This is a genomic window from Streptomyces sp. NPDC002889, from assembly GCF_042888425.1.
GTDB lineage: Bacteria > Actinomycetota > Actinomycetes > Streptomycetales > Streptomycetaceae > Streptomyces.
The window spans coordinates 1-55435 of record NZ_JBIAPT010000012.1 but is presented as its reverse complement, the minus strand read 5'-3'; the positions used below and the strand labels follow the sequence as shown (position 1 = coordinate 55435).

At 70.3% G+C, this 55435-nt stretch carries 52 protein-coding genes and 3 pseudogenes (1 of these 55 cut by a window edge); 32 read left to right on the top strand and 23 right to left on the bottom strand.

What is annotated here, in order from left to right; all coding sequences use genetic code 11:
* From ACFYWI_RS19635 to ACFYWI_RS19620, 4 genes are all read left to right on the top strand, one after another.
* Nucleotides 1-31, top strand: the 3' end of a protein-coding gene (locus ACFYWI_RS19635; protein WP_389233638.1) for a S41 family peptidase. The gene continues 3182 nt to the left of window position 1, outside the view; only the last 31 of its 3213 coding nucleotides appear in the window; its start codon lies beyond the left edge, outside the window; the stop codon is at nt 29-31.
* A 188-nt stretch (nt 32-219) separates the two neighbouring features.
* Nucleotides 220-579 (top strand): histidine triad nucleotide-binding protein, encoded by a 360-nt coding sequence (locus tag ACFYWI_RS19630; protein ID WP_389233635.1) that lies wholly within the window; start codon nt 220-222, stop codon nt 577-579.
* Between the two features lie 6 nt (nt 580-585).
* Nucleotides 586-1515, top strand: a complete 930-nt coding sequence (locus tag ACFYWI_RS19625; protein WP_389233632.1) for a ribonuclease Z — start codon at nt 586-588, stop codon at nt 1513-1515.
* Nucleotides 1516-1540: 25 nt separating this feature from the next.
* The gene (locus tag ACFYWI_RS19620; protein WP_389233629.1) at nt 1541-2542 is read left to right on the top strand and encodes an adenosine deaminase; all 1002 of its coding nucleotides are present in this window, start codon (nt 1541-1543) and stop codon (nt 2540-2542) included.
* A 66-nt stretch (nt 2543-2608) separates the two neighbouring features.
* Here the strand turns inward: ACFYWI_RS19620 and ACFYWI_RS19615 are convergent, their stop codons facing one another.
* Nucleotides 2609-3871, bottom strand: a complete 1263-nt coding sequence (locus ACFYWI_RS19615) for a YncE family protein (protein ID WP_389233626.1) — start codon at nt 3869-3871, stop codon at nt 2609-2611.
* 153 nt (nt 3872-4024) lie between these two features.
* Here ACFYWI_RS19615 and ACFYWI_RS19610 point away from each other — a divergent pair, with 153 nt between their 5' ends.
* The 6 genes from ACFYWI_RS19610 (at nt 4025) to ACFYWI_RS19585 (ending at nt 9385) form a co-directional block, all read left to right on the top strand.
* Complete coding sequence (locus tag ACFYWI_RS19610) at nt 4025-4696, top strand: helix-turn-helix domain-containing protein (RefSeq protein WP_389233623.1); 672 nt, start codon at nt 4025-4027, stop codon at nt 4694-4696.
* 176 nt (nt 4697-4872) lie between these two features.
* Nucleotides 4873-5982, top strand: a complete 1110-nt coding sequence (locus ACFYWI_RS19605) for a carbohydrate kinase family protein (protein ID WP_389233620.1) — start codon at nt 4873-4875, stop codon at nt 5980-5982.
* A gap of 183 nt (nt 5983-6165) precedes the next feature.
* Nucleotides 6166-7221, top strand: coding sequence for a PhoH family protein (locus ACFYWI_RS19600; protein ID WP_389233617.1), 1056 nt, complete (start codon nt 6166-6168; stop codon nt 7219-7221).
* A 12-nt stretch (nt 7222-7233) separates the two neighbouring features.
* Entirely contained in the window at nt 7234-7731 is a 498-nt protein-coding gene (gene ybeY, locus ACFYWI_RS19595) for an rRNA maturation RNase YbeY (protein ID WP_389233614.1), read from the top strand.
* Nucleotides 7728-9026: a hemolysin family protein gene (locus tag ACFYWI_RS19590; protein WP_389233611.1), complete on the top strand. Its 1299-nt coding sequence runs from the start codon at nt 7728-7730 to the stop codon at nt 9024-9026. The genes ybeY and ACFYWI_RS19590 overlap by 4 nt, the downstream gene beginning before the upstream one ends.
* A gap of 5 nt (nt 9027-9031) precedes the next feature.
* Nucleotides 9032-9385, top strand: coding sequence for an MmcQ/YjbR family DNA-binding protein (locus ACFYWI_RS19585; RefSeq protein WP_389234116.1), 354 nt, complete (start codon nt 9032-9034; stop codon nt 9383-9385).
* 49 nt (nt 9386-9434) lie between these two features.
* Here ACFYWI_RS19585 and ACFYWI_RS19580 read toward each other — a convergent pair whose 3' ends face one another.
* Nucleotides 9435-10862: an MFS transporter gene (locus tag ACFYWI_RS19580; protein ID WP_389233608.1), complete on the bottom strand. Its 1428-nt coding sequence runs from the start codon at nt 10860-10862 to the stop codon at nt 9435-9437.
* 117 nt (nt 10863-10979) lie between these two features.
* Between ACFYWI_RS19580 and ACFYWI_RS19575 the strand changes: the two genes are divergently transcribed.
* From ACFYWI_RS19575 to ACFYWI_RS19545, 7 genes are all read left to right on the top strand, one after another.
* Nucleotides 10980-11846, top strand: coding sequence for a helix-turn-helix transcriptional regulator (locus ACFYWI_RS19575; RefSeq protein WP_389234113.1), 867 nt, complete (start codon nt 10980-10982; stop codon nt 11844-11846).
* A gap of 89 nt (nt 11847-11935) precedes the next feature.
* On the top strand, nt 11936-12670 hold the full coding sequence (locus tag ACFYWI_RS19570; RefSeq protein ID WP_389233605.1) for a hypothetical protein: 735 nt from the start codon (nt 11936-11938) through the stop codon (nt 12668-12670).
* A gap of 67 nt (nt 12671-12737) precedes the next feature.
* A complete protein-coding gene (locus ACFYWI_RS19565) occupies nt 12738-13091 on the top strand; it encodes a cytidine deaminase (protein ID WP_389233602.1) in 354 nt (117 codons plus the stop codon).
* Between the two features lie 345 nt (nt 13092-13436).
* On the top strand, nt 13437-14789 hold the full coding sequence (locus tag ACFYWI_RS19560; protein ID WP_389233599.1) for a beta-xylosidase: 1353 nt from the start codon (nt 13437-13439) through the stop codon (nt 14787-14789).
* An 85-nt stretch (nt 14790-14874) separates the two neighbouring features.
* The gene (locus ACFYWI_RS19555; RefSeq protein ID WP_389233596.1) at nt 14875-15858 is read left to right on the top strand and encodes a WxL protein peptidoglycan domain-containing protein; all 984 of its coding nucleotides are present in this window, start codon (nt 14875-14877) and stop codon (nt 15856-15858) included.
* The gene (era, locus tag ACFYWI_RS19550) at nt 15855-16796 is read left to right on the top strand and encodes a GTPase Era (protein ID WP_389233593.1); all 942 of its coding nucleotides are present in this window, start codon (nt 15855-15857) and stop codon (nt 16794-16796) included. Before ACFYWI_RS19555 ends, era begins: the two co-directional genes overlap by 4 nt.
* Before the next feature lie 213 nt (nt 16797-17009).
* Nucleotides 17010-17690, top strand: coding sequence for a TetR/AcrR family transcriptional regulator (locus tag ACFYWI_RS19545; protein ID WP_389233590.1), 681 nt, complete (start codon nt 17010-17012; stop codon nt 17688-17690).
* Here ACFYWI_RS19545 and ACFYWI_RS19540 read toward each other — a convergent pair.
* Both ACFYWI_RS19540 and ACFYWI_RS19535 read right to left on the bottom strand, forming a co-directional pair.
* Complete coding sequence (locus tag ACFYWI_RS19540; RefSeq protein ID WP_389233587.1) at nt 17674-17940, bottom strand: protealysin inhibitor emfourin; 267 nt, start codon at nt 17938-17940, stop codon at nt 17674-17676. The genes ACFYWI_RS19545 and ACFYWI_RS19540 overlap by 17 nt on opposite strands.
* A gap of 83 nt (nt 17941-18023) precedes the next feature.
* Entirely contained in the window at nt 18024-19079 is a 1056-nt protein-coding gene (locus ACFYWI_RS19535; RefSeq protein WP_389233584.1) for a M4 family metallopeptidase, read from the bottom strand.
* Between the two features lie 296 nt (nt 19080-19375).
* Here ACFYWI_RS19535 and leuA point away from each other — a divergent pair, with 296 nt between their 5' ends.
* The 3 genes and pseudogenes from leuA to ACFYWI_RS19520 form a co-directional block, all read left to right on the top strand.
* Nucleotides 19376-21148, top strand: a complete 1773-nt coding sequence (gene leuA / locus ACFYWI_RS19530) for a 2-isopropylmalate synthase (protein ID WP_389233581.1) — start codon at nt 19376-19378, stop codon at nt 21146-21148.
* Between the two features lie 253 nt (nt 21149-21401).
* Nucleotides 21402-22094: a TerB family tellurite resistance protein gene (locus tag ACFYWI_RS19525; protein ID WP_389233578.1), complete on the top strand. Its 693-nt coding sequence runs from the start codon at nt 21402-21404 to the stop codon at nt 22092-22094.
* A 90-nt stretch (nt 22095-22184) separates the two neighbouring features.
* Nucleotides 22185-22413 (top strand): annotated as a pseudogene (locus ACFYWI_RS19520) (response regulator transcription factor); the annotation flags it as partial.
* Between the two features lie 64 nt (nt 22414-22477).
* On the opposite strand, the gene ACFYWI_RS19515 reads toward ACFYWI_RS19520, so the two are convergent.
* Both ACFYWI_RS19515 and ACFYWI_RS19510 read right to left on the bottom strand, forming a co-directional pair.
* Nucleotides 22478-23839: an FAD-dependent oxidoreductase gene (locus tag ACFYWI_RS19515; protein WP_389233575.1), complete on the bottom strand. Its 1362-nt coding sequence runs from the start codon at nt 23837-23839 to the stop codon at nt 22478-22480.
* A 104-nt stretch (nt 23840-23943) separates the two neighbouring features.
* A pseudogene (locus tag ACFYWI_RS19510) lies at nt 23944-24075 on the bottom strand (DUF397 domain-containing protein); the annotation flags it as partial.
* A 17-nt stretch (nt 24076-24092) separates the two neighbouring features.
* Between ACFYWI_RS19510 and ACFYWI_RS19505 the strand changes: the two are divergent.
* The 4 genes and pseudogenes from ACFYWI_RS19505 to ACFYWI_RS19490 all read left to right on the top strand — a co-directional run.
* Nucleotides 24093-24206 (top strand): annotated as a pseudogene (locus ACFYWI_RS19505) (IS5/IS1182 family transposase); the annotation flags it as partial.
* A gap of 61 nt (nt 24207-24267) precedes the next feature.
* Nucleotides 24268-24528, top strand: coding sequence for a DUF1905 domain-containing protein (locus ACFYWI_RS19500; RefSeq protein WP_389234110.1), 261 nt, complete (start codon nt 24268-24270; stop codon nt 24526-24528).
* Between the two features lie 45 nt (nt 24529-24573).
* A complete protein-coding gene (recO, locus tag ACFYWI_RS19495; protein WP_389233573.1) occupies nt 24574-25320 on the top strand; it encodes a DNA repair protein RecO in 747 nt (248 codons plus the stop codon).
* A gap of 52 nt (nt 25321-25372) precedes the next feature.
* The gene (locus tag ACFYWI_RS19490; protein ID WP_389233571.1) at nt 25373-26218 is read left to right on the top strand and encodes an isoprenyl transferase; all 846 of its coding nucleotides are present in this window, start codon (nt 25373-25375) and stop codon (nt 26216-26218) included.
* A 110-nt stretch (nt 26219-26328) separates the two neighbouring features.
* Here the strand turns inward: ACFYWI_RS19490 and ACFYWI_RS19485 are convergent, their stop codons facing one another.
* The 4 genes from ACFYWI_RS19485 to ACFYWI_RS19470 form a co-directional block, all read right to left on the bottom strand.
* Complete coding sequence (locus ACFYWI_RS19485) at nt 26329-26766, bottom strand: Fur family transcriptional regulator (RefSeq protein WP_389233568.1); 438 nt, start codon at nt 26764-26766, stop codon at nt 26329-26331.
* A 75-nt stretch (nt 26767-26841) separates the two neighbouring features.
* Nucleotides 26842-27735, bottom strand: a complete 894-nt coding sequence (locus ACFYWI_RS19480; protein WP_389233565.1) for a metal ABC transporter permease — start codon at nt 27733-27735, stop codon at nt 26842-26844.
* Nucleotides 27736-27737: 2 nt separating this feature from the next.
* Nucleotides 27738-28496: a metal ABC transporter ATP-binding protein gene (locus ACFYWI_RS19475; protein ID WP_389234107.1), complete on the bottom strand. Its 759-nt coding sequence runs from the start codon at nt 28494-28496 to the stop codon at nt 27738-27740.
* A gap of 65 nt (nt 28497-28561) precedes the next feature.
* Nucleotides 28562-29539 carry a metal ABC transporter substrate-binding protein gene (locus ACFYWI_RS19470; RefSeq protein WP_389233562.1) on the bottom strand — a complete coding sequence of 326 codons (978 nt, stop codon included), beginning with the start codon at nt 29537-29539 and terminating at the stop codon, nt 28562-28564.
* Nucleotides 29540-29683: 144 nt separating this feature from the next.
* Between ACFYWI_RS19470 and ACFYWI_RS19465 the strand changes: the two genes are divergently transcribed.
* A complete protein-coding gene (locus ACFYWI_RS19465) occupies nt 29684-31066 on the top strand; it encodes a glycine--tRNA ligase (protein WP_389233559.1) in 1383 nt (460 codons plus the stop codon).
* A gap of 115 nt (nt 31067-31181) precedes the next feature.
* On the top strand, nt 31182-31388 hold the full coding sequence (locus ACFYWI_RS19460; RefSeq protein WP_389233556.1) for a hypothetical protein: 207 nt from the start codon (nt 31182-31184) through the stop codon (nt 31386-31388).
* 22 nt (nt 31389-31410) lie between these two features.
* On the opposite strand, the gene ACFYWI_RS19455 is transcribed toward ACFYWI_RS19460, so the two are convergent.
* Both ACFYWI_RS19455 and ACFYWI_RS19450 read right to left on the bottom strand, forming a co-directional pair.
* Nucleotides 31411-31995 (bottom strand): TetR family transcriptional regulator, encoded by a 585-nt coding sequence (locus ACFYWI_RS19455; protein ID WP_389233553.1) that lies wholly within the window; start codon nt 31993-31995, stop codon nt 31411-31413.
* Between the two features lie 59 nt (nt 31996-32054).
* Nucleotides 32055-33074 (bottom strand): aldo/keto reductase, encoded by a 1020-nt coding sequence (locus ACFYWI_RS19450; protein WP_389233550.1) that lies wholly within the window; start codon nt 33072-33074, stop codon nt 32055-32057.
* A gap of 270 nt (nt 33075-33344) precedes the next feature.
* On the opposite strand from ACFYWI_RS19450, the gene ACFYWI_RS19445 reads away from it, so the two are divergent.
* Nucleotides 33345-33545 (top strand): DUF6243 family protein, encoded by a 201-nt coding sequence (locus tag ACFYWI_RS19445; RefSeq protein WP_389233547.1) that lies wholly within the window; start codon nt 33345-33347, stop codon nt 33543-33545.
* 187 nt (nt 33546-33732) lie between these two features.
* Here the strand turns inward: ACFYWI_RS19445 and ACFYWI_RS19440 are convergent, their stop codons facing one another.
* The 4 genes from ACFYWI_RS19440 to ACFYWI_RS19425 form a co-directional block, all read right to left on the bottom strand.
* Complete coding sequence (locus ACFYWI_RS19440) at nt 33733-34890, bottom strand: hypothetical protein (protein WP_389233544.1); 1158 nt, start codon at nt 34888-34890, stop codon at nt 33733-33735.
* A 31-nt stretch (nt 34891-34921) separates the two neighbouring features.
* The gene (locus tag ACFYWI_RS19435; RefSeq protein WP_389233541.1) at nt 34922-35656 is read right to left on the bottom strand and encodes a dioxygenase; all 735 of its coding nucleotides are present in this window, start codon (nt 35654-35656) and stop codon (nt 34922-34924) included.
* Nucleotides 35657-35808: 152 nt separating this feature from the next.
* A complete protein-coding gene (locus ACFYWI_RS19430) occupies nt 35809-38139 on the bottom strand; it encodes an ATP-binding protein (RefSeq protein ID WP_389233539.1) in 2331 nt (776 codons plus the stop codon).
* Between the two features lie 364 nt (nt 38140-38503).
* Complete coding sequence (locus ACFYWI_RS19425) at nt 38504-39925, bottom strand: MFS transporter (protein WP_389233536.1); 1422 nt, start codon at nt 39923-39925, stop codon at nt 38504-38506.
* Nucleotides 39926-39977: 52 nt separating this feature from the next.
* Between ACFYWI_RS19425 and dusB the strand changes: the two genes are divergently transcribed.
* From dusB to ACFYWI_RS19410, 3 genes are all read left to right on the top strand, one after another.
* A complete protein-coding gene (gene dusB, locus ACFYWI_RS19420) occupies nt 39978-41174 on the top strand; it encodes a tRNA dihydrouridine synthase DusB (protein ID WP_389233533.1) in 1197 nt (398 codons plus the stop codon).
* Nucleotides 41175-41594: 420 nt separating this feature from the next.
* Nucleotides 41595-44303 carry a pyruvate, phosphate dikinase gene (gene ppdK / locus ACFYWI_RS19415; RefSeq protein ID WP_389233530.1) on the top strand — a complete coding sequence of 903 codons (2709 nt, stop codon included), beginning with the start codon at nt 41595-41597 and terminating at the stop codon, nt 44301-44303.
* A 599-nt stretch (nt 44304-44902) separates the two neighbouring features.
* Entirely contained in the window at nt 44903-45928 is a 1026-nt protein-coding gene (locus ACFYWI_RS19410; protein ID WP_389233527.1) for an ArsR/SmtB family transcription factor, read from the top strand.
* On the opposite strand, the gene ACFYWI_RS19405 is transcribed toward ACFYWI_RS19410, so the two are convergent.
* Nucleotides 45898-47058 (bottom strand): alkaline phosphatase PhoX, encoded by a 1161-nt coding sequence (locus tag ACFYWI_RS19405; RefSeq protein WP_389233524.1) that lies wholly within the window; start codon nt 47056-47058, stop codon nt 45898-45900. The genes ACFYWI_RS19410 and ACFYWI_RS19405 overlap by 31 nt on opposite strands.
* 378 nt (nt 47059-47436) lie before the next feature.
* Entirely contained in the window at nt 47437-48246 is an 810-nt protein-coding gene (locus ACFYWI_RS19400) for a CoA transferase subunit A (protein ID WP_389233521.1), read from the bottom strand.
* A 142-nt stretch (nt 48247-48388) separates the two neighbouring features.
* Between ACFYWI_RS19400 and ACFYWI_RS19395 the strand changes: the two genes are divergently transcribed.
* A complete protein-coding gene (locus ACFYWI_RS19395; protein WP_389233518.1) occupies nt 48389-48811 on the top strand; it encodes a VOC family protein in 423 nt (140 codons plus the stop codon).
* A 120-nt stretch (nt 48812-48931) separates the two neighbouring features.
* Here the strand turns inward: ACFYWI_RS19395 and nirD are convergent, their stop codons facing one another.
* From nirD to ACFYWI_RS19380, 3 genes are read right to left on the bottom strand one after another with little or no spacing between them, the layout of a single operon-like run.
* The gene (nirD, locus tag ACFYWI_RS19390) at nt 48932-49282 is read right to left on the bottom strand and encodes a nitrite reductase small subunit NirD (RefSeq protein WP_389233515.1); all 351 of its coding nucleotides are present in this window, start codon (nt 49280-49282) and stop codon (nt 48932-48934) included.
* Nucleotides 49279-51870, bottom strand: a complete 2592-nt coding sequence (gene nirB / locus ACFYWI_RS19385; protein ID WP_389233512.1) for a nitrite reductase large subunit NirB — start codon at nt 51868-51870, stop codon at nt 49279-49281. The genes nirD and nirB overlap by 4 nt, the downstream gene beginning before the upstream one ends.
* Nucleotide 51871: 1 nt before the next feature.
* Nucleotides 51872-53149: an NAD(P)/FAD-dependent oxidoreductase gene (locus tag ACFYWI_RS19380; protein ID WP_389233509.1), complete on the bottom strand. Its 1278-nt coding sequence runs from the start codon at nt 53147-53149 to the stop codon at nt 51872-51874.
* Nucleotides 53150-53352: 203 nt separating this feature from the next.
* Here ACFYWI_RS19380 and ACFYWI_RS19375 point away from each other — a divergent pair, with 203 nt between their 5' ends.
* Nucleotides 53353-54138 (top strand): sulfite exporter TauE/SafE family protein, encoded by a 786-nt coding sequence (locus ACFYWI_RS19375; RefSeq protein WP_389233506.1) that lies wholly within the window; start codon nt 53353-53355, stop codon nt 54136-54138.
* Between the two features lie 51 nt (nt 54139-54189).
* Here ACFYWI_RS19375 and ACFYWI_RS19370 read toward each other — a convergent pair whose 3' ends face one another.
* Nucleotides 54190-54651: a hypothetical protein gene (locus ACFYWI_RS19370; RefSeq protein WP_389233503.1), complete on the bottom strand. Its 462-nt coding sequence runs from the start codon at nt 54649-54651 to the stop codon at nt 54190-54192.
* A gap of 2 nt (nt 54652-54653) precedes the next feature.
* Nucleotides 54654-55148 (bottom strand): MarR family winged helix-turn-helix transcriptional regulator, encoded by a 495-nt coding sequence (locus tag ACFYWI_RS19365; protein WP_389233500.1) that lies wholly within the window; start codon nt 55146-55148, stop codon nt 54654-54656.
* Nucleotides 55149-55435: the final 287 nt, after the last annotated feature.

Genomic DNA, 55435 nt, shown 5'->3' with positions numbered 1-55435 from the left:
CCCGGCGCGGACCCCGCCGGACATGCCGTAGCCCGACGGAGTCCGGGTGCAAGGGGCTCGCGTCTGCGGGGCACGGCCGGTTCCGGGGCGCGCGTCTGCCGGCACGGCCCGGTCCGGGGGCGCGCGCCCCCGGGCATCACCCGGCCCGGGGCGGGCCGGGTGACCTGCCCCGGCCGATACGATGCCGTCGGAAGCGATCACACCAAGGAGGCTCGGGTCATGGCGGGAGAACCGCAGGCGGACTGCCTGTTCTGCAAGATCGTCGCCGGGGAGGTGCCGGCCACCGTGGTGCGCGAGACCGGGACCACGGTCGCCTTCCGCGACATCAATCCCCAGGCCCCGACCCATGTCCTGGTCATTCCCAAGGCCCACTACAAGGACGCTGCCGCGCTCGCCGCCGCCGAGCCCCAGCTGGTCGCCGATGTGCTGCGGGAGGCGGGCGAGGTCGCCGCCGAGGACAAGGTCGTCGACACCGGGTACCGCGTCGTGTTCAACACCGGTACCGGCGCGGGCCAGACCGTCTTCCACGCCCACGCCCATGTGCTGGGCGGCCGTGGTCTCCAGTGGCCTCCGGGGTAACCGACCTTGTCCGTACGTGAATTGTTCGTGCTCGGCACCGCCAGCCAGGTTCCCACCCGGCACCGCAACCACAACGGCTATCTGCTGCGCTGGGACGGCGAAGGCATCCTCTTCGACCCGGGCGAGGGCACCCAGCGCCAGATGCTGCGTGCCGGGGTGTCCGCGCACGACATCAACCGGATCTGCATCACGCACTTCCACGGCGACCACTCCCTCGGGCTCGCGGGAGTGATCCAGCGGATCAATCTCGACCGGGTCCCGCACCAGGTCAGCGCGCACTATCCGGCGAGCGGGGAGCACTTCTTCGACCGGCTGCGGTACGCGACGGCCTACCGCGAGACCGTGCGGCTCGACCAGGTCCCGGTCGCCGCCGACGGCGTGCTCGCGCGCACTCCCTCGTACACCCTCGAGACCCACAGGCTCTCGCACCCCGTCGAGTCGTACGGCTACCGGCTCGTCGAACCGGACGGCCGCCGGATGCTCCCCGAGAAGCTCGCCTTGCACGGCATCAAGGGCCCGGACGTGGGGCGGCTGCAGCGTGACGGTGCACTCGGCGGCATCACGCTCGACGACGTCAGTGAGGTCCGCAGGGGGCAGCGGTTCGCGTTCGTGATGGACACCCGCCTGTGCGATGGCGTCCACGCGCTGGCCCAGGGCTGCGACATGCTTGTCATCGAGTCCACGTTCCTCGACGAGGACGAGGAGCTGGCCACCGAGCACGGTCATCTGGCGGTAGGTCAGGCCGCCCGGGCGGCACGGGACGCGGGTGTGCGGCACCTGGTGCTGACCCACTTCTCGCAGCGCTACAGCGTGCCGGGAGCGGCCGGTGAGGCACCCGGGGCCGAGTTCGAACGGCAGGCTCGCGCGGCCGGGTTCGAGGGTGAGCTCACCGTTGCCCAGGATCTGTGGCGCATCCGCGTGCCCAAGAGGTCCTGAGGCCCCACCCTCCTAGAGTGGGCACATGCCCTTCCCCAAGGCCGAACTTCACCTTCATATCGAAGGAACCCTGGAACCCGAGCTCGCCTTCGCGCTCGCCGCGCGCAATGGCGTCGTGCTGCCGTTCGCGGACACCGACGAGCTGCGCCGCGCGTATCTCTTCAAGGATCTGCAGTCGTTCCTCGACCTGTACTACGCACTGATGGCGGTGTTGCGCACCGAGGACGACTTCGCCGCGCTCGCCGACGCCTACCTCGCGCGGGTGGCCACGCAGGGTGTACGGCACGCGGAGATCTTTTTCGACCCCCAGGCGCACACCTCCCGCGGTGTCGCCTTCGGCACGGTTGTCGAGGGTCTGGCCCGCGCACTGGAGCGCGCCGAGGAGCGGCACGGGATCTCCACCCGGCTGATCATGTGCTTCCTGCGCGACGAGTCGGCGGAATCCGCGATGCGGACACTCGAGGCCGCGAAGCCGTATCTGGACCGGATCACAGGGGTCGGACTCGACTCCGCGGAGGTCGGGCATCCGCCGTCGAAGTTCCGCGAGGTGTACGAGGCGGCGGCCGCGCTGGGGCTGCGCAGGGTCGCGCACGCGGGCGAGGAGGGTCCGCCGGCGTACATCGTCGAGGCCCTGGACCTCCTCGGCGTCGAGCGCATCGACCACGGTCTGCGCTGCATGGAGGACCCGGAGCTGGTGGAGCGGCTGGTGCGGGAGCGGATTCCACTCACCCTGTGCCCGCTGTCGAACGTACGGCTGCGGGTGATCGATGTGCTGGAGGAGCATCCGCTGGCGCGGATGATGCAGGCCGGCCTGATGTGCACCGTCAACTCCGACGACCCGGCCTACTTCGGCGGCTACATCGGGGACACGTTCCACGCCGTGCGCGAGGCGCTGGACCTCGGCAACGAGCAGCTGCGCGAGCTGGCCCGGAATTCGTTCCTGGCGTCGTTCCTCGAGGACGACGAGGAGCGGCGGGCGGCGCTCCTGGCCGAGGTCGAGGCGTACGACTTCGAGCGCGACAGGTAGGCCGCACGGAACGGGGCCCGGACCGGCCGCCTGATCGGCCGGTCCGGGGGCTCGGTGGTGGCGCGGTCAGCGTGCGGACGGGCCGGTCCAGTTCGCCGGCACATGAGCGATCCGCACCCGCTGCGGGTGGTCGCCGACCGCGACGGTCGCCACCTTCCTGCCGGTCGCGAAGTCGATCGCGGTGACACTGTCGGCTCCGCTCTCGGAGATGACACAGGACATGCCGTCACCGCTCACCGTCGCCCAGTACGGCTTCGACGCGGTCACCGGCGGGCTCTCCCGGAGCGAGGCCCGGTCGACGATCGTCGCGTAGTCGTCCATCGTCCCGGCGACGCACAGCTTGTCGCCCCTGGGGCTCATGGACATGCCGTGGTGGCGGGAGTCGTTGACCCAGGTGGTGCGGTCCTCGCTGGTCGCCGGGTTCCTGGGGAGCGTCTTCACCCGGGTGATCCGATCGGCGGCGACGTCGTACTCGACGAAGCCGTGGAAGAACGACACCTGGAAGTAGAGCGTCGACTCGTCGGGGGTGAAGGCGACCGGCCGGACCGCGTCCGACAGGTCCGAGCGGCCGAAGGCGTCGAGCCGCCGGCGCATGTCGATGACCTTGACCTGCCGGAAGGTTTTCGTATCCACGACGGTGATACGGCGGTCGCCCTTCGTCCGGTCCCAGAACGGGTCGTCGAGGGCGGTGTTGACCTCGCCGATGGACATGTTCCACAGATACCTGCCGCCGTCGGTGAAGACGTTCTCGTGCGGCTTGTCCCCGGTCTTGAACGACCCGACCTGCTCACCGGTGGCGATGTCGAGGACATGCACGGTGTTGGAGGTCGAGGCGGAGACGGCGACACGGGTGCCGTCGGGCGAGACGGCCATGTGGTCGGAGCGGTAACCCGACACCGGAAAACGCCAGTTGATCCCGCCGGTTGCCAGATCGATCGAGACGACATCGGCGAAGCTCGGCCGGGAGACGACCATGGCCGACCCGTCGGGGGTCGCGTACATGTCGTCGACGAACTGGTCGTGGCCCTCGCCCGGGCCCTGCCGGATGCCGAGGAAGAAGGCGAGCTTGACCGGGTTGAGGTAGATCTCGGCAAGCCGCCGGTCCTTGTCCGGGATGACGTTGACCCGGCCGATCCTCGCGAAGTCGCCGCCGGACTTGATGACATCGGCCGTGCCGTCCCAGTTGTTGCCCACGAACATCACCTCCCGCAGCCCGGCGGAGTGCTCGTCGCTCGTGGACGCGGCGGCCGCGGTGACGGTACCCGCGACGGCCATGGTGAGTGCGGTGGCGAGGCAGCCGAGGACCCGCCTGGTGCTGGAGTCGGACATCGTCGTTCCTTCCACGGGCGGCCCGACAGGCACCGGGCACAGTCTGAATACGGGCGCGTTCAGATTGGGCGACCTGGAAAGTAGCGACGAGTGGCACACTCCACAAGACTTCGGGCACGGAAAAATGAGCCCGATCGACGGAGGGAGGGGCCGGTGGCGGGCAGGCTCAGACAACCGACCGGCCGATACGCGGGCAAGTCGGCCGAGGAACGGCAGGCCGAGCGGCGCCGGCGGTTCCTGGACGCCGGACTTGAGCTGTTCGGCGACAGCCCGGGCTACCGGGCGACCACCGTCGCGGCACTGAGCGAGGCCGCCGGTCTGTCGACGCGGCAGTTCTACGAGGAGTTCCGGACCCTCGAGGAGGTGCTCGCCACACTGCACCTCCAGGTCAACGACTGGGCCGAGGAGGCGGCGTTGGCCGCGCTCGCGGACGCGGCGGACCTGCCGCTGGCCCAGCGGGCCGCCGCGGTCTTTCGCGCGTACGCGGCGAATGTGACCGGTGACCCGCGGCGTATCCGGATCACGTTCATCGAAATCGTCGGCGTCAGCCCGCAGCTGGAGCGGCAACGCCTGGCCCGGCGCGCCCGCTGGGTCGACTTCATCTGCGCCGAGGCGGCAGCTGCGGCCGAACGGGGCGAGGCGGAGCCGCGCGACCACCGGATCGCGGCAACGGCGTTCATCGGCAGTGTGAACGGCCTGCTGCACGACTGGACCGCGGGCTGGGTGGACGCGACGCTCGACCGACTGGTCGACGAACTGGTCCGGATGCTGCTGGGGATCCTGCACCCGGTCGCCCTCCACCCGGGGGAGACGGCAGGGCGTTGACGCGGGGCTTTTGGGGCGGGCCCCCGGTTCCTCGGGGTCGGGGCGGTCCGGACGTGCGATGTCGTGTCTCCCGGTGCCCTGATCCGCGACGGGCCGCGGCTCCGGCGGCGCGGGGGCCCGGTGCGTCCCCGATCGGGCAGACTGGCTTGAAGCTGCACCACGTACGGGAGCGCACGGTGACCACTCGCGACGATGAGCACATTCGGCAAGCGGCCTGTCTGGACCCTCTGGGCGCACTGCGGACCCCGGCCGATCCGCCCTGCGACGTCTATCTCAGCGGCAATGTCTTCCTGGACATCATCTTCACCGGCCTCGATTCCGCCCCCGTGCGTGGCACCGAGTCCTGGGCCCGCGGTATGGGATCGAGCCCCGGCGGCGTGGCCAACATGGCGACCGCTCTCGCCCGGCTCGGACTGCACACCTCTCTCGCCGCGGCCTTCGGCGACGACCACTACGGCGAGTACTGCTGGGACGCCCTCGAGCAGGGCGAAGGGATCGACCTCTCGCTCTCCCGGACCGTGCCCGGCTGGCACTCACCGGTCACCGTCTCCATGGCGTACGAGGGGGAGCGGACCATGGTGTCCCACGGCCACGAGGCGCCGCCGCCCGAGCCCGCCCCCGACTGCCCGCCGCCCGCCCGTGCCGCGATCGCCGCCCTCACCCCCGGCACCCGCGCCGAGTGGATCGCCCAGGCCGCCCGTAGAGGCACCCGTGTCTTCGCGGACGTCGGCTGGGACGAGACGGGCCGCTGGGACCTCCGTGACCTCGCCGACCTCGAGCACTGCGAGGCCTTCCTGCCCAACGCCGAGGAGGCCATGCGCTACACCCGCACGGACTGCCCGCGCGCCGCAGCCCATGCGCTGACCGAGTACGTCCCGCTCGCCGTCGTCACGCTGGGCGCGGAGGGCGCGTACGCGGTCGACGGGGCCACCGGCGAGAGCGCGGAGGTTCCTGCGATCGATGTGGAGGCGCTGGACCCGACCGGCGCCGGCGACGTGTTCGTGGCGGGCTTCGTCACCGGCACCCTGGCGCGCTGGCCGCTCGCCGACCGGCTCGCGTTCGCCGGGCTGACCGCCGCACTGTCGGTGCAGGAGTTCGGCGGATCGCTGTCCGCACCGGGCTGGTCGGAGATCGCGGCCTGGTGGCAGCGTGTCCAGGGCTTCTCGGACCAGGACCCGGCGGCGCTGCGCCGGTACGCCTTCCTGGAGTCCCTGCTGCCTGCACGGGCCAGGCCCTGGCCTCTGCGCCGGGCGGTCCCGACGATCGGCTTCGGTCGCTCCGCCTGACGGCACGGGCGGCACCCGGTCCGGGGCACGCCCAGCCCTCGCCCGGCCACCGCGCCGTCCCATGGGCCCCGCCCGGAAAAGCCCTCGGTCTTGTCGGTGTCAGGTCGTACCCTTGGTGCCCAGAGGTTGTCGAGCGGCGAGAACCCCGCAACGGGAGGTATGTGCAGGCCACAGAGCCGGCCCATGACTCAGACACCGAACGCCCAGACCCGTCCCCTGCGCGCCGCGGGCGCGGCGGAACCCCCAGCGCCGGGGCAGGCGCGAGCCCACTTCACCGTTCCCGCCAAGCATCCGATGGTGACGGTGCTCGGCTCGGGCGATGCCCTGTTGCGTGTGATCGAGAAGGCTTTCCCGGCGGCCGACATCCATGTCCGGGGCAATGAGGTCAGCGCGGTGGGCGACGCGGTGGAAGTCACCCTGATCCAGCGCCTGTTCGACGAGATGATGCTCGTGCTCCGCACCGGGCAGCCGATGACGGAGGACGCAGTGGAACGCTCGATCGCCATGCTCAAGGCGGCCGAGGACGGCACCGCTGACGCCGGCGCCGAGACCCCGGCCGAGGTGCTCACCCAGAACATCCTCTCCAGTCGCGGTCGCACCATCCGCCCCAAGACGCTCAACCAGAAGCGCTACGTCGACGCGATCGACAAGCACACCGTGGTCTTCGGCATCGGCCCGGCCGGTACGGGCAAGACGTACCTCGCCATGGCCAAGGCCGTGCAGGCGCTGCAGTCCAAGCAGGTCAACCGCATCATCCTGACCAGGCCCGCCGTCGAGGCGGGGGAGCGGCTCGGCTTCCTGCCGGGCACGCTGTACGAGAAGATCGACCCGTATCTGCGCCCGCTGTACGACGCACTGCACGACATGCTCGACCCCGACTCCATCCCGAGGCTGATGGCCGCGGGCACCATCGAGGTCGCGCCCCTTGCATATATGCGTGGGCGTACGCTCAATGATGCGTTCATCATCCTCGACGAGGCGCAGAACACGAACCCCGAGCAGATGAAGATGTTCCTGACGAGGCTCGGTTTCGACTCGAAGATCGTCATCACGGGAGACGTCACCCAGGTGGACCTTCCGGGCGGCACGAAGAGCGGTCTGCGCCAGGTCCGGGACATCCTGGACGGTGTCGAGGACGTGCACTTCTCGTTGCTCACCTCCCAGGATGTCGTACGGCACAAGCTCGTCGGCCGTATCGTCGACGCGTACGAGGAGTACGACAGCCGAAACGGGAAGTAGAACAGCCGCACTATGTCGATCGACGTCAACAACGAGTCCGGAACCGAGGTCGACGAGCAGGCGATCCTCGACGTCGCCCGCTACGCGCTCGCGCGGATGCGTATCCACCCGCTCTCCGAACTCTCGGTGATCGTCGTGGACGCCGACGCCATGGAACAGCTGCACATCCAGTGGATGGACCTGCCCGGTCCGACCGATGTCATGTCCTTCCCGATGGACGAGCTGCGCCCGCCGGTCAAGGACGACGAGGAGCCCCCGCAGGGGCTCCTCGGTGACATCGTGCTCTGCCCCGAGGTCGCCAAGAGGCAGGGCGAAGAGGCGCCGACGCAGCACTCCATGGACGAGGAGCTCCAGCTCCTGACCGTCCACGGGGTGCTGCATCTGCTCGGGTACGACCATGAGGAGCCCGACGAGAAGGCCGAGATGTTCGGTCTGCAGGCGGCGATCGTCGACGGCTGGCGGGCGGAGAAGGGCCTGAGCGGTCCCTCCCCGGCGCCGACCGTCTCATGACCATCCAACTGATCATCGGTGCCGTGGCGCTGGTCGTCGTCGCATGGCTGGCGGCCTGCGCGGAGGCCGGTATCGCCCGCGTCTCCAGCTTCCGTGCCGCCGAGGCCGTACGGTCAGGGCGCCGCGGCGCGGACAAGCTGGAACAGGTCGCGGCCGACCCCACCCGGTATCTCAACGTCGCGCTGCTGGTGCGGGTGGCCTGCGAGATGGCCGCGGGGGTACTGGTCACCTACGCCTGCCTCGAGGAGTTCGAGGAGACCTGGACGGCACTGCTCGTCGCCATCGCCGTGATGGTGCTCGTCAGCTATGTCGCCGTCGGCGTCTCCCCGCGCACCATCGGCCGCCAGCACCCGCTGAACACGGCCACCGCCTCCGCGTACGTCCTGCTGCCGCTGGCCAGGGTGATGGGCCCGATCCCCCAGCTGCTGATCCTCATCGGCAACGCGCTGACGCCCGGAAAGGGTTTCCGCAAGGGCCCGTTCGCGAGCGAGGCCGAGCTGCGGGCCATGGTCGACCTCGCCGAGCAGGAGTCGCTGATCGAGGACGAAGAGCGCCGGATGGTGCACTCGGTCTTCGAGCTCGGCGACACCCTCGTGCGCGAGGTGATGGTCCCGCGCACCGACCTGGTGTGCATCGAGCGGTTCAAGACCATCCGCCAGGCGCTGACCCTGGCGCTGCGTTCCGGCTTCTCCCGTATCCCCGTCACCGGGGAGAACGAGGACGACATCGTCGGCGTCGTCTATCTCAAGGACCTGGTCCGCAAGACGCACATCAACCGCGACGCGGAGACCGATCTGGTCTCCACGGCGATGCGGCCCGCAGTGTTCGTGCCCGACACCAAGAACGCCGGTGACCTGCTGCGCGAGATGCAGCAGAAGCGCAACCACGTCGCCGTTGTCATCGACGAGTACGGCGGCACCGCCGGCATCGTGACGATCGAGGACATCCTCGAGGAGATCGTCGGCGAGATCACCGACGAGTACGACCGCGAGCTGCCGCCGGTCGAGGAACTCGGCGGCGGACGCTTCCGCGTCACCGCCCGGCTCGACATCGGCGACCTGGGCGAGCTGTACGGGATGGACGAACTCGACGACGAGGACGTGGAGACGGTCGGCGGACTGCTCGCCAAGGCGCTCGGCCGCGTCCCGATCGCGGGCGCGCGCGCCGTGGTGGACCTGCCGGACGGCCGGGCACTGCGGCTGACGGCGGAGTCCTCGGCCGGCCGACGGAACAAGATCGTCACGGTCCTCGCGGAACCGGTGGAGAAGGAAGCCGAGAGGGACACCGCGGGATGAGGACGATGGACGCACAGCGGCTGAGGGCCTTCTGTCTCGGATTCAACGGCGCGGCCGAGGAGTTCCCGTTCGGCCCGCAGGTGTCCGTCTTCAAGGTCCTGGGCAAGATGTTCGCCCTCAGCGCGCTGGACGCCACGCCGCTGAGCGTCAACCTCAAGTGCGAGCCGGAGATCGCGGTGCAGCTGCGGGCCGACCATCCGGCGATCGTCCCCGGCTACCACATGAGCAAGCGTCACTGGAACACGGTCACCGTCGGTGAGCTCCCGGAGAAGATGGTCCGGGAGCTCATCGAGGATTCGTACGACCTGGTCGTGGCGGGCCTTCCGAAGGCGGAACGGCTGCGGCTCGACCGGGCGTGACGCGCCTGGGGGTCCGGGGCAAAGCCCCGGACTCACGGCCGTGCCCGGTTCAACGCCGTGCCCGGCGCAGGCCGAGCCCGACCAGGACTGCGGCCGCGATCACGATCGCCGCGTCCACGGCGAGCACCTGGCGGACTCCGTCCAGCAGTGTGCCCTGCGTCGTCGCCAGCACACCCAGCAGCGGAATGCCGATGGTGATGCCCACCTGCTGGGTCGTGGTGACCAGGCCGGTCGCCAGCCCCTGCTCCTCGTCCGGCACACCCGAGGTCACCGTCAGTCCGTACGAGATGATCGCGCCCAGATGGCACATGCTCGCCAGCGATACGCCCGCGGTGGCCACCAGCGCACCCGACTCGGCGCCCACCCCGAGCAGCGCCGCGACGAACAGGCCCTGGCCAAGGAGTGAGAACACCAGGGTCCGCCGGGCACCGAACCTGCCGATCACCCGGGGCGCGAGCGTGCCCGCGGCGACGGAGAGCAGCCCCTGGACGCCGAAGACCAGTCCCGTGCGGAACGCCGACAGACCGAGGGTCTCCTGGAGGTAGAGGGTGAGGACGAACACGACCGTGCTCATCATCGAGAAGGTGACCAGACCGCCCAGATTGCCCCACGCCACCGTGGGCCGGCGCAGCATCGGCAGCGAGACCAGCGGTGCGTCGCTGCGGGACTCCACGATGACGAAGGCGATCAGCAGGACGACTCCGGCGGCCAGCGTGACCAGGACGTCGGCCCCGCCGAAGCCGCGGTCGGCCGCCGTGGACAGGGCGTAGATCAGCGCGAGCAGACCGCCGGTGACCGTGACCGCGCCGGGTACGTCCAGCCGCGGCCGCTCGGGGAGGTGGGCACCCTCACGGGGGAGTGGCCCCGGCAGAAGCCCCGGGGCCAGGGGCAGCACGATCAGTGTGAAGACCACCAGCAGTGCCATCGTGGAGCGCCAGCCGAGGGTGTCGGTCATCACCCCGCCCAGCACCATGCCGATCGTGAAGCCGAGCGAGAGCAGGGTGCCGCTGATGCCCAGTGCCCGGTCGCGCTGGGGCCCTTCGGGGAAGGTCGTGGTGAGCAAGGACATACCGGTGGGCACGATGACGGCCGCGCCGAGCCCCTGCAGTGCGCGCCCGGCGAGGAACGAGGCGGGATTCCAGGCCAGCGCCGCCAGCAGGGAGGCAGCGCCGAAGACGGCGAGTCCCGCGAGGAACAGCCGCCGGCGTCCGTACAGATCGGCGATCCGGCCGAAGAGCAGCAGGAATCCGCCGGCCGGCAGCGCGAAGGCGGTGACCGCCCACTGCAGCGCGGACCGGTCGAGACCCAGGTCCTTGCCGAGGTCGGGCAGGGCCACATTGAGTACGGAGAAGTCGAGGGCGACCATGAACTGTGCTGCGCACAGCACGAAGAGGATCAGTCGGGCGCGGCGGTCGAGCCGCGGCGGCGCGGCCGCGTGGGCGGCCGGCAGCCCGGTGGTGGAGGTGTCGACAGGCATGGTCCACACTCTCCGGCGGCCCAAGCAGCGCTGGGGAGCGGGAACTTATCCTGTTGGCCGCACCACCAGACTGACCAACAGGGGGAGTACGTGGCCAGGTCGGCCGAGCAGGACGCGATGAAGGCGCACCGCCTCGGCGAGCTGCGCGAGTTCCTGATGAGCAGGCGCGCACGGGTCAGCCCGGCCGAGGCGGGCCTGCCGGACGGCGGGGGCCGCCGCCGTACGCCGGGGCTGCGCCGGGAGGAGGTCGCCGTCCTCGCGGGTGTCGGCGTCTCCTGGTACCAGTGGCTGGAGCAGGGGCGGGACATCACCGTGTCGCCCCAGGTCCTCGACTCCGTGGGCCGCGTTCTCAGACTCAGCAGCACCGAGCGCCGCCACCTGTACGTACTGGCCGGGCTCAACCCGCCCGCGCCCGAAGTGGAGCCGGGCGACCAGGACATGTGCGCCGGGCTGCGGCGCCTGATCGACGCCTGGATGCCGTATCCCGCCCACATCATGGACGTGTACTGGAACACGGTCATCCACAACGACGCGGCGGCCATGGTGCTCGGTATGCGCCCCGACAACGTCCAGAACTGTCTGATCGCGTTCTTCACCGATCCTATCTACCGCTCCATGCAAGCAGGTTGGGAGGAGATCGCACCGCTGGTCGTCGCACAGTTCCGTGCTGCCTGCTCCGAATGCCCCGACGACGAGGGCTTTCAGGCGGTGGTGGAGGAGGCGAGGGCGGCGAGCGAGGAGTTCACGGCCCTGTGGGAGCGGCGTGACATCGCGCCCGGGGGTCAGCTGCGCAAGGAGATGCGTCATCCGCTGGTCGGGCGGCTGCTGGTGGAGTCGACCCAGCTGCGTGTCCCGGCGCGGCCGGATCTGACGATCGTGATGCATACGCCGGTGTCCGACGCGGACACGGACACCGCGGCGAAGCTCCAGTGGCTGGCGAGCCCGGCGGGCCGGCGGGGGTCGATGTATCCGGTGGCGGGATGACTAGTTGATCTGTGTATTGTCTGTGCCCGTCATCAGGGGAGGGGGGAAGCTCCCCGCTGAGCATTCCATTTCAGGGGAGTTATTCACTCATGCGTACCCGTATGCGCCGTGGCGTTGCCGCCGCTCTGACTGTTTCCGCCTTGTGCTTCACGGCTGCGGCCTGTGGTGGCGAGGACGAGAAGAAGCCCGCCGCTGCCGGCGAGAAGGGCAAGGACAAGGGCTCCGAGGAGAAGCCGGCGGAGGCGCCCACCACGCCGCTGACCGCCGAGCAGCTGAAGGCCGCGACCCTCGAGGCCAAGGACCTGCCGGCCGGCTGGACGGCCAAGAAGGCCCCTGCCGACGACTCGAAGGCGCCGAAGGCGGACAAGCCCGAGTGCCAGCCGATCGCCAACATGATGGCCGGGACGCTCGAGGGCTCCACCGCGGGTCCGAGCATGGAGTTCTCGACCAAGGGCGAGAAGCAGAACCTCGCCGAGCAGGTCTTCACCTTCGAGGGCACCGGCGCCGCGGACTACACCAAGGCCATCGGCACCGCGCTGGAGACCTGTACCACTGTCAGCTTCACCGACGAGGGCGAGAAGACCGACCTCAAGATCGAGAAGCTGGCGGCTCCGAAGGCCGGTGAGGAGTCGCACACCTTCACCATGACAATGACCCTGAAGGAGCTGGGCTTCGAGATGAAGATCAGCATGCTGGTCGCCCGCCAGGGCACCGGCGTCGTCCGCGCCGCGTACATGCCGGGTCAGGACCCGGCGGCCGTCAAGGCGTTCGACGACCTGGTCACGCGCATGGGCAGCAAGCTCGTCAAGGGTGTCCAGGGCTGACAGCCCGCCTGACGTACCCAGACCGGCCGCCCGGATCCGATCCGGGCGGCCGATCTATGCTCGGGGCATGACGCAGAGCACCGACCTCGGCCCCGAGGACCGCAAGATCATCACGCTGGCGCGCAGCGCCCGGGCCCGCAACGCGGTGCCCGAGGGCGCCGCCGTGCGCGACGAGACCGGACGCACATATGTCGCGGGGACCGTGGCCCTGGACTCACTGAAGCTCAGCGCGCTGCAGACCGCCGTCGCGATGGCCGTCGCGAGCGGCGCACAGTCCCTGGAGGCCGCGGCCGTCGTCGCCGACATCGACGCGGTCACGGATGCGGACCGCGCGGCGGTACGGGACCTGGGTGGCGCCGGGACTCCGGTGCTGCTGGCCGGGCCGGACGGGACGCTTCGGGCGACGGTGCAGGCCGGCTGACCGTTTGCGTGCGCAGGAGCGCACGGTGAGGGCATCCGTACGGCGGGAGCGCACGGGTGAGGGCATCCGTACGGCGGGAGCGCGCTGTGACGTGATCCGTGTGGCAGGAGCGCAGGCATCTGCGCGTGGACGGTGAAACAGGCGTTACAGGACCGGCGCTGTCTTACCCGTGGTGCCGGTTCGCCCCTTGACCTGCGGAAACCGGGATCTTGACAGTATCTGATGGGCCATCAGTCGGTGTGTTTCGATTCCATTGACTTCTTCCGGCCCCCGCCCGTCAATGGCCCTCGCCGCCGCGGAAGAGCCGCCGCGTCCGCACTCATCGGTTGTCAGAAGGGGGCAGTCATGCCTTCAGCCGCCCCAAGATCCCCGAGATCCACCGGCCCCAGGCGCCGTTGGACCGCTGTACTGGGGGTCCTCGCACTGGTCGTGGGCGCGACCGCGCTCGCCGCACCTGCCCGGGCGCTCGTCGCGGCCGCCGCTCCGGTGGACTTCGCGACTCACTGCGTACCGCCGCCCATCGCCGGTATCCCGCCCATCGACGGCACCACGACCGCACAGATCGCCGTCGACAAAGCCACCCCCAAGGTGGGTGACACCGTCACCGTCACCTACACCGTCACCAAGCCGGCCGCCAGCAACCCGGTCGATCTCGCACTGCCGGCCGACATCATGACGCCCAGCGGCAAGGTCACCCTCGGCGGTGCCCAGCCCGGCAGCGTCACGGTCACCGGCCCGAAGAAGAATCCGCCCGTACCCGGCAAGGGCGCCTTCCCGGCGTTCTCGATGACCGGCACGTTCACGGTCACCAAGCCGGGGTCGATCACCCTCTCACCCGGCGACTACAACATCCACACCAGCTACATCATGGAGCTGGACACCCCCTGCACGGTCACCGATCCGCCCGCGCCGGTCTCCGAGACGATCACCGCGACGGAGCAGCCGGGCGCGAACGAGCGCTCCATCACACTCGCCACCGCCTCCGGAAAGCCCGGTGACCAGGTGGGTGTCAGCGGCGCCAAGTTCACCCCGCTCGCGGACATCACCCTCGTCGGCCGGGCAGGCGCCGCCCAGACCGCCGACAGGGCGACCGTCAAGGCCAACGCCTCCGGCGGCTTCACCGCATCCCTCACCGTCAACGACAAGGCGACCACGGGCATCGTCGCGTTCGAGGGCGCCGCCTGGGACGACCAGAAGGGCGCGGGACCCGCCGCGTACACCGTCATCGACGACACTCCTCTGCCGGACAACAGCCAGAAGCTCAACGCCTCCGTCGTGGCCGGCACCCTGTCCATGTCCCAGGCCGGGGACACCGTCGAGATGTCGGCCGTCGACTTCGGCGCGGGCGGCTCCGCCACCGGCGATCTGCGGACGGTGACGGTCAAGGACTTCCGTGGCGGCCCCGCGGGCTGGTCGCTGACCGGCAAGGTCACCGACTTCACCGGACCCGGCGGGTCGAAGATCGGCGCCGCGAAGCTCGGCTGGACCCCGGCCTGCACGACCAGGCCGGGCAGCCCCAGCACCTGCGCGGCGGGCTCCGCGGGGCCGGTGGGCAGCGCGGGTGCGACCCTCGCCTCCACCGCCAACGGGACGCTCACCGGCGGTGAGTTCACCGTCGACGCCAAGGTGACGCTGGATGTGCCGGCGTTCACCGCGCCCGGCGCGTACTCCGGCGTGCTGACGCTCACGCTCTCCTGACCGAGGCCGACGCGCCACAACGTCTCGAACAGTGGGTCGGCCGCGCACCCGGCCGACCCGCCTCGCATCCCTGGGGGGCCGCACCGTGCGCAAGCTGTACGCCATCCTGTTGCCCGTCCTGGTCGCGTTCCTGCACACGTACGGGCCGGCTCCGGCCGCGCACGCCGCCGACAACGGCAGCTGGTCCGTGTTCCCCACCGCGTCCGCCCTGGGCACGCGCCCGTACTTCTATCTCTCCGCCGACCCCGGCGCGACGCTCACCGACCAGGTCACCGTCACCAACAAGACGGCCGCCCCGCTCACCTTCCGGCTGTATGCCGCCGACGCGTACAACACCGAACGGGACGGCGGCTTCGCCGTGCGCACCGAGAAGGAGAAGCAGCGCGGTGTCGGAGCGTGGGCCAGGCCCGAACGCGACCGGGTGACCGTCCCCGCGCACGGCTCGGTCACCGTGCCGTACACGCTCGCCGTCCCCGGGTCGGCCGAGCCCGGGGACCACGCCGGCGCACTGGTCGCCCTCGACGAACGCGTGGCCCCCACCCGCGGTTCGGTCGCGGTCGGTGTGCGGCAGGCGGTCGGGGCCAGGGTCTATCTGCGGGTGAACGGACCCGCCGTGCCCGCCCTGTCCGTCGAGGACGTCTCCATCAGGCATGAACAGCCACTGGTGCCCGGCACCGGCGAGAGCAGTGCCCTCATCTCGTACACACTCCACAACCGCGGCAACGTCACCCTCAACCCCAGGGTGGCGCTCAAGGCCGAGGGCCTGTTCGGACGTGACCTGCTCGCCCGGAATCTGGAGGGGATCCCCTCCGAGCTGCTGCCCCGCCAGAAGATCCGGCTCACCGAGCGGTGGGCAGACGCGCCCCGGCTCGAATGGGGTGAGATCACGCTGACCGCGAGCGCACGCGACGTGCGCGAATCGGCAGGCGCGTCGTTCTTCGCGCTGCCATGGCTCGTGGTGGCCGTGCTCGCCGCGGGTCTGGTCGCGGCAGGCGTGTGGGCCAGAGTGCGCCGCGGGCAGACGCGCGTGACCGAGGCCGTCCGGCATCAGGGACAATGGGCGCCATGAGCGTTCCTACCCAGTCTTCCGAAGCCCCCCATCGGGCCGGCTTCGCCTGCTTCGTCGGCCGCCCGAACGCGGGCAAGTCCACCCTCACGAACGCTCTGGTCGGTCAGAAGGTGGCGATCACCTCCAACCGGCCGCAGACCACCCGGCACACCGTGCGCGGCATCGTGCACCGCCCGGAGGCGCAGCTGATCCTGGTGGACACCCCCGGGCTGCACAAGCCGCGCACCCTGCTCGGCGAGCGGCTCAACGACGTGGTGCGCACCACGTGGGCGGAGGTCGACGTGATCGGCTTCTGCCTGCCCGCCGACCAGAAGCTCGGCCCCGGCGACCGGTACATCGCCAAGGAGCTCGCCGGGATCAGGAAGACCCCGAAGGTCGCGATCGTCACCAAGACCGACCTGGTCGACTCCAAGACCCTCGCCGAGCAGCTGATCGCGATCGACCAGCTCGGCAAGGAGCTGGGCATGGAGTGGGCGGAGATCGTCCCGGTGTCGGCGGTGGGGGGCAAGCAGGTCCAGCTCGTCGCCGATCTGCTGATCCCGCTGCTGCCCGAGGGGCCGATGCTCTACCCGGAGGGCGACCTCACGGACGAGCCCGAGCAGGTCATGGTCGCGGAACTGATCCGGGAGGCCGCGCTGGAGGGGGTGCGGGACGAGCTGCCGCACTCGATCGCGGTGGTCGTCGAGGAGATGCTGCCGCGCGAGGACCGTCCGGCGGACAAGCCGCTGCTGGACATCCACGCCAACGTCTACATCGAGCGCCCCAGCCAGAAGGGCATCATCATCGGCCCGAAGGGCAAGCGCCTGAAGGAGGTCGGCATGAAGTCCCGCAAGCACATCGAGGCGCTGCTGGGTACGCCGGTGTTCCTGGACCTCCATGTGAAGGTCGCCAAGGACTGGCAGCGCGATCCGAAGCAGCTGCGCAAGCTCGGTTTCTGAGCCGGAGCGGGGCCGACGGCCGGGGGCGGCACAGGCGTCCGAAGCCGGTGAGCCCCCACGGGCCGAGATGTGCCCGGGCCGCCGTGGAGGACGGGTCCCGACGCAGCTGCGCAGGCCGCTGTGCGAGCTCCGCGCTTCGGGGCTGCCCTTCGGGCTTTCCACCCAGGGCGCCACAACGATGTTATTCGGCCATAACGGCGTTACGCTGCCGTCGTGTCAACCGCTGATTCCGCCTCCACAGGTTCCGCCCCGGCGGGGGCCGTACGCCGTCGCCTCCTCGACGAGGCCGCCCGAGTCCTCGCCGAGCAGGGCCCTGCCGCCCTGAGCGCCCGCCGCCTGGTCAAAGAGGTCGGCGCCTCGACCATGGCCGTGTACACCCACTTCGGGTCGATGCCGAATCTGGTGCGCGAGGTGATGAGGGAGGGGTTCGGCCGCTTCCGCACCCGTGCGCTGGCCGTGCGGCAGGGCACCGACCCGGTCGCCGCCGTCGCCGCGCTCTGCCGCTGCTATCAGGACTTCGCGCGCGACGAACCGCACGTCTACGCGGTCCTGTTCGGCGGTTCCTCCCTCGCCGGCTTCGAGCTCGACGACGACGACCGCCAGATGGGCGTGTCCGTCCTGCGCCTGCCGCGCGACGCGATCCGCCGGTGTGTCGGCACGGGCCGGTTCGGCGACGGCGTGGACCCCGACCTGCTCGTGCGCCAGCTCTTCGCCCAGATGCACGGCATCGCCCAACTGGTCCGCGCCGGCTACCTCATGGGCGGCTACACGGCCGACGAGGTGCTCGCCGGGGCGCTGCGCGACTTCGCCGTGGCGGCGGGCGACGAGCCCCGGCGCGCCACGGCATCGGTGGCCACCGGCCTCGGACCGGCACCCGTCACGAACCTTCCTTGAGCACCAGGGAGATCAACTGGCGCTGTGCCTCGGTCAGTCGGGGATCGGAGCAGTACACCGTGCGCTCGTCGATCGTGATCTGGTAGGTGAACCCGTCCGGAACCCCGACGGGCGGGGTGTCCCGGCCCTCGGCCGCCGCCCGCTCGGCCAGGGCATGCACCTCGCTCGCATCGGCCCGCCCCGAGGTGTCCACCTCGGAGTGGCGCTCGATCCCGGCGAATCCTCCCGTACGCCTTATCTGGATACGCATGGGACCCGTTCTAGTACGGATCGGGTCCGGGCGACACCGGAGCGGCCCACGACCACCCGCCCGGACCCGTCTCGCCTCGGACCTCAGCCGGTCGGCACGCCCACCTGGGACCAGGCCTTCAGTACCGCCTCCAGCTCCTCCCCCTCGCCGAAACGGGCCCGCGCGGCCGCCACCGACAACCGGGCGAAGCTCGCGAAGTCCGCGTCCACGGCCAGCTCGCCGCCGGTCAGCACGTCGAACCAGATCTGCCCCGCCCGCTCCCAGGCAGGCCCGCCGAGCTGGGTGGCGAGCAGATAGAAGGCGTGGTTGGGGATGCCGGAGTTGATGTGGACGCCGCCGTTGTCGCGGCCCGTGCGGACGTAGTCCTTCATCGTCGCGGGCTGCGGGTCCTTGCCGAGCACATCGTCGTCGTACGCGGAACCCGGCTCCTTCAGGGAGCGCAGCGCGACCCCGGAGACGCGAGGCGCGAGCAGGCCCGCGCCGATCAGCCAGTCGGCCTGGTCGGCACTCTGGCCGAGCGTGTACTGCTTGACCAGGGAGCCGATGACGTCCGACATCGACTCGTTGAGGGCGCCGGGCTGGCCGAAGTAGCTGAGATTGGCGGTGTACTGGGTCAGTCCGTGCGCGAGCTCATGAGCGATGACGTCGACGGCGACCGTGAAGTCGAGGAAGATCTCGCCGTCACCGTCGCCGAACACCATCTGCTCGCCGTTCCAGAAGGCGTTGCCGTACTTCTCGTCGTAGTGGACGGTCGCGTTCAGCGGCAGACCGCCGCCGTCGACCGAGTTGTGCCCGTACGCCGACAGCAGCAGCTCGAAGGTGGCGCCGAGACCCGCGTACGCGCGGTTGACGGTCGCGTCCCGGACCGGCTCGTCGCCCTCGCCGCGCACCTCGGTGCCGGGCAGCGACGTGCCGTTCTCCGCGTCGTACAGGGTGCGCAGCGGTCCCTCGGCCGGTGCGGCGGGCGGAGTGGCGACGGCGCCGATGACGGTGGTCAGCCGGCGGCCGGTGCGCTGGGCGGCGTCCGCCTGGAGGGTGCGCCGGGCGGGCCCGGCGATCACCGGGTCGTCGGAGCGGGCGAGCTTGTCGAGGACGTGCGGCGGCACGATGCCGCAGAAGACTGGCGTGGTGGTATCCATGTCCGGCAATGTGGCACTGAGTCGTTACTCTGTCACTGGTTGCGACCATGATTAACGAAATGGAGTGATAGCTCACCCTTTGACTGTTACTGCTCGGTCGTCCCGCATACTGAAACAGGACCGGCGCCCACGTCGACGCTCGGCTAGGCTCTTGCACATCATGCGTTTCGGGCTGCTTCTCCTTAGCTGCCGCGGCGAGGGCCTGTAGTCGTAGGCCGACCCCCTCCCCGCGGAGTCAGGTGTTGCTTCGACACAGTCGGCCTTCCCCGTGAAGGACACCCGAGGAGCCCTACGCAATGTCTCAGTCCCAGTGGATCGGCCGTCCCACCCCGGTCACCAATGCCACGCAGATGCAGAAGCCGTCCGGGATGCCGATCCACAAGTACGGCCAATACGAGGCCGTCGAGATCCCCGACCGCACCTGGCCCGAGAAGCGGATCACCAAGGCCCCCCGCTGGCTGTCCACCGATCTGCGGGACGGCAACCAGGCGCTGATCGACCCGATGTCCCCGGCCCGCAAGCGCGAGATGTTCGACCTGCTGGTGCGCATGGGCTACAAGGAGATCGAGGTCGGCTTCCCGTCCTCCGGCGAGACCGACTTCGCCTTCGTGCGCTCCATCATCGAAGAGGGCGCGATCCCCGACGATGTCACCATCTCCGTACTGACGCAGGCGCGCGAGGACCTGATCGAGCGGACCCTCGAGTCCGTCGTCGGCGCCCGGCGCGCGACGGTGCACCTGTACAACGCCACGGCGCCCACATTCCGCCGGGTCGTCTTCCGCGGCTCGAAGGACGACATCAAGCAGATCGCCGTGGACGGCACGCGTCTGGTGATGGAGTACGCGGAGAAGATCCTGGGCCCGGAGACGATCTTCGGCTACCAGTACAGCCCGGAGATCTTCACCGACACCGAGCTGGACTTCGCGCTGGAGGTCTGCGAGGCCGTCTGTGACGTCTGGCAGCCCGAGGAAGGTCGCGAGATCATCCTGAACCTGCCCGCCACGGTGGAGCGTTCGACCCCGTCCACGCACGCCGACCGGTTCGAGTGGATGTCCCGCAACCTGTCCCGGCGTGAGTACGTGTGCCTGTCCGTCCACCCGCACAACGACCGCGGCACCGCCGTCGCCGCCGCCGAGCTGGCGATCATGGCGGGCGCGGACCGTATCGAGGGCTGCCTGTTCGGCCAGGGCGAGCGCACCGGCAACGTCGACCTGGTCACCCTGGGCATGAACCTGTTCTCACAGGGTGTCGACCCGCAGATCGACTTCTCGCAGATCGACGAGATCCGTCGCACCAGCGAGTACTGCAACCAGATGGAGATCCACCCGCGCCACCCCTACGCGGGCGACCTGGTCTACACGGCCTTCTCCGGCTCCCACCAGGACGCGATCAAGAAGGGCTTCGACGCCCGGGAGGCCGACGCGGCCGCCGCCGGCAGGACCGTCGACGACATCGAGTGGGCCGTGCCGTACCTGCCCATCGACCCGAAGGACGTCGGCCGCTCCTACGAGGCGGTCATCCGGGTCAACTCGCAGTCGGGCAAGGGCGGTATCGCCTACGTCCTGAAGAACGACCACAAGCTGGACCTGCCGCGCCGCATGCAGATCGAGTTCTCGAGGATCATCCAGGCGAAGACGGACGCCGAGGGCGGCGAGGTCACGCCGCAGGACATCTGGTCCGTCTTCCAGGACGAGTACCTGCCCAACCTGGACGACGACGCGGCCCGCTGGGGACGCATCCAGCTGCGTTCCGGCCAGAGCACCACCGACAAGGACGGCATCGACACCCTGAGTGTCGAGGCGGTCGTGGACGGCGCCGAGACCGTGCTGAGCGGCACAGGCAACGGTCCGATCTCCGCCTTCTTCGACGCCCTGAACGCGGTGGGCGTGGACGTCAGGCTGCTGGACTACCAGGAGCACACCATGAGCGAGGGCGCGTCCGCGCAGGCCGCCTCGTACATCGAGTGCGCGATCGACGGCAAGGTGCTGTGGGGCATCGGCATCGACGCCAACACCACGCGCGCCTCTCTGAAGGCGGTCGTCTCGGCCGTCAACCGCGCCGCCCGCTGACGCAGTTCATCGACGGCCGCGGGGAGGGCCCGGAACCGGGCCCTCCCCGCGGCCGTCGCCGTGATGACCTGCGACGGGTGACACGGACGAGGTGGACCGCGGGTAACCCGTCGGGGCGAATCTCCCCGGCGCGGGAGCGCGTGGAATCGGCCATGTCCTTGCGTACTCCTGCCGGGGCCGTGGCGCGGCCTTGCTGCTGTGGCTAACATCACGTCAACGCGGCAATGTTGCCGCAGCGTTACGGAGGTGCGACGTGCTGCCAGCCCGGAGAGTATTCGGCCGAAAACTGCGGGTATGCGGCATTCACACGTCGTGGAGCACCATCGGTGACGGCGAGTTCTTCTGCTCCGACTGCGGAGGCGACCGCAACTACCGCCGCCGCACCGGCCGCCGCCGCTTCACCCTCCTCGGAGTGCCGCTGCTGCCGCGTGGCCTCGCCGGGCCGGTCGTCGAATGCACCGCCTGCCACACCCACTTCGGCACCGATGTGCTCGACCACCCCACCACCAGCCGCTTCTCCGCGATGCTCCGCGATGCCGTGCACACCGTCGCCCTCGCCGTCCTCGCCTCCGGGGGCACCTCCTCGCGCAGCGTCCGTGAGACCGCCGTCACCACCGTGCGCGCCGCCGGCCTGGACGACTGCACCGAGGACCAGCTCACCTCCCTGATCGAGGCGCTCGCCGCCGACACCGGCCGCTTCGTCACCGACACCGCGCCGTACGGGGCGGCGCTCGCCATCGAACTGCACGAGGCCCTGGAGCCGCTCGCCCCGCATCTGGCCCCCGCCGGACGGGAGTCGATCCTGCTGCAGGGAGCGCGCATCGCCCTCGCCGACGGGCCCTACAGCCCGGCCGAGCGCGAGGTCCTCACCACCGTGGGCGCGGCGCTGCAGCTGCGCGAGGACGACACGGCCCGCCTCCTGGCGACGGCCCGCACGCCGTTCTAGACCGGGGCATCCCCGGGCGTACCGGCGCCGTACTCCCCGGGAGTACGTACGGGCCGACGCCCATCAGCGCCGTAACCCCGCTCTCGCCCGGGCGGCCCGGACGGCCTGACCGACCGCGAACGCCAGGTGCTGGGGCTGGTGGCCCGGGGCCTGAACAACACGGAGATCGCCGAGACGCTGGGCCTGAGCCCGCTCACGGCCAAAGACCCACGCCATCCGCATCATGGGCAAGCTGGGCGCCCGGGACCGGGCCCAACTGGTCATCGTGGCCTACGAGTCGGGCCTGGTGACACCGGGCGACGCGCAGTCGGCCGCGTAAACTCCGGTTCGTGTACGCGGATTCCGGTGAGACCGGAATCCGCGTACACGAACCAGTGCGATGCTTACGCCTCGCTCGCGCGCAGCATGCCCTCGCGGTCGACGATCTTCACGCGCTCGCGGCCCTGCGGCTCGCCCAGGGCCTTCTCCGCCTCGTCCAGGCGGTACCAGCCCTGCCACGTGGTGTAGCGGACGTTCCTGCCCTCAAGGAAGTCGACGACCGCCTCCGGGGCGGGCGTCGCCGGCGTGTGCAGACGGCCGTTGGTGTGGTCGTCCAGGAGGTTGGCGACCGTCTCGTTGGCGTCGCCCTTGGTGTGGCCGATGAGGCCGACCGGGCCGCGCTTGATCCAGCCCGTCACGTACGTCGACTGCATGTGCTCGCCCGCCTCGACGACCCGGCCGGCCTCGTGCGGGACGGTGCCCGAGTCCACGTCCCAGGGCAGCTTGGGCAGCTCCTCGGAGAGGTAGCCGACCGCCCGGTAGACCGACTGGATGTCCCAGGTGCGGAACTCGCCGGTGCCGGTCACATTGCCGGTGCCGTCCAGCTTGGTCCGCTCGGTGCGCAGCCCCACCACCCGGCCGTCCTCGCCGACGACCTCGGTCGGCGACTCGAAGAAGTGCAGGAACAGCTTGTGGGGCCGGTTGCCGGTGTCGCGGATCGCCCAGTTCTCGAGCGTCTTGGCGACCATGTCCGCCTGCTTGTTGGAGCGGCGGGTCTCGATCGAGCCCTCGTCGTAGTCGATGTCCTCGGGGTCGACGATGACCTCGATGTTGGGGGAGTGGTCCAGCTCCCGCAGCTCCATGGGGCTGAACTTCGCCTGCGCCGGTCCGCGCCGCCCGAAGACATGCACCTCGAGCGCCTTGTTGGCCTTGAGCCCGTCGTACACGTTCGGCGGGATCTCCGTCGGCAGCAGCTCGTCCGCGGTCTTCGCCAGGATGCGTGCCACGTCGAGGGCGACATTGCCGACGCCGAGGACGGCCACCTTCTCGGCCTCCAGTGGCCAGGTGCGGGCGACATCCGGGTGCCCGTCGTACCAGGACACGAAGTCCGCCGCCCCGTACGAACCCTCGAGGTCGATGCCGGGTATGTCGAGCGCCCGGTCGGCGTCCGCGCCCGTGGAGAAGATCACCGCGTCGTAGAAGGCGCGCAGATCGTCGAGGTTGATGTCGTTGGGGTAGTCGACGTTCCCGAAGAGACGTATCTGCGGCTTGTCGAGCACCTGGTGCAGCGCGGTGATGATGCCCTTGATCCGCGGGTGGTCGGGCGCGACCCCGTACCGGATCAGTCCGAAGGGCGCGGGCAGCCGCTCGAAGAGGTCGATGGACACACCGGGCTCGGTCGCGGTTTCGGACTTGAGCAGGGCGTCGGCGGCGTAGATCCCGGCGGGGCCGGCTCCCACGATGGCTACCCGCAGGGGGCGAGGCATGACAGGTTCCCTTCGAGTGGCAATCAGATGTCTCAGCCGCCACCCTAAACAAAGGCTTGCCTTACCTGGTACCCGGCCCGTACCTATGACCTCATAAGTGAGACTTATGACTGCTCAAAGAGTCCCTTGATGAAGATAGCCCAGCTCGGAGCCCCGATGACCAGGACCCGGCCCGAGGGGATCCTGCTGTCCCTTACGGCGACGACGCCGGGGACGTCGTCGAGCACCTCGACGCGGCTTCCGCCGTCGCGGTGACGGCGCCTACATCAACACCGGTCTTGTGGTGCCGCACCGCAAACGACCGGGACGGCCGCTACTGCCGGGCGAGGAGGCGGACGATGCGGAGCATCGCACGGTCCGCGCCCGCGGCGTTGTACGGGGTGGGTGGACCTGCGATGAGTTCCGGCGGCGTCCGCGGTCCCTCCTCCATGGACAAGAAATTCAGCGCGACGCTCCGGAAGAGCCCCGCCAAGGGCGGCTGGACCTATCTCGTGTGGCCCGAGTCGGTCGAGTTCTTCGGGACCCGCGGGCTGGTCAAGGTGCGCGGCACCATCGACGGCCACCCGTTCCGGAGCTCCTTCATGGCTCTCGGTGACGGCACGCCCGTGAAGGCCGATGTGCGCAAGGCGATCGGCAAGGAGGCCGGAGACACCGTGACCGTGCGGCTGGAGGAACGGATCGAGGACTGACCCACCCGTGGTGGGCGGCCGGAGTCCGTACGGGAGAATGGGCCCATGAGCCTGTTCCGTGATGACGGCGTCGTCCTGCGCACCCAGAAGCTAGGTGAAGCGGACCGCATCATCACGCTGCTCACCCGCGGTCACGGACGCGTGCGCGCCGTCGCCCGCGGGGTGCGGCGAACCAAGTCGAAGTTCGGGGCGCGGCTCGAGCCCTTCTCTCACGTCGACGTGCAGTTCTTCGCGCGTGGCAGCGAACTCGTCGGGCGCGGGCTGCCCCTGTGCACCCAGAGCGAGACCATCGCTCCTTACGGTAGCGGCATCGTCGCCGACTACGCTCGCTACACCGCCGGCACCGCGATGCTGGAGACCGCCGAGCGCTTCACCGATCACGAGGGGGAGCCCGCGGTCCAGCAGTACCTGCTGCTCGTCGGGGCGCTGCGCACCCTCGCGCGCGGCGAGCACGCGCCGCATCTGGTCCTCGACGCCTTCCTGCTGCGCTCCCTCGCCGTCAACGGCTACGCCCCCAGCTTCGACGACTGCGCGAGATGCGGACTGCACGGGCCCAACCGCTTCTTCTCCGTCGCCGCGGGTGGCGTCATATGCGGCGACTGCCGGGTGCCCGGCAGCGTCGTACCCTCTGCGGAGGCCATCGGGCTGCTCAGTGCCCTGCTGACCGGCGACTGGACCACGGCGGACGCGTGCGAGGCGCGGCACGTCCGGGAGGGCAGCGGGCTGGTGTCCGCGTATCTGCACTGGCATTTGGAGCGCGGACTGCGCTCGCTCCGGTACGTCGAGAAATAGCAGCGTCGAGAAGCAGCAGGCAGTAGTAGATGAAATGGGAGATGTGAGCCGCATGGCACGACGCGGAATCCTGGGCCGGTCCCGCCGCGAGTACAAGGTCCCCGAGCCGCACCCGTCCGGGGCGCGCCCGCCGAAGATCCCCAGTGAGCTCGTTCCCAAGCATGTGGCGTGCGTCATGGACGGCAACGGCCGCTGGGCCAAGGAGCGCGGGCTGCCGCGCACCGAGGGGCACAAGGTCGGCGAGGGCGTCGTCCTCGACGTGCTCAAGGGCTGCCTGGAGATGGGCGTCAAGAACCTCTCGCTGTACGCCTTCTCCACCGAGAACTGGAAGCGCTCGCCCGACGAGGTCCGCTTCCTGATGAACTTCAACCGCGACGTCATCCGCCGCCGCCGCGACGAGATGGACGAGCTCGGCATCCGTATCCGCTGGGTCGGCCGGATGCCCAAGATGTGGAAGTCCGTCGTCCAGGAGCTCCAGGTCGCCCAGGAGCAGACCAAGGACAACGACGCCATGACGCTGTACTTCTGCGTCAACTACGGCGGGCGCGCCGAGGTCGCGGACGCGGCGCAGGCGATCGCGCGGGACGTCGCGGCCGGCAAGCTCGACCCGTCGAAGGTCAACGAGAAGACCTTCCAGAAGTACCTGTACTACCCGGACATGCCGGACGTCGACCTGTTCCTGCGCCCCAGTGGCGAGCAGCGCACCTCCAACTACTTGATCTGGCAGAGCAGTTACGCCGAGATGGTGTTCCAGGACGTGCTGTGGCCCGACTTCGACCGGCGTGACCTGTGGCGCGCCTGCCTCGAGTACGCGCAGCGCGACCGCCGCTTCGGCGGCGCGATCCCGAACGAGGAGCTCGAGGCGATGCGGGGGCGGCCCGAGGGCACGTCCGCGTGAACCTTGCTGGGGGCGGGGGCTGAACATCCCGCCCCCGGCTTCGCGCCGCACGCCGGGTGCGCGTGGCTCGCTCAGCGGGCAGGGGACGCACAGATGCGGCGCTTGTCCGGTCAGCTCTCCGCCGAGGAGCCCGCGCACTCCGCGCAGGTGCCGAAGATCTCCACCGTGTGCGCCACATTCACGTAGCCGTGCTGTGCCGCCACCGTCTCCGCCCACTGCTCCACCGCCGGGCCCTCCACCTCGACGGCCTTGCCGCAGACCCGGCAGACCAGATGGTGATGGTGGTCGTCCGTCGAGCAGCGCCGGTACACCGACTCGCCCTCGCTCGTGCGCAGCACGTCCACCTCGCCCGCGTCGGCGAGGGACTGGAGCGTGCGGTAGACCGTCGTCAGGCCGACCGAGTCGCCGCGGTGCTTGAGCATGTCGTGCAGATCCTGCGCACTGCGGAACTCGTCCACCTCGTCGAGCGCCGCCGCCACCGCGGCACGCTGCCGGGTCGACCGGCCTCGCACCGGGGCTGTGTTTCCGCCGGTTGGCGCCGTGGTCACTGGTGCCTCCTCGCTCGCCCGCCCATACGTCGGGCCATTGTGCCAGGCCCGCGGCCAGTACTCCGACGCCGTCGCTCAGACCTTGACGTCGTCGCTGGGTCCTCGGGTGCCCGGCAGCTCCGCCGTGCACTCGGCCGCGCTCGCCTCCACCGCTCTCGCGCGCCGCCGTGCAAGTGGCACGGCCAGTGCGGTCAGGACGACGAAGACGGCGATGGCCAGCAGAACAATCGTCGCTCCCGGCGGCACATCCCGGTAGTACGACGTGGCGGTTCCGGCCAATGAGACAGCCACGCCGATCGCGACGGCCAGCGCGAAGGTGGCCCGGAAGGACCGCGAGATCTGTTGGGCCGCGGCCACCGGCACCACCATCAGGGCACTGACCAGCAGCAGCCCCACGACGCGCATCGCGACGCTCACCGTGACCGCGGCGGTGACGGCGATCAGCAGGTTCAGTGTCCGCACCGGCAGCCCGGTCACCCGCGCGAACTCCTCGTCCTGGCTGATCGCGAACAGCTGCCTGCGCAGCCCCAGCGACACCGCCACCACGAACGCCGCGAGCAACAGGATGGCCGTGAGGTCCTCCTCGGAGACCGTGGAGAGCGAACCGAAAAGGAACGAGCTGAGCTTGGCCGTCGACCCGGTGTCCGACATGTTGATCAGCAGCACACCGCCCGCCATACCGCCGTAGAACAGCAGGGCCAGCGCGATGTCGCCGCGGGTGCGGCCGTACGCACGGATCAGCTCCATCAGGACCGCGCCGAGCACCGAGACCAGCGTCGCCGTCCATATCGGGTTGGTGGACAGCAGAAAGCCGAGGCCGACGCCGGTCATCGCGACATGGCCGATTCCGTCGCCCATCAGGGCCTGACGGCGCTGCACCAGGTGGATGCCGATCGCGGGGGCGGTGATACCGACCAGCAGGGCCGCGAGCAGCGCCCGCTGCATGAATGCGGTGTCCAGGATTTCCATGATCAGGTCAGCAGTCCCGTGCGGAGCGGCTCGTCGGCCGCGTGCGGATGTACGTGGTCGTGGCCGGGCAGGGCGTGCTGCCCCACCGCCTCGGGCGGCGGACCGTCGTGGACCACACAGCCGTCGCGCAGCACCACGGCCCGGTCGATGAGCTGTTCCAGCGCGCCCAGCTCGTGCAGCACCAGCAGCACCGTCGTACCGGCGGCGACCTGCTCGCGCAGCGTCCCGGCCAGTACTTCCTGGCTCGCCAGGTCGACGCCCGCCATCGGCTCGTCCATGATCAGCAGTTCGGGTTCGGAGGCGAGTGCCCGGGCGATCAGCACCCGCTGGTGCTGGCCGCCGGACAGCGCGCTCACCGAGTCCTTGGCCCGGTCGGCGAGCCCGACGAGCTCGAGAGCGCGCTGCACGGCCGCCTTGTCGGCGCGCGACGGCAGCCCGAAGCGGCTGCGGGAGAGCCGGCCCGCGGACACGACCTCCCGTACGGTCGCGGGCACCCCGCTCGCGGCGGTCGTGCGCTGGGGTACGTAACCGACCCGCGCCCACTGGCGGAAGTGGCGCAGCGGTGTGCCGAACAGGTCGATCTCGCCGTCGGAGAGCGGCACCTGGCCGATCACCGAGCGAACGGCGGTGGACTTGCCGGAGCCGTTGGCGCCGAGCAGGGCGACGACCTCACCGCGCCGGACGGTGAGGTCGATGCCGCGCAGCACCGGTCGCGAGCCGAGCGTGGCCCGGCCTCCGCGGACGGATATGACCGTCTCCATGGTGTGCGCCTCCGTGGTGAGTGGGGTGGGTGTCGCTTCCTTGACTGTCACCGCTTCTTCGACTGTCACCGCGAGCCGAGTGCCTTCTGCAGCGCGGCAAGGTTGGACCGCATGACCTCGATGTAGTCACGTCCCTGGGACTGGTCCGTGATTCCCTCGAGCGGATCGAGGACGTCGGTCTTCAGACCGGTGTCCGCCGCGAGGGTCTTGGCGGTCCTGTCACTGGCGAGCGTCTCGAAGAAGACGGTGGTGACCTTGTCCTTCTTGGCGATGGCCTGGATTTCCTTGATACGCGCGGGGCTCGGCTCGTTCTCGGGGTCGAGGCCCGCGATGCCCTCCTGGTCCAGCCCGTAGCGCTCGGCGAGATAGCCGAAGGCGGAGTGGGTGGTGATGAAGGTCTTGGTCGCGCTGTTCTTCAGGCCCTGCTCGAAGCCGGTGTCCAGCGCGGTGAGCTTGGTGACCAGCGCGTCGGTGTTCTTCTTGTAGTCCGCGGCGTGGTCGGGGTCGGCGGTGGCGAGACGGTCGCCGACGCCCTTGGCGACCTCGGCGTACTTCACCGGGTCGAGCCAGATGTGCGGGTCGCCGCCCTCGTGCGCGTGGCCCTCGCCCTCGTGGCCTTCCTCCGCGCGCTCCTCGTGGCCGTGGTCGTGGCCGCCCTCGGCGCCGTGGTCCTCCAGCGTGGTGAGGGTCGCGGCGTCGACCTTGTGCTCGACCTCGGACTCGGCTATTGCGTCGTCGACGGCCGGCTGTACACCCTGGAGATAGAGGATGAAACCGGCCTCGTTCAGCGCTGCGGTCTGCCGGGGCTTCAGCTCCAGGTCGTGAGGCTCGACCCCGGGCTGGGTGAGGGTGGAGACAGACACATGGGAGCCGCCTATCTCCTGGGCGAGATACTGCATGGGATAGAACGACGCCACGACCTTCAGCTTGCCGTCGGCGCTGCGCTCGGCGGGGCCGGAGGTGGAGCAGGCGGAGACGGCCATGAGGCCGAGCGCGGCAGCTCCGGCGACGGCGGTGGTGGGTATGAGTCGTCCTACGTTCATGACACTCATTTTCAACAAAAGTGGAAACGATTGTCAACAAAGCTGGTGGGCTGCTCGCACCCCCTACCGATTTGATCCCGGGGGTGCGGCCGCCGGTAACCTGAAGCATTCGCCGTTCGTCGTCGTCGTAATGAAGAGAGCACCGTGGCCGCCGACAAGATCGACACCATCGTCAACCTGAGCAAGCGTCGTGGCTTTGTCTACCCGTGCAGCGAGATCTACGGCGGTCAGCGGGCCGCCTGGGACTACGGGCCGCTGGGTGTCGAGCTCAAGGAGAACATCAAGCGTCAGTGGTGGCGTTACATGGTCACCGCGCGCGAGGACGTCGTGGGTATCGACTCGTCGGTGATCCTGGCCACCGAGGTCTGGGAGGCCTCCGGCCACGTCGCCACCTTCACCGACCCCCTCACCGAGTGCACCTCCTGCCACAAGCGCTACCGCGCCGACCACCTCGAGGAGGCGTACGAGGAGAAGCACGGCAGGCTCCCCGAGAACGGCCTCGCCGACCTCAACTGCCCCAACTGCGGAAACAAGGGCACCTTCACCGAGCCCAAGCAGTTCTCCGGCCTGCTCTCCACCCACCTCGGCCCCACCCAGGACTCCGGCTCGATCGCCTACCTGCGCCCCGAGACCGCCCAGGGCATCTTCACCAACTTCGGCCAGGTCCAGCAGACCTCCCGCAAGAAGCCGCCGTTCGGCATCGCGCAGATCGGCAAGTCCTTCCGCAACGAGATCACGCCGGGCAACTTCATCTTCCGTACCCGCGAGTTCGAGCAGATGGAGATGGAGTTCTTCGTCAAGCCGGGTGAGGACGAGAAGTGGCACGAGTACTGGATGGAGCAGCGCTGGAACTGGTACACCGGCCTGGGTCTGCGTGAGGAGAACATGCGCTGGTACGACCACCCGGCCGAGAAGCTCTCCCATTACTCCAAGCGCACCGCCGACATCGAGTACCGCTACCAGCTCGGCGGCAACGAGTGGGGCGAGATGGAGGGCGTCGCCAACCGCACCGACTTCGACCTCTCGGCGCACTCCAAGGCCTCCGGCACCGACCTGTCGTACTTCGACCAGGAAGCCGGCGAGCGCTGGACGCCGTATGTCATCGAGCCCGCCGCCGGTGTCGGCCGCGCCATGCTCGCCTTCCTCCTCGACGCCTACAACGAGGACGAGGCCCCCAACGCCAAGGGCGTCATGGAGAAGCGCACCGTCATGCGTCTCGACCCGCGCCTCGCGCCCGTCAAGGTCGCCGTGCTGCCGCTGTCCCGCAACCCGCAGCTCTCGCCGAAGGCCAAGGGCCTCGCCGCCGACCTGCGCCAGAACTGGAACATCGAGTTCGACGACGCCGGCGCCATCGGCCGCCGCTACCGTCGCCAGGACGAGATCGGCACCCCGTTCTGCGTCACCGTCGACTTCGACACCCTCGACGACAACGCGGTGACCGTGCGTGAACGCGACACCATGAAGCAGGAGCGCGTCTCCCTGGACCAGATCCAGGGCTACCTGGGCAGCCGCCTCCTCGGCTGCTGAGCCCGCTCGCGCGGCGCCTTGCGGTGACGTAACAAGCCCCCGGTTCCGGGTACGGAACCGGGGGCTTCGTTGCACACTGGGCCCACGCGTACCCGCAGGCGCCAGGAGGCACCGCATGCCGTCCATGACCACCAGCAAGGTCAGCAGATGGGACCAGCACGGACGGGAGCACAGGGTGCGGGTCCAGAAGGCGGGCATGCAGCGGCAGTTGACCTGCGGCACCTGCGGTTGGCGCAAGAACGCGCAGTTCCTGCCCTGGCTCAAGGCGGAAGAACACCTCGCCGAGGCGCATCAGGCGACCGTGGACCCCGGCGCGAGTTGACCGGGAGGCGGTCGGCTGCGCCTCAGGTGCTCAGCCCGCGCAGCACCAGCTCGGTGACCGCCTCGAACTCGCCGTCGATCGTGGGCTTTCGCCAGTCGGAGGCATAGGCCGGGTCGTGGAAGCGGGTCGTGGCATCGAACACCGCCTGGGCCGAGGCCTCGGGGTCCGGTGATGCGAACTGCCCGGCGTCGACACCCTCTTCGATGATCGCCCGAAGCTGTCCGACCAGCTCCTGAATGTGATCCTCCACGACGTCGCTGTTCTCCCCGATGAGCACGCCGTACGTCGCGAACAGCTCAGGATCGTCCCCGGCCTTGTGCCGCTTGGCGGTGAACAGCGCCCGCAGCCAATGCCGCAGCTTCTGCGGAGCGGACTGCTCCCTACCCGCGGTGATCTTCGCGAGCTCGACCACCGTCCGCTCCAGCCAGCGGTTCGTCACCGCCTCACGCAGTGCCGCCTTCGTACGGAAATGCCGGTAGACGCTGCCATGGCTGACGCCGAGCGCACGTGCCACATCGACGACCGTGGCCTTCGCCGGGCCGTAGCGGCGCAGGACATCCTCGGTGGCTTCGAGGATGCGCTCAGGGGTCAATGCTTCGGGCGTCATCGCGCGTGCGTGCCTTTCGACGGACCGCTGGACAGGATCCACCAGACGGTACCCGCAGGTCAGTGTTCGCTGTCCAGGTGGGCCATCTGTGCCGCCGGGTAGCGCTCGCCCGCGGCCGCGTCGGCCGGGACGGCCTGCTCGATCGCGGCCAGGCCGTCGGCGCTCAGCGTGACGTCCAGCGCGCCGAGGGCCTCGGTCAGCCGGGTGCGGCTGCGTGCGCCGATCAGTGGCACGATGTCCTCACCGCGGGACATCACCCAGGCGATCGCGGCCTGAGCGACGCTGACGCCCTGCTGCTCGGCAACCTTGCGCAGCCGGTCGACCAGGTCGAGGTTGTGGTGGAGGTTGTCGCCCTGGAAGCGCGGGCTCATCCCGCGGAAGTCGCTGGGGGCGAGTTCGCGGTCACGGGCGAAGTGGCCGCTGATCAGACCGCGCGAGAGCACGCCGTACGCGGTGACGCCGATGCCGAGTTCGCGGACCGTCGGGAGGATCTCCCGCTCGATACCGCGCGAGATCAGTGAGTACTCGATCTGGAGATCGGCGATCGGCGCGACGGCGGCGGCCCGGCGAATCGTCTCGGCGCCGGCCTCGGACAGACCGATGTGCCGGACGTGACCGGCCTCGACCAGCTCGGCGATGGCGCCGACGGTCTCCTCGATCGGGACGTCCGGGTCGACGCGGGCGATCCGGTAGATGTCGATGTGGTCGCGGCCGAGCCGCTGGAGGCTGTACGCGGCGAAGTTCTTGACTGCGGCGGGCCGGCCGTCGTATCCGGTGAAGCCGCCCTCGACGGTGCGCAGCGCGCCGAACTTGACGCTGGTGAGGGCCCTTTCGCGCAGGGCGGGCGGGGCGGTGCGCAGTGCCTCGTTGATCAGCAGCTCGTTGTGCCCCATCCCGTAGAAGTCGCCGGTGTCGAGCAGTGTGATGCCGGCTTCGAGTGCGGCGTGGATGGTGGCGACCGACTCGGCGCGGTCGGCGGCCCCGTAGAGCGCGGACATGCCCATGCAGCCGAGGCCGAGGGCGGAGACCTGGGGGCCGGTGGTGCCGAGGGTGCGGTGGGGGTGCGGGGTGGGGGTCATGAGAGAGCTCCTGGATGACGACGCCGATCCGATGACAGATACGACTATGGCATGACGACTGACAGATTTCAATATCTGTCAGTCGTCATGCGTCATTCGGCTGGGCTCCGGTCGGGTCCCACGACCGAAAACCGTGCGGCCCGGCCGCTCCGGGCGGGGTAGTGTCACCTGCATGTCTTCGTTCTTCCAGCTGTACGAGTGAGAGCGCGGCGGTCACCCGCCACCGCCTGACCATTCCCGAGTCTCTTCTCACCACGATGGGAGAACCCCATGGCCAAGAGCCGCAACAACCTCCTCGGTGTGGGCGGACAGCGCAAGAAGCTGTCCCGCGCCGACCAGCAGGGGAACGGCCCCGCGCGTAACGCCGACCGCAAGGCGGCCGACGACCAGAAGCAGGAACTGCTCCGCAAGATGCGCGAGCGCGCCGGGAGCCCGGCGGACGAGGAACAGTCGCCGCAGGTCGAGGCCTGACGACGACGAGACCCCGCCCTGCTCTCGGGAGCAGGCGGGGTCTTGTGCTGAGCAGGTCCTGTACACGGAGTCCGGGTCTCACCGGAATCCGTGTACAGGAGCGGAAACGCGCGAGCGCCCGGTCCAGCAACCGGGCGCTCGCGCTTGCCGGGGGTGAGCGACCCCGGCCGTTCTCCCGGGCGGGGCGTCAGCCCGTGAAGCGGGTCGCCACGGGGACCAGGTCGCCCTTCTCGGCGATGCCGACGGCCCACAGGTCGGCGGTCCCCGGGACCGCGGTGAAGCCGCGTACCACGAGCGACGGGGTGGGGGCCTGTACGAAGCGGCGCTGCTGGGCGTCCCAGCGCAGCGCGACGGTGACCGCGCCCTTGCCGCCGACCGCCCACAGCGTGCCGTTCCCGTCCTTGGCGGCGACGCGCAGCCGGCCGTCGGGGACGTTCGGGGTGCTGACGGCGGTCCACTTCTTGCCGTCCCAGCGTGCGGCGAAGGGGTGTTCCGAGCTGCCGGTGACGGAGCCGCCCACCGCCCACACCTCGTCGGCGGACACCGCGGTGACGCCACTGAACCAGCGGTTTTCGCCCTCCTTGCCCGGGGGCGCGTCGACGCGTGTCCAGGAGGTGCCGTCGAAGTGCAGCAGCAGCGCGGCCTGTTCGGTGTCGGCCGTGGCGAACGCCGCGCCCGCCGCCCAGATGTCGTCGGGTGCGACGACGGCGAGGCCGGTCAGCTCGCCCTTGCCGACGTCGGGGAGGGCCTGCTTGCGCCAGGCCGAACCGTCCCACGCCTGGACGGCGGGTACGCCGTTCTTGATGCCCTGCGGCACTGCCCGGCCGACCGCCCACGCCTTGCCGTCGGACGCGATCGCCACCGCGTCGGGTGTGAGGCGGCCGCTCGGGTCACGGTCGAAGTTGTGCGCGGTCCAGGCGGTTCCGTCCCAGTGCGCGGAGGAGGCGCCGACCGTCCAGATGTCGTCGGCCGACTTCACGGCCAGGGCCTGCGGGAAGCTGTCGGGGGGCAGGGTCGACTCCTGCTTCCAGGAGGAGCCGTCCCAGCGGAGTGCGACCGCATCGTTCTTGATGTTGGTGCTGTCCTTCAGCCGGTAGCCGACGGCCCACGCCTGTTTGCCGTCGAGCGCGGCGACGGCGGTGAGGTCGCCCTTCTCCACCGGGGCGGGGGTCGTCGTCCACTCTCCGGCCCGCGCGGCGGGTGGGGCCTCGGCCTCGTCGGGAGCGGGTCCTGCCCAGGCGCCGGCGACCGCCAGGCTGCCGGTCGCGATGGCACCGGCGGCCAGTGACGCCAGCAGGGGCCGCCGTCGTACGCGCCGGTGCCGGGATGAGGTGTTCGTGTTCATCACGGGAGTCCTTGGTGTCGGGCGGTCGGTACTAGACCGTGGTCTTGATGACGAAGTCGAAGGCGCCGGTGTAGTGGCCGTCCTTCGGGGCCGACAGCGTGATCGTGCAGGCGCTGTTGCGGAGCCGGTCCTGGGCGTTGAGCGCGGCGAAGTCCCGGCCGTAGGCCTGGGTGTCGTCGGGGAAGTACAGCTGGGTGATCAGGACCGGTCCGCCGGGAGCCTGCACCTGGGTGTGGATGTGTGGCGCGCGGTTGCCCCAACGGCCCCAGTAGTCCCGGGGGATGATCGTCTGCAGCCGGAACGCGCCCCGGTTGCTGGTGTACTGGTGTCCCCGCAGCGCGAAGCCGGAGGTGTCGTAGTCGCCGTTCTGGTCGCACTGCCAGAACTCGATGAGAGCGCCCGTCACGGGGGTGCAGGCGGTGTCGTAGACGACGCCGCTGACGTCGAGGCGTACTCCGCTGATGCCGGGGGTGACGAAGTTGCCGCGCTCGGGGGACTCGGGCTTGAAGAGCGGGCCCTCCGTCGCCGCCGGCGTCTCGTGGCCGTCGCAGGCGGGTGTGACGGCCAGGGGGCGGCCTGCCGCGCGGGCCTGCTGCACCGCGGTCACCAGTGGGGCGGGGGCGGCCGGTGCCGCTGGGCTCACCGGCGCGGCCGGGGCGGCGCCCGTCGCGGCGAGGGCCGCGGCCGTCACTCCCACCGAACTCGTCCGGATGAACGCCCTTCGCGAGCTGGTGTGCCCGCCGCCCGCATCGTGGTCCTGCCGCATCGCGTCTCCTTGCCGTTCGTCTGCGCGGCAGGGCACTCCGTGGGGGTAAGGACCGGCACCTGGTGCACGAGTCCTCGGAATGCCCTGTTCCGAGCAGCGTGGCCGCTGCCGCGTACGAGCGGATCGTCAACATGACCGGCGGGTTCGGTGCGTTACGAAACCTCGCCCCGGTGCGATACGCGAGGGGCGACGGCGACCCGCCCCCTTTCGGCCACCCACAGGGCGATCCGGGTCCGGGACCGTATGCCCAGCTTGTCCCGTACGTTGTCGAGGTGGGTGGCCACGGTGCTCGCCGACAGGCCGAGCCGGGCGGCGATCTCCCGGTTGGTCAGCCCCTCGGCGACCAGGGCGGCCACCGCCGACTCCCGGCCGGTCAGTGAGAAACCGTCGTCCCTCCCGGTCGTGGCACCGGCCGCAGACGTGGCCTCCTCGGCGCCGTGGAGCGCGTAGCCGAGCAGCCCGTCCCAGCGCAGCCCGCGGGCCTCGGCCACCACGTCGTCGGCCACCGCCGAGGGCAGGGCCGCGCGTGCGCGGGCCGTCGCCGTCTCGACCTGCCGCCGCCACCCCGACTCAGGCTCGGTGTCCAGCCGTCTGCGCGCCTGTGCGGCGGCCGTGAGCAGCCGCAGCGAGCGGCGCGCATCTCCCCGTTCGCCGGCCACCAGGGCCAGTCCCTCGAGCGGATACAGGGAGTGGAAGCTCTCCCCGGGCACCGTGCGCACGGCTTCGGCGAACAGCTCGTCCGCCGCGTCGAGATCGCCGAGCGCCAGCCGTATCGCACCGGCCGTGTGCAGCGCGGCCGCCGAACGGCCCCATTCGGACTGCGCCCGCAGTAGCGGAAGGCTCAGGGACATCAGCGCGTCGGCGTCGCCGGCCCTGCCGACATGCAGCAGGGCCCAGGCGAGGTGGTGGCGGCACCACGCTGTCTCGCGGGGGCGGCCGAGCGCGGTGACGACGTCCAGGCACTCCGCGAAGTCGGCGACGGCGCCGTGGAAGTCGCTGCGGCACAGCAGCGCGCCGGCCCGCGCGTCCAGGGCGTTGGCGAGACCGGCGGGGCCGGCACGGCCGCGTTCGACCTCCACCGCCCGCTCGGCGAAGTGCAGTGCCGCCTCCCCGTCGGCCTGCTGGCCGGCGGCCCGGGCGGCGAGCGCCAGGGCAGCACCACCGAGGACCGGCTCACTGTCCCCTGCGAGGATCCGGTCCAACAGGGAGCGGGCCGCAGTGGGTTGCTCCTGCTGGAAGCGCACCCGGGCCAGCGCGAGGGCCAGTCGTATGTACGGGGTGCCACCGCGGCCGGCGGTGTGGGCGACGGCCGCCGCGAGGTTCTCCCGCTCCGCCGTCAGGGGCCCGCAGGCCTGGTCGACGAAAACCTGGTCCGCGTCGAGGTCCAGCAGGCCGGTCAGCCAGTGGACGGCCCGCTGCCAGGTGTGGTGCAGTTCGCCGGACTCGGCCAAGCGGTCCAGGGCGTAGGCGCGTACGGAGCTGAGCAGACGGAACCGGGCGGCGCCCGATCCGTCGCCCGGCAGCCGGACGAGCAGCGACTTGGCCTCCAGCGCGCACAGCACACGCAGCACCTGCGGCGGTTTCATCCTGCCGTCGCCGCTCTCGCTGTCGCTGCTCCTGCCGTCCTCGTGGGCGCCCTCACCGCCGCCGCCGTCGGCGCGGTCGCCGGTGCCGTCGGCGCAGACCGCGGCCGCCCCCGCCGCGTCGAATCCGCCCACGAGGACGGCCAGTCGGCGCAGGAAGGTCTGTTCCCGCGCGTCGAGTAAGCGATGGCTCCAGTCGATCGCGGCCGCCAGCTCGCGGTGCCGCCCCGGACCGGTTCTGCTGCCGTCCGTGAGCAGGGAGAGCTGGTCGTCCAGACCGGCGAGTATGTCGCCGAGCGGCAGGGTTCCGGCGCGGCGGGCCGCCAGCTCGATGGCGAGCGGCAGCCCGTCCAGGCGGCGGCAGATCTCGCCCACCGTACGGGCCTCGGCCGGCCCGGGCACGAAGCCGGGCGCCGAGCTGCCCGCGCGATCGACGAACAGCCGGACGGCGTCGGCCCGCAGCAGGGCCGCCGGGTCGTCGTCCTCGCCGGGCTGCGACAGGGGCAGCTCACCGACGCGGAACACCACCTCGCCCGGCACCCGCAGCGCCTCCCGGCTGGTGGCCAGGATCCGCAGCCGGGGGCACCGGCCGAGCAAATGGGCCACCAGCCGCGCGCACGGCTCGGCCAGATGCTCGCAGTTGTCCAGGATCAGCAGGGCCGACCCGCCGCCCAGTGCATGGGCCAGTACGTCGATGCCGGTCCGGCCGCCCCGCTCGCCCACACCGAGTGCGGCGGCCACGGCCTGCGGCAGCCGGTCGCCGTGGTGCAGCGCGTCCAGCTCGACGAAGCGTGCCCGCCCGCCTCCGCCGCGCGTCCCGGCTGCGGCCTCCAGCGCCAGCCGCGTCTTGCCCACTCCGCCGGGGCCGGTGAGGGTCACCAGCCGGGAGGACTTCAGCAAGGCCGGCAACCGGGCCAGTTCCGCACGGCGACCGACGAAGGAGTCCAGCGCCCGGGGCAGTGGGGCTGTCCGCGGCGGCGGGGTCGCCCCGTTCTGGCCGGCCCGGTCCCGCGACGCCCGGTCGCGGGCCGCCCCCTCGGCGTGCCGGACCGAGCGGCGCCGGAAGGCACGCTGGCGACAGGCGTCGGAACAGTAACGTGCGGGCCGCCCCCCTCTCCCCGTCCCGCTCCGTCCGCCCAGCTCGCCTCCGCACACCTCGCACGCTCGACTTCCGCTCACCCGTCGCATCCTTGCCGAGCGGGCACGCGCCCACCACCAGGTCTGCCCAAGGGTGATCCACGCCCTACCGGCCCGGCGCCCGCCGCTACGCCGGGGCGCGCTCGGGCTGCTGGGCGGGGGGCTCCATTCGTTCCGCGGCGCGGCGTGCCGTCTCCTGTGCCCAGGGCCCGCTCGTCAGCGCCCCGGCCAGCAGGACGAACAGACCGCAGCCGGCGATGACCCACCAGGCGGACCGGCTGGCAGCCACGAATCCGTCGGTGTGCGCGGCCGGGGAGACTCCCGCGGCCAGTACGGCTCCGATGACGGCGACGCCCAGCGTCTGGCCGATCTGACGGCTGGTGGAGGCGACCGCGGCGGCCACGCCGGCCTGGGCGCGGGGCATCCCGGACACGGCGGTGTTGGTGATCGGGGCGTTCACCATGCCGAATCCGAGGCCGAACAGGACGTACCCGGTGACGAGGAGCGCCGTGGACGACTCGGCCTCGAACGCGGCGAACAGCACCCCGCACGCGGCCATCGCCGTACCGGCGACCAGCAGGGGCAGGCGGGGGCCACGGCTCGCGACCAGCCGGCCCGACAGCGGCGCGCACACCCCGGTCAGCACGGCCATGGGCAGCATGTACAGGCCGGCGTCCAGTGCCGACATGCCGCGGACATCCTGCAGATAGAGAGTGTTGATGAACAGGAAGCCGCCGAGCGATGCGAAGGCGCACACTGCGATCACGTTGGCTCCGCTGAACGGCGCCGAGCGGAAGAAACGCAGGTCGATCAGGGGTTCGTGGCGCCGGGGTTCGTACAGCAGCAGGCCGGTCAGGGCCACGGCCGCGACGGCCGCGTAGAAGAGGTCGGTCTCGATGATCGAGTAGGTGAGTGAGCCGAGGAGCACCATGACGAGGATCTGGCCCACGGGATCGGCGCGGCGTGCTTTCGGGGCACGGGACTCCGGTACGTAACGCCAGGTGAGCAAGAGGGCGGCGATGCCCACGGGCACGTTGACCCAGAAGATGGAACGCCAGCCGATGCCGTCGACGAGAAGGCCGCCGACGACCGGGCCCGCGGCCATGGAGATGCCGACGACACCGCCCCAGACGCCGATGGCGCGGGCACGCCCGCGCGGATCGGTGAAGGTGTTGGTGATGATCGACATCGCGACGGGGTTGAGCATGGAGCCGCCGACGGCCTGCACCATGCGGAAGGCGACGAGTGACTCGAGGTTCGTCGCGAGGGAGCACAGGACGGAGCCGACGGTGAAGACGACGAGCCCGGCCACGAAGACCTTGCGGCGCCCGATCCGGTCGGCGGTGGAACCGGCCAGCATCAGCAGCGCGGCGAGGACCAGCGTGTAGGCGTCGACGGTCCACTGCATCCCGGCGATCGAGGCATCCAGTTCGTCGCGGATGGAGGGCAGGGCGACGTTCAGGATGGTGTTGTCCAAGCTGACGATCAGCAGACTGATGCAGCAGATCGCCAGCACCAGCATCTGTCTGCGATGACTGAGCTCCGGCATGCGTGAATAGTACGGCTAACTAAACAACCTGGGCGTGAGCGACAATGGGCGAATGACCACGCTTGCCCCGTCGGCCACGCTCACCCCGTCCTCGATGCCCTCGACGCTGCAGATCGGCCCGCACGCCGTGCAGCCCCCTGTGGTGCTCGCGCCCATGGCCGGCATCACCAACGCTCCCTTCCGCACCCTGTGCCGTGAGTACAGCGGCGGCAAGGGGCTGTTCGTCAGCGAGATGATCACCACGCGGGCGCTGGTCGAGCGCAACGAGAAGACGATGCAGCTCATCCACTTCGACGAGACCGAGACCCCTCGCTCGATCCAGCTGTACGGAGTGGACCCGGTCACCGTCGGCAAGGCCGTGCGCATGATCGTGGACGAGGACCTCGCCGACCACATCGACCTGAACTTCGGCTGCCCGGTCCCCAAGGTGACCCGCAAGGGCGGTGGCTCCGCCCTCCCCTACAAGCGGCCGCTGCTGCGGGCGATCCTGGGCGAGGCGGTCTCCAACGCGGGCGCCCTGCCGGTGACGATGAAGATGCGCAAGGGCATCGACGACGACCACATCACCTATCTCGACGCCGGCCGTATCGCGGTCGAGGAAGGTGTCACGGCGATCGCGCTGCACGGGCGTACTGCGGCGCAGCACTACGGCGGCACGGCGGACTGGGACGCGATCGCGCGCCTCAAGGAGCATGTCCCCGAGATCCCTGTGCTCGGCAACGGCGACATCTGGTCGGCCGAGGGCGCGCTGCGGATGATGCGCGAGACCGGCTGCGACGGCGTGGTCGTGGGGCGCGGCTGCCTGGGGCGGCCGTGGCTGTTCGGTGATCTGGTCGCCGCGTTCGAGGGCCGCGGCGGTGCCGGTGGCGGAGCCGCTGATGGATACGCGCGCCCCTCGCTGCGCCAGGTCGCGGACGCGATGCTGCGCCATGCGCGGCTGCTGGGGGAGTGGATCGGTGACGAGACGCGAGGGGTGATCGACTTCCGTAAGCACGTGGCCTGGTACCTCAAGGGCTTCTCGGTGGGCTCGGAGATGCGCAAGAAGCTGGCGATCACCTCGTCGCTGGACGAACTGGGCGCTCAGTTGAGCGAGCTCGATCTGGATCAGGCGTGGCCCATGGGCGCCGACGGGCCGCGTGGGCGTACGTCGGGGAACAACCGGGTCGTGCTGCCGGACGGCTGGCTGAGGGATCCGTACGACTGCGCGGGCATCAGTGCGGACGCGGAACTGGACACCTCGGGCGGCTGACCGGCGGCGCAGCGACGGTCGGGATGCCTGAGGCGTCCTGGGGTCCGGATGATGGAATCGGGTCGGGTGCAGCGGCGTGATTCTCGCCACCCCTGATAGAGGTAGCGCTCAGATGAGCGAAATGCGGACGGGTGCATCTCTCAAAGGGTGGCACTGAGTGCCATCCCTTTGGTCTTCGGATCATCGACGCTGAGGTGACTCTCCGCCGATAAATTCCAACATCACATCGCTGTGGGTGTCCATGTGTTCAGGACTTGAAGCAGGCGGTCTAAACCTCCCCCGCCTCAGGGCGCTTTCGATCTGGTGGCGGACGAGTGGTTAAGGCCGTATGACGCGCAAGTGGACGTACCCAGACGCCTTTGATCTGGGTATGTTCCTCGCCGTCAGGGCAGCCACCGAGTCCTCGAGGAGTCGAGACCCGTGTCGGAAAACAAAGATCAGAAGTTCGTCTACGACTTCACCGAGGGCAACAAGGACCTCAAGGACCTGCTCGGCGGAAAGGGTGCGAACCTCGCCGAGATGACCAACCTCGGCCTTCCCGTACCTCCCGGCTTCACGATCACCACCGAGGCGTGCAAGGTCTACCTCGAGAGCGGCCAGGAGCCCACCGCGCTCCGCGACGAGGTGAGTGCCCACCTCGACGCCCTCGAGCAGACGATGGGCAAGAAGCTCGGCCAGGCCGACGACCCGCTGCTGGTATCCGTACGGTCGGGCGCGAAGTTCTCGATGCCCGGCATGATGGACACCGTCCTCAACATCGGCCTCTCCGACGAGTCCGTGACCGGGCTCGCGCAGCAGGCCGGCGACGAGCGCTTCGCCTGGGACTCCTACCGCCGCCTCATCCAGATGTTCGGCAAGACCGTGCTGGGCGTCGACGGCGAGCTCTTCGAGGAAGCCCTCGACGAGGCCAAGGCGGCCAAGAAGGTCACCGTCGACACCGACCTCGACGCGGCCGACCTGAAGAAGCTGGTCAAGAACTTCAAGAAGATCGTCAAGACCGAGGCCGGTCGCGACTTCCCGCAGGACCCGCGCGAGCAGATGGACCTCGCCATCCACGCGGTCTTCGACTCGTGGAACACCGACCGGGCCAAGCTCTACCGTCGCCAGGAGCGCATCCCGGGCGACCTCGGCACGGCCGTCAACGTCTGTTCCATGGTCTTCGGCAACCTCGGCCCCGACTCCGGCACCGGCGTCGCCTTCACCCGCGACCCCGCCAGCGGCCACCAGGGCGTGTACGGCGACTACCTGCAGAACGCGCAGGGCGAGGACGTCGTCGCGGGTATCCGCAACACCGTGCCGCTCGCCGAGCTCGAGTCGATCGACAAGAAGTCGTACGACCAGCTGATGCAGATCATGGAAACCCTCGAGACGCACTACAAGGACCTGTGCGACATCGAGTTCACCATCGAGCGCGGCCAGCTGTGGATGCTGCAGACCCGGGTCGGCAAGCGCACCGCCGGTGCCGCCTTCCGGATCGCCACCCAGCTGGTCGACCAGGGCCTGATCGACGAGGCCGAGGCGCTGCAGCGCGTCAACGGCGCACAGCTGGCGCAGCTGATGTTCCCCCGCTTCGACGACAACGCCAAGACCGAGCTGCTCGGCCGCGGTATCGCCGCGTCGCCGGGTGCGGCGGTCGGCAAGGCGGTCTTCGACTCGTACACGGCCGTCAAGTGGTCGCGCTCCGGCGAGAAGGTCATCCTGATCCGCCGTGAGACCAACCCCGACGACCTGGACGGCATGATCGCCGCCGAGGGCATCCTGACCTCACGCGGCGGCAAGACCTCGCACGCGGCCGTCGTCGCGCGCGGCATGGGCAAGACCTGTGTCTGCGGCGCCGAGGACCTCGAGGTCGACACCAAGCGCCGCCGGATGACGGTGAACGGCACCGTCATCGAGGAGGGCGACGTCGTCTCCATCGACGGCTCCACCGGCAAGGTGTACCTCGGTGAGGTGCCGGTCGTGCCCTCCCCGGTCGTCGAGTACTTCGAGGGCCGGATGCACGCGGGCGCCGACGACGCCGACGAGCTGGTCGCCGCCGTGCACCGGATCATGGCGTACGCGGACCGGGTACGCCGGCTGCGCGTACGGGCGAACGCCGACAACGCCGAGGACGCGATGCGCGCACGGCGGTTCGGCGCGCAGGGCATCGGCCTGTGCCGCACCGAGCACATGTTCCTCGGTGAGCGCCGCGAGATGGTCGAGCGGCTGATCCTCGCCGACACGGACGACGAGCGCGAGCAGGCGCTGGGCGCCCTGCTGCCGCTGCAGAAGAAGGACTTCGTCGAGCTCTTCGAGGCGATGGACGGACTGCCCGTAACCGTCCGGCTCCTGGACCCGCCGCTGCACGAGTTCCTGCCGGACATCACCGAGCTGTCGGTGCGCGTCGCCCTCGCCGAGTCCCGCAAGGACGCCAACGAGAACGACCTGCGGCTCCTCCAGGCCGTGCACAAGCTGCACGAGCAGAACCCGATGCTGGGTCTGCGCGGCGTACGCCTCGGCCTGGTCATCCCCGGTCTGTTCGCCATGCAGGTACGGGCGATCGCCGAGGCCGCGGCCGAGCGCAAGAACGCCAAGGGCGACCCGCGCGCCGAGGTCATGATCCCGCTCGTGGGCACCGTCCAGGAGCTGGAGATCGTCCGCGAGGAGGCCGACCAGGTCATCGCCGAGGTGGAGGCCGCCACCGGTACGGACCTCAGGCTGACCATCGGCACGATGATCGAGCTGCCCCGCGCCGCGCTGACCGCCGGTCAGATCGCCGAGGCGGCACAGTTCTTCTCCTTCGGTACGAACGACCTCACCCAGACCGTGTGGGGCTTCTCCCGCGACGACGTCGAGGCCTCGTTCTTCACGGCCTACCTGGAGAAGGGCATCTTCGGGGTCTCCCCGTTCGAGACGATCGACAGGGACGGCGTCGGCTCGCTCGTACGCAGCGCGGTCCAGGCCGGCCGGGCCACGCGGCCCGACCTCAAGCTCGGTGTGTGCGGTGAGCACGGCGGCGACCCGGAGTCCGTGCACTTCTTCCACGAGGTGGGCCTGGACTACGTCTCCTGCTCCCCGTTCCGTATCCCGGTGGCGCGGCTGGAGGCGGGCCGGGCCGCGGCCCAGTCGTCCGGCAGCGACTCCCGATAGGGCGCCGGAGCCGTCGCCGGGGTCCGGGGGCATGCCCCCGGGACCCGGACCCGACCCTCACCGGTGACCCGGTGACAGCTCCGGAAACCAAAGGAAGGGGCGGGCGCCTTGTGCGGGGCGCCCGCCCCTTCCGCATGCCCGCGTAGGTCCGCCTTCAGGAAAGTCTCTCCGCACGCCGCTTCCGGCCGGCTCCATCGGGGCCGCTGGAATGGTCGGACCTCTTTCGCTCGCTGTTGAATGCCGGACCAGTAATGGGTCGACCGCGAACCTTTAACAACAATCGAATTTCTGCCATTCATAGCGCAAAGAATGGGCGGAACGCGGCCCGCGGATCCCCACCCGCGAGCCGCGCTCCATTACCCGTGCCGGACACGGAGCCGCAACCTCCGCCACCGCCGCCGGACGCGCAAAGCCCCCCACGGTCCTCGCTGCGTCACATCGGTGACAGAAGGTTTCATGCCCGACGTCGTACAGCCTTTCGGTTGCCCCCCAAGGCTCGCGAGGGCTTTCAAGTGTGGCTGAAACATCCTGGTAACGTCCCGTGACTGCGTGCATACTCAGTGGCGGGGGCGATTGCGGATGCAACATGTGGGGGTTCGGTGCTACGTATTCATTTCACTGCGGACGACTGGGCCCGGGTCAGGATCGCGGCCAGGCCGGACGCGTTGTGGGAATCGATTCTGAGCTTTCACCGATTGCGCGACCGGCGCGGTGCTCTGGTCTTCGGGGAATGGCGCTCTCAGGCCCGCGCCCGGGTGAGTGGTGAAACACGCCTCCTGGCCGCGCTGGTTCCGCCACGGGGTTATTTCCCGGACTTTCTGACCCCGCCGGAGGCCCGCGAAGGGCTGGACGCGGGCCTGGAGGCCCTGCGGGCCACCCCGCCCGCCCGGCTGCGCACCGAACTGGCCCTCGCGGCCGCCCAGCGCCCCGCGCTGCGTATGCTGCCCGGCCGGCTCGCCGCGCTCGCCGAGGGACGCAGCGAGCCGCTCGCCCGGCTCGTGGGGGCGCTGCGCACCTATTGGAAGGCCGCGCTGGAGCCGTACTGGCCGCATGTCCAGGCCAGGGTGGAGGCGGACCGTGCGGTGCGCGGGCGGGCGCTGCTCGACGGCGGTGCGGACGAACTGCTCGCCTCGCTGCCGCCGGCGCTGCGCTGGCGTGCCCCGGTGCTCGAGGCCGACTACCCCGTCGACCGTGAACTGCGCCTGGACGGACGGGGACTGCTGCTCCAGCCGTCGTTCTTCTGCCGCGGCACCCCGGTGGTCTACCGCGACTCCGAACTGCCGCCGGTCCTGGTCTATCCGGTCTCCCACAGCGGTGAGCCGGCCTTCGGCGACGGCGACGCCGGGGGCCCGTCGCTGGGACGCCTGGTGGGCCACACCCGCTCCGCGGTGCTCCAGTCCATCCGCGACGGCTGTACGACCAGCGAACTGGCCCGCAGGGCGGGGGTGTCCCTCGCCTCCGCGAGCCAGCACGCCGCGGTCCTGCGCGAGGCCGGGCTCGTGGTGACCCTGCGCCACGGCAACGCGGTGCTGCACACGCTCACTCCGCTGGGCGCCGCCCTGCTGCGCGGCGGCGCCCCGGTTCAGGCCGTGGCCTACGCCCGGAACGGACCGGTCACTTCGTAGGTGATGCCGCCCGACGAACTGCCGCTCGTGCCGCGCTGGCTGGAGAAGTACAGCCGCTGCCCGTTCGGCGAGAAGGCCGGACCGGTGATCTCCGAGCTCGACTGGCCGGTGATCCGCAGGAACGGCGCGACGACGTCGTCCGGCGTGATGATGCAGATCTCCATGTTGCCGCCGTCCTCCGCGACGAACAGATCGCCCGAGGAGGAGCCGGTGACGTTGTCGACGCCGGTCAGCGGGGCACCGCCGCCGACGACCAGCGAGTCGTCGTAGGCCAGCTCATACGTGCTGGTGGCCAGGTTGAGCTGCCACAGACGGTTGTCGCCCTTGGTGGTGAACCAGACCGTGTCGTTGGCGTAGTGGCAGCCCTCGCCGCCGTTGAACTTCTTCGAGCCGGACACCTGGTTGCGGGTCGCGGTCGGCGAGCCGTCCGGGTCGGGGACGGTCTGCCAGGTGAAGGAGCCGGAGGTGGCGGTACCGGCCTTGAGCACCTGGAGCGTGCCGGAGGAGAGGTTGCCCCAGGTGGTGGGGATGAAGCGGTAGAAGCAGCCGCTGGACTCGTCCTCGGTCAGGTAGATGACCTGGCGCACCGGGTCGGCGGCCGCCGCCTCGTGCTTGAACTTGCCCATCGCGGGGCGCTGCACGGCCGCGTTCACGCCGTACGGGTCGGTCTCGTAGACGTAACCGAGGCTGACCTCCTCGCAGGACAGCCAGGTGTTCCACGGGGTCTTGCCACCGGCACAGTTCTGGCGGGTGTTGGACAGGATCCGGTACGCGCCGGTGACCGTGCCGGACGAGTTGAACTTGACGGCGCTCGCGCCGCCCGACGGGTTGATCTCCGAGTTGGAGACGTAGATCCAGCCCGATCCGTCGGCGAAGCAGGCGCCGCCGTCAGGGGCGTTGTGCCAGGTGTACGAGGTGCCGGAGACCACCTGGCTGGACCGGGCGATCACGCGGCTGGTGAAGCCGCTGGGCAGCATGATGCCATTGGCGTCCGCCGCGCCGAGCGCCCCGTACGGGCCGGGGCCGGGCTGCGCCGGGGCCGCGGACGCGGCGCCCTGCATCAGTGTGCCGCCGAAGGCGGCGGCCGAGGTACCGATGACTGCACCGCGCAGGAAACTGCGACGTTCCACGTGTCACTCCAGGGTGTGGATGACTGCCCCGTCGCGCCGGTCGACGCCACAGGGTTCGCGCGTTCCGGAACCTAGAAGTAGCGAGTTGACGGAACGTCAACAAGCGATGAAGCGGAGACGTCGAATGTATTCGGCCATGTTCATACGCAACTCCTTTGAGGTCAGGCGGCTTTCGGGGCGCGTAGAGCCGTCGATTCGTATCGCGTGGGCAGCGCGTTCACCTCTTCTGAGCTGGTACAACGAAGGTCTCGGACCGCCGCATCCTGCACTCGCGTCACAGTGGCGCCCGTATGAACCTTGCTCAACACCCGTTCAGCTGTGGCCGGATCCGGATGCAGCACCCCGAGGTGCACGGTGACGACGCGGATGCGGACCCACTCACCGCTCCAGCTCCGTGAGCCAGGCGCGAAACGCCGCCCGGTCCCGGGAGATCTGGTCCCAGTCCCGGTAGAAGGCGTTGTCGCGCTCCGAGTGCCCGGCGGCGTACGACGGACGGGCACCGCCCGGCACCGGGCTCACCGCGTCGATCACCCAGGACGGCAGCATCATTGCCCCCGGCCGCGGCGTCAGCTCACCGACGACCTCCTCCACGGTCACCAGCACCCGGCTTGCCGCCAGCACGGCCTCCTTCTGCACCCCGGTCAGGCCCCACAACTGCACCGCGCCCGAACGGTCGGCCTGCTGGGCGTGGATGATCGTCACATCCGGGTTAAGCGCGGCCACAGCCACCAACTCCTCGCCCGTGAAAGGACACTTCACACTCGAGACCGTGTCCGAGCGGGCGATGTCGCCGGAGCCGCGACAGCCCCGATAGCCGCGCAGCACCGCGAACGGCAGCCCGGAAGCGCCCGCCACATAGCGGTGCGCCATGCCCGCGTGGCTGTGCTCGTCCAGCTCCAGCGGGCGCGGCCAGCCGTTCTCCACGGCGTCCCGGAACCGGTGCAGCGAGCCCGCCCCGGGACTGCCGCCCCAGGAGAAGACCAGCTTCCTCACCAGGCCGGCCCCGATCAACTGGTCATGAACGATGTCCGGGGTCATCCGGGCCAGGGTCAGATCGGTGATGCCCTGGCGGATGATCTCGTGCGCCGCGGCGAACGGGATCAGATGGGTGAAGCCCTCCAGCGCGAGGGTGTCGCCGTCGTGGACGAGGTCCGCCACGGCATCGTGCAGGCTACGGATCTCCGCCATCGTCGCGCTCCGTGATGCTCGGTGCCCGGGCTGGTCACAGTTCCGGCAGAAATTCCCGGGACAGCGATGAGTATGGCCCGACGTCCCCGTCTACCTCATGGAACGCACGGCACAGCACCACTTACGGATGAGAGAGGCAGCCATGCCCCAGATGATCTTCGTCAACCTGCCCACGCGCGACCTGGACGCCATCACGTCGTTCTGGAGCAAGCTCGGGTACTCCTTCAACCCGCAGTTCACCGACGACAACGCCGCCTGCCTGGTCATCAGCGACACCATCTTCGCGATGCTGCTCACCGAGCCGCGGTTCAAGGACTTCACGAAGAAGGAGATCGCGGACGCCGCCGTCTCAACCGAGGTCATCCTCTGCCTCAGCGCCGACAGCCGGGAAAAGGTCGACGAGCTCGCGGACGCCGCCCTCGCCGCCGGCGGCACACCCGCCAACGACCCCCAGGACTACGGATTCATGTACGGGCGCTCCTTCCAGGACCCCGACAACCACCTGTGGGAGGTCATGTGGATGGACGAGGAGGCGGCGAGGAAGGCGATGGCCGAGGGCCGGTGAGGCGAGGCGCCGTGGCCGAGGACGCCTCATGGCCCGAAAGGGCGGCCGCTCACGCGTCGCGAGGCGTCAGGGCAGTGACATGCGACGCGTGAGCGGAGTTCGCGGTGCGGTACGGCCGGCTCAGTGCAGCCGCACCTCGTACGTCGTCACCGACATCGACTCGTCGTCCAGGCAGCGCCCGCTCTCCAGGTCGAAGCGCTGCTTGAGCAGCGGCGAGGCGACGAACGGGCGGCCCTGGAACGAGCCGACGAGCCCACGCGACAGGACCTGCGCCCCGCTGAACGGGTCGCGGTTGTCGATGGCGTACGGCGTGCCCTCACGGTCCAGGAAGATCGCGGCCTGCCGGCCGTCGGGCAGCAGGGCCGCAACCCCGCGGCCCGGCGTCAGATGCGCCGGCGAGCACAGCGCCAGCCAGTCCTGGCCCACCCGGAGCTGGACCTGCGTTTCCGTCTTCTCAGGGGCGATCGTCATCGGACGGCGGTACCTTCCAGGGCTTGTTCCAGCGGACGGATGGACAGCAGCGGCAGATCGGGCTTGACCTGGTCGCGCTCGGGCACGAACTTCACCGTGGGGTCCGGCACATCGGGCGCGTTGACGAAGGAGACGAAGCGGCGCAGCCGCTCCGGGTCGTTGATGGTCTGCGACCACTCGTCGCGGTAGTTGGCGACATGGTCGGCCATCAGCGCCTCCAGCTCGGCGCAGATGCCCAGCGAGTCGTTCACGACCACGTCCCGGATGTGGTCGAGGCCGCCCTCGATCCGCTCCAGCCACGTCGAGGTGCGCTCGAGCCGGTCGGCGGTGCGGATGTAGAACATCAGGAACCGGTCGATCAGACGGATCAGTTCGGCGTCGGACAGGTCCTGCGCCAGCAGATCCGCGTGGCGCGGGGTCGCGCCGCCGTTGCCGCCGACGTACAGGTTCCAGCCGTTGGCCGTCGCGATCACACCGAAGTCCTTGGACTGGGCCTCCGCGCACTCGCGCTGGCAGCCGGATACCGCCGACTTCAGCTTGTGGGGAGAGCGCAGGCCCCGGTAGCGCAGCTCCAGGTCGATCGCCATACGGACCGAGTCCTGCACGCCGTAGCGGCACCAGGTCTGCCCCACACAGGACTTCACGGTCCGCAGTGCCTTGCCGTAGGCGTGCCCGGACTCGAAGCCGGCGTCCACCAGCCGGGCCCAGATCTGCGGCAGCTGGTCAACGCGCGCACCGAACAGGTCGATCCGCTGACCACCGGTGATCTTGGTGTAGAGGCCGTAGTCACGGGCGACCTCACCGATCACGATCAGCTTCTCGGGAGTGATCTCGCCGCCCGGGATGCGCGGCACGATCGAGTACGAGCCGTTCTTCTGCATGTTGGCGAGGAAGTGGTCGTTGGTGTCCTGCAGCGCCGCCTGCTCGCCCTCCAGCACATAGCCGTCCGCGCCGATGGTCGGCGCCAGCGAGGCGATGACCGAGGCAACGGTCGGCTTGCAGATCTCGCAGCCGTTCGTGCCCCGGGCCGCCTCACGGCCGTGTGCGTCCAGCAGCTGCTGGTACGAGGTGATGCGCAGCGCCCGCACGATCTCGTACAGCTCCTGCCGGGTCTGGCCGAAGCAGGCGCACAGCCCCTTGTCGACCTCGACGCCCGACGCCTCCAGCTCGGCGTTGACCAGCTGGCCCAGCACCTTGACGCAACTGCCGCAGCCCGTACCGGCCTTGGTGCACTTCTTCACCTCGGGCACGGTGGTGCACGAGTGCTCGGTGACCGCGCCGCGGATCGCGCCCTTGGTGACGTTGTGGCAGCTGCAGATCACGGCCTCGTCGGGCAGCGCGGCGGGACCCAGTGCGACGGGGCCGCCGGCGCCGGCGGGCAGCACCAGCTGCTCGGGGGAGACGGGCGGAACCGAGCCGGTCAGCGCGCGCAGCGTGCCGTACGTCTCCGCGTCGCCGACCAGGATGCCGCCGAGCAGCGTGCCCTGCGGGTCGATGACCAGCTTCTTGTAGATGCCCGAACGGGAGTCGGAGTAGACGACGTCGAGACAGCCCTCGGCCGCGCCGTGCGCGTCACCGAAGGAGGCCACGTCCACACCGAGCAGCTTGAGCTTGGTGGACAGGTCGGCGCCGGTGAAGGACCGGACGTCGCCCTCCAGCGCCGCGGCGGCCGTCTCGGCCATCTCGTAGCCGGGCGCGACGAGACCGTAGACGCGGCCGTCCGAGGCCAGTGCGCACTCGCCGATCGCGAAGACCGAAGGGTCCGAGGTCCGGCACTGTTCGTCGACGACGATGCCGCCGCGCTCGCCCACGGCGAGCCCGGCGTCACGGGCGAGCTGGTCCCGGGGCCGTACGCCGGCCGAGAAGACCACCAGGTCGGTGGGGAGCACCGAACCGTCCGACAGGGCCATGCCGTTGACCGCGCCCGCCTCGCCGACGGTGACCTCCTGGGTACCGACGCCCGTGTGGACGCTCAGCCCCATGTTCTCGATGGTGCGCAGCAGGGCCGCGCCGCCGCCCGCGTCCACCTGCACCGGCATCAGCCGCGGCGCGAACTCCACGATGTGGGTCTCGAGCCCCAGGCCCTTGAGCGCGCCCGCCGCCTCCAGACCGAGCAGGCCGCCGCCGACGACCGCGCCGACGCGGGCCGTCTTGGCGTACTCCTCGATCGCGAGGATGTCCTCGATCGTGCGGTAGACGAAGCAGCCCTCGGCGTCCTTGCCCGGCACCGGCGGCACGAACGGATACGAGCCCGTGGCCAGGACGAGCGTGTCGTACGCGATCGTCAGCCCGGCCCGCGAGGTGACCGTGCGGGCGGCCGTGTCGATGGCCTCGGCCGGGTCGTCCAGGTACAGCTCTATGCCGTGCCGCTCCAGGAAGCCGTCCTCGACCATGGACAGGTCGTCGGGGGTGTTTCCGGAGAAGTACGAGGTCAGCCGCACCCGGTCGTAGGCCGCCCGGGGCTCCTCGCACAGCACGACGATCCGCGCCCGGTCGGTGACGCCCCGCTCTGCGAGGGCCTCCAGGAATCGCTGGCCGACCATGCCGTGGCCGACGACCACGATCGTGGGGGTGGACTTCGCAGGCATGTCAGAGGCCTCCATCATTCGTGAGCAGGTGGAGCAGGGGCACGGAGTCAGGCAGGGCCTCGTCGCCCTCCCAGGCCCGGGCGAGCGCGCCGACCGAGGCGAGATCCCCGAGCAGTACCCCGCCGACGAGCCGGTCCCCGCGGACGACGACCTTGCGGTACGCGCCCCGGGTGGCGTCGGCGAGCTGGACGACGTCGTCCCCCGGGCGGGGGGTCGGGTCGCCGAAAGCGGCCAGATCGAGCGGTCCGGCCATGGAGTGCGGGTGGCGCTCGCTCTCGACGGCCGGGACGGGTGCGGTCAGCGTCAGCCGGGTCAGGGCCCGGGTGCCGGTGTAGCGGGGCGCGGCGCCGGTGCGGCGGGGCGCGGCGCCGGTGTCCGCCTCCGCCTCCGCCTTCAGGACGGACGCGAGAACGTCCGCCTGCTCAAGGGCCGGGCCCGCCAGCCCATGGACGACGCCGGCGTGCTCGGCGCAGTCGCCGATGGCGTGGATGCGGGGATCCGAGGTGCGCAGCTCGTCGTCGACGACGATGCCGCGCCGCACCTCGAGCCCGGCGTCCACCGCCAGGCCCACCCGGGGGCGCACCCCGCAGGCCAGCACCACGATCTCGGCCTCCAGCGCATAGCCGTCGGCGAGCGCGACCGCGCTGACCGCGCCGTCGTCGCCGCAGCGCAGCCCGCGCACCCGGCACTCCGTGTGCACCTCGACCCCGAGGGACTCCAGATGCGTGCGCAGCAGCGCGGACGCGGAGACGTCGAGCTGGCGTTCCATGAGGTGCTCGCCCTGCTGGGCCAGCACCACACGTGCGCCGCGGGAGGCGAGAGCGCGGGCCGCGGACACGCCGAGCAGCCCGCCGCCGACGACGACCGCGCGGATGCCGGGGACCACTGCCTCGGAGAGCGCCGCGCAGTCGTCCATGGTGCGGAAGGGGTGCACGCCCTCGGGAAGCCCGGGGCCGATACCGCGCAACGGTGGCAGTACCGGGTTCGAACCGGTCGCGAGGACCAGCCGGTCGTACGGTACCGATGTGCCGTCCGCGCAGTGCACCAGGCGCCGCTCGCGGTCGACGGAGGCCGCCCGTACCCCGCGCCGCACCGGCACCTCGGGCAGGGCGATCACCTCGGGGCCATAGCGCCCGGCGAGGACCTCCGCGAGGAGCACCCGGTTGTACGGGGCGTGCGACTCCTCGGCGAGGACGGTGACGCGGGCACCCGCGCCGAGCTGACGCGCGAGCCGCGTGCCTGCCGTCCCGCCGCCGATCACCACGATCTCTGAAGCCATGCATGCAGCGTGCGGCGTCGGTGTTACCCGGCAGGTTCCCTTCTGTTTCCCACGAGCAACCTTGCCCTCAGCGCCCCGGGGCCCGGCCTGTGAGGGGAGCCGCTCGCTCCCCGGTGCCGCGAGGGCCCCGGGAACCTCAGGAGAGGCTCAGGAACCGGCGGATCGTTGGACGGGCCACGTATCTCGTTCGTAGGGTCCTGGGCGTGCCCGACATATCACTGACCACACTCGTCGTCCTGTGCATCGCGGCCCTCGCGGCCGGCTGGATCGACGCGGTGGTGGGCGGCGGTGGACTACTGCTCCTGCCCGCCCTGCTGCTCGGACTGCCGAACATCCAGGCCGCGCACATCCTGGGCACCAACAAGGCCGTCGCGATCGTCGGCACCTCCGGCGCGGCCCTCACCTACGTACGCAGGACCCCGGTGCAGGTGAAGACCGCCGTACGGATCGGTGTCGCGGCCCTCACAGGCTCCATGGGCGGGGCGTTCTTCGCGGCAGGCATCAGCAGCGAGGTGCTCCGTCCCGTGATCATGGTGGTGCTGCTCGGCGTCGCCGAGTTCGTGATGCTGCGCCCCTCCTTCGGTACGGGGACGGACGCAGGGGACCGCCGTGTCGGCCGGACCCGCGCCGTCGTGGCGGTCGTCCTGGTCGGGGGCGGGATCGGTTTCTACGACGGCCTCTTCGGCCCGGGCACCGGCACGTTCCTGGTCCTCGCGCTCACCGCGGTACTCCACCTCGACCTGGTGACCGCATCGGCCAACGCCAAGATCGTCAACGTGTGTACCAACGCCGGTGCGCTGGCGATGTTCGCGTACCAGGGAACGGTGCTGTGGCAGTTGGCCGCGCTGATGGCGGTATTCAATCTGGCGGGCGCGATGATCGGCGCCCGGATGGCCCTGAGGAAGGGCAGCGAGTTCGTGCGCGGGGTGTTGCTGTTCGTCGTCTTCTCGCTGGTCGCGAAGCTGGCCTTCGACCAGTGGACGGCGTGACCCGCGGGGGTTGTCCGGGCTGCTGCCGCTCCCGGTGACGGTCGGGGCCGGTCAGGGGGCGTAGGCGTTGGCGGTCTCGGCGTGGAGGGCGTTGGCGCGCGCGGTGACCTCGGTCAGGACGCGGGCGGCGATCGCCAGATCCTCGGCCGGGAGGTCGCCGTAGACCCGCGCACCCAACTCGGTGCCGAGCGCCGCGATCCGGGCCTGGAAGGTGCGGCCCGGCCCGGTGAGGGCGACGCGGTCCGCATCGCCGTCCGGCGACTCGAGCAGCTCGGCGTCGACCAGCTCGGCCACGGTGGCGAGCGCCGTCGCCTCGTCGATCTTCAGGGTCGACGTCAGGCGGTGCACTACCGCGGCCACGTCGGCGGCGCCGCCCTGGCTCGCGGTCGCGTTCAGGGCCATGGACTGGAGGAACGTATTGCCGGTACGGGCCAGCTCGCGGTCCAGAAGGGCGCGCGTCGCGTAGTGGGCCTGCCCGACGATCTGGCTGTTGAGAACCGGGGTGGTGGACATGGTTACTCCTTGGACGAAGTCGGTGTCGCTATCGGGGCGGGCGGTGCGTCGAGCGGGGCTTCGAGCAGCAGTTTCAGCTCGCGCGTGAGCACCTCGGTACGCGGGCCGTCCAGTCCGCCGAGCGGCGCGAGCAGCCGGTCGAGCAGCTCGTGCACGACCGTGATGGCGCGGCTGCCGGCGTCCCGGCCCTCAGGGGTGAGCGAGAGCTGGACCGCGCGGGTGTCGGCCGGATCGGGGGTGCGTCGGACGAGTCCCGCCGACTCCAGGGTGCGGGCCAGCTTCGAGACGTACAGCGGCTCCAGACCGGTGTGGTCGGCGAGTTGGCGCTGGCTTGGGCTCTGCCCGGACCGCTGCATGCCGTGCAGCGAGGCGAGCAGGGCGTACTGCGCGTGGGTCAGCCTCAGTGGTGCGAGTGCCCGGTCGACGGCGACGCGCCATTTCGTCGACAGACGCCAGACCAGGTAGCCGGGCGTCGGACCGTTCGGTGCGGAGGTCATGCGGGATACTGTACATGAATACTATGTCCATGGCTAGTACTTGGATCCCTTCCGCCATCAGGCCTTGGCCGGCATTGCGCAGGGGTGGCGGGTGCACGAACCGGTCCTGGCCTGGGCCGGGTCGGCGTGGTGAACGTGGGGCCGCCCTCCTGGTCTTGATGGTGGCGGCTGCGGGTCGGGTGTCAAGGGCGTTCGGTCGTTCCTCCCTCGCGTCGCCGTTGGCGATTTCGCTTCGCTTCACCCTTGACTCCCGCCCCTTCACCGCCGGGAAATGCTCTTGGGAGGGC

Excerpts from the sequence above, each read along its gene's own strand:
- ACFYWI_RS19630 (WP_389233635.1), top strand. The coding sequence starts at position 220 with ATGGCGGGAGAACCGCAGGCGGACTGCCTGTTCTGCAAGATCGTCGCC.
- ACFYWI_RS19620 (WP_389233629.1), top strand. The coding sequence starts at position 1,541 with ATGCCCTTCCCCAAGGCCGAACTTCACCTTCATATCGAAGGAACCCTG.
- ACFYWI_RS19615 (WP_389233626.1), bottom strand. The coding sequence starts at position 3,871 with ATGTCCGACTCCAGCACCAGGCGGGTCCTCGGCTGCCTCGCCACCGCA.
- ACFYWI_RS19600 (WP_389233617.1), top strand. The coding sequence starts at position 6,166 with ATGACTCAGACACCGAACGCCCAGACCCGTCCCCTGCGCGCCGCGGGC.
- ybeY (WP_389233614.1), top strand. The coding sequence starts at position 7,234 with ATGTCGATCGACGTCAACAACGAGTCCGGAACCGAGGTCGACGAGCAG.
- ACFYWI_RS19590 (WP_389233611.1), top strand. The coding sequence starts at position 7,728 with ATGACCATCCAACTGATCATCGGTGCCGTGGCGCTGGTCGTCGTCGCA.
- ACFYWI_RS19585 (WP_389234116.1), top strand. The coding sequence starts at position 9,032 with ATGGACGCACAGCGGCTGAGGGCCTTCTGTCTCGGATTCAACGGCGCG.
- ACFYWI_RS19580 (WP_389233608.1), bottom strand. The coding sequence starts at position 10,862 with ATGCCTGTCGACACCTCCACCACCGGGCTGCCGGCCGCCCACGCGGCC.
- ACFYWI_RS19575 (WP_389234113.1), top strand. The coding sequence starts at position 10,980 with ATGAAGGCGCACCGCCTCGGCGAGCTGCGCGAGTTCCTGATGAGCAGG.
- ACFYWI_RS19570 (WP_389233605.1), top strand. The coding sequence starts at position 11,936 with ATGCGTACCCGTATGCGCCGTGGCGTTGCCGCCGCTCTGACTGTTTCC.
- ACFYWI_RS19565 (WP_389233602.1), top strand. The coding sequence starts at position 12,738 with ATGACGCAGAGCACCGACCTCGGCCCCGAGGACCGCAAGATCATCACG.
- ACFYWI_RS19560 (WP_389233599.1), top strand. The coding sequence starts at position 13,437 with ATGCCTTCAGCCGCCCCAAGATCCCCGAGATCCACCGGCCCCAGGCGC.
- era (WP_389233593.1), top strand. The coding sequence starts at position 15,855 with ATGAGCGTTCCTACCCAGTCTTCCGAAGCCCCCCATCGGGCCGGCTTC.
- ACFYWI_RS19540 (WP_389233587.1), bottom strand. The coding sequence starts at position 17,940 with ATGCGTATCCAGATAAGGCGTACGGGAGGATTCGCCGGGATCGAGCGC.
- ACFYWI_RS19535 (WP_389233584.1), bottom strand. The coding sequence starts at position 19,079 with ATGGATACCACCACGCCAGTCTTCTGCGGCATCGTGCCGCCGCACGTC.
- leuA (WP_389233581.1), top strand. The coding sequence starts at position 19,376 with ATGTCTCAGTCCCAGTGGATCGGCCGTCCCACCCCGGTCACCAATGCC.
- ACFYWI_RS19515 (WP_389233575.1), bottom strand. The coding sequence starts at position 23,839 with ATGCCTCGCCCCCTGCGGGTAGCCATCGTGGGAGCCGGCCCCGCCGGG.
- ACFYWI_RS19500 (WP_389234110.1), top strand. The coding sequence starts at position 24,268 with ATGGACAAGAAATTCAGCGCGACGCTCCGGAAGAGCCCCGCCAAGGGC.
- recO (WP_389233573.1), top strand. The coding sequence starts at position 24,574 with ATGAGCCTGTTCCGTGATGACGGCGTCGTCCTGCGCACCCAGAAGCTA.
- ACFYWI_RS19490 (WP_389233571.1), top strand. The coding sequence starts at position 25,373 with ATGGCACGACGCGGAATCCTGGGCCGGTCCCGCCGCGAGTACAAGGTC.
- ACFYWI_RS19480 (WP_389233565.1), bottom strand. The coding sequence starts at position 27,735 with ATGGAAATCCTGGACACCGCATTCATGCAGCGGGCGCTGCTCGCGGCC.
- ACFYWI_RS19475 (WP_389234107.1), bottom strand. The coding sequence starts at position 28,496 with ATGGAGACGGTCATATCCGTCCGCGGAGGCCGGGCCACGCTCGGCTCG.
- ACFYWI_RS19470 (WP_389233562.1), bottom strand. The coding sequence starts at position 29,539 with ATGAACGTAGGACGACTCATACCCACCACCGCCGTCGCCGGAGCTGCC.
- ACFYWI_RS19460 (WP_389233556.1), top strand. The coding sequence starts at position 31,182 with ATGCCGTCCATGACCACCAGCAAGGTCAGCAGATGGGACCAGCACGGA.
- ACFYWI_RS19455 (WP_389233553.1), bottom strand. The coding sequence starts at position 31,995 with ATGACGCCCGAAGCATTGACCCCTGAGCGCATCCTCGAAGCCACCGAG.
- ACFYWI_RS19450 (WP_389233550.1), bottom strand. The coding sequence starts at position 33,074 with ATGACCCCCACCCCGCACCCCCACCGCACCCTCGGCACCACCGGCCCC.
- ACFYWI_RS19445 (WP_389233547.1), top strand. The coding sequence starts at position 33,345 with ATGGCCAAGAGCCGCAACAACCTCCTCGGTGTGGGCGGACAGCGCAAG.
- ACFYWI_RS19440 (WP_389233544.1), bottom strand. The coding sequence starts at position 34,890 with ATGAACACGAACACCTCATCCCGGCACCGGCGCGTACGACGGCGGCCC.
- ACFYWI_RS19435 (WP_389233541.1), bottom strand. The coding sequence starts at position 35,656 with ATGCGGCAGGACCACGATGCGGGCGGCGGGCACACCAGCTCGCGAAGG.
- ACFYWI_RS19425 (WP_389233536.1), bottom strand. The coding sequence starts at position 39,925 with ATGCCGGAGCTCAGTCATCGCAGACAGATGCTGGTGCTGGCGATCTGC.
- dusB (WP_389233533.1), top strand. The coding sequence starts at position 39,978 with ATGACCACGCTTGCCCCGTCGGCCACGCTCACCCCGTCCTCGATGCCC.
- ACFYWI_RS19400 (WP_389233521.1), bottom strand. The coding sequence starts at position 48,246 with ATGGCGGAGATCCGTAGCCTGCACGATGCCGTGGCGGACCTCGTCCAC.
- ACFYWI_RS19395 (WP_389233518.1), top strand. The coding sequence starts at position 48,389 with ATGCCCCAGATGATCTTCGTCAACCTGCCCACGCGCGACCTGGACGCC.
- nirD (WP_389233515.1), bottom strand. The coding sequence starts at position 49,282 with ATGACGATCGCCCCTGAGAAGACGGAAACGCAGGTCCAGCTCCGGGTG.
- nirB (WP_389233512.1), bottom strand. The coding sequence starts at position 51,870 with ATGCCTGCGAAGTCCACCCCCACGATCGTGGTCGTCGGCCACGGCATG.
- ACFYWI_RS19380 (WP_389233509.1), bottom strand. The coding sequence starts at position 53,149 with ATGGCTTCAGAGATCGTGGTGATCGGCGGCGGGACGGCAGGCACGCGG.
- ACFYWI_RS19370 (WP_389233503.1), bottom strand. The coding sequence starts at position 54,651 with ATGTCCACCACCCCGGTTCTCAACAGCCAGATCGTCGGGCAGGCCCAC.
- ACFYWI_RS19365 (WP_389233500.1), bottom strand. The coding sequence starts at position 55,148 with ATGACCTCCGCACCGAACGGTCCGACGCCCGGCTACCTGGTCTGGCGT.